The sequence below is a fragment of the Rhizobium sp. AC44/96 genome (genome assembly GCF_001692185.1).
In the GTDB taxonomy this organism is placed as follows: Bacteria; Pseudomonadota; Alphaproteobacteria; order Rhizobiales; family Rhizobiaceae; genus Rhizobium.
Map to the genome: position 1 here is coordinate 394839 of NZ_LXKO01000001.1, position 57671 is coordinate 452509.

Annotated in this window: 48 protein-coding genes and 1 tRNA gene (2 of these 49 cut by a window edge); 34 read left to right on the forward strand and 15 right to left on the reverse strand. The window is 60.0% G+C overall.

Annotation, left to right across the window (positions count from 1 at the left end; genetic code table 11):
* Both A6U87_RS01915 and A6U87_RS01920 read right to left on the reverse strand, forming a co-directional pair.
* Positions 1-268: the 5' portion of an FAD-binding oxidoreductase gene (locus A6U87_RS01915; protein ID WP_065689542.1), read on the reverse strand. 1031 nt of this gene lie to the left of the window's left edge; only the first 268 of its 1299 coding nucleotides appear in the window; its start codon is at positions 266-268; its stop codon lies beyond the left edge, outside the window.
* Positions 269-278: 10 nt separating this feature from the next.
* Positions 279-1715, reverse strand: coding sequence for a glutamine synthetase family protein (locus A6U87_RS01920; RefSeq protein ID WP_065689543.1), 1437 nt, complete (start codon positions 1713-1715; stop codon positions 279-281).
* A gap of 173 nt (positions 1716-1888) precedes the next feature.
* Between A6U87_RS01920 and A6U87_RS01925 the strand changes: the two genes are divergently transcribed.
* The 5 genes from A6U87_RS01925 (at position 1889) to A6U87_RS01940 (ending at position 9431) form a co-directional block, all read left to right on the forward strand.
* Positions 1889-3022 carry an NAD(P)/FAD-dependent oxidoreductase gene (locus A6U87_RS01925; RefSeq protein WP_065690214.1) on the forward strand — a complete coding sequence of 378 codons (1134 nt, stop codon included), beginning with the start codon at positions 1889-1891 and terminating at the stop codon, positions 3020-3022.
* A gap of 148 nt (positions 3023-3170) precedes the next feature.
* Entirely contained in the window at positions 3171-3314 is a 144-nt protein-coding gene (locus A6U87_RS30025; RefSeq protein WP_198928652.1) for a hypothetical protein, read from the forward strand.
* Positions 3315-3613: 299 nt separating this feature from the next.
* Entirely contained in the window at positions 3614-6142 is a 2529-nt protein-coding gene (locus A6U87_RS01930; protein WP_065689544.1) for a HAMP domain-containing methyl-accepting chemotaxis protein, read from the forward strand.
* 267 nt (positions 6143-6409) lie between these two features.
* Positions 6410-8257, forward strand: a complete 1848-nt coding sequence (locus A6U87_RS01935) for a methyl-accepting chemotaxis protein (RefSeq protein ID WP_065690215.1) — start codon at positions 6410-6412, stop codon at positions 8255-8257.
* A gap of 304 nt (positions 8258-8561) precedes the next feature.
* A complete protein-coding gene (locus A6U87_RS01940) occupies positions 8562-9431 on the forward strand; it encodes a LysR family transcriptional regulator (protein WP_065689545.1) in 870 nt (289 codons plus the stop codon).
* Positions 9432-9465: 34 nt separating this feature from the next.
* On the opposite strand, the gene A6U87_RS01945 is transcribed toward A6U87_RS01940, so the two are convergent.
* Positions 9466-9702: a hypothetical protein gene (locus A6U87_RS01945; protein WP_065689546.1), complete on the reverse strand. Its 237-nt coding sequence runs from the start codon at positions 9700-9702 to the stop codon at positions 9466-9468.
* 23 nt (positions 9703-9725) lie between these two features.
* Positions 9726-11015: an isocitrate lyase gene (gene aceA, locus A6U87_RS01950; RefSeq protein ID WP_065689547.1), complete on the reverse strand. Its 1290-nt coding sequence runs from the start codon at positions 11013-11015 to the stop codon at positions 9726-9728.
* A 194-nt stretch (positions 11016-11209) separates the two neighbouring features.
* Here aceA and A6U87_RS01955 point away from each other — a divergent pair, with 194 nt between their 5' ends.
* The 5 genes from A6U87_RS01955 to A6U87_RS01975 all read left to right on the forward strand — a co-directional run bounded on the left by A6U87_RS01955 (position 11210) and on the right by A6U87_RS01975 (position 16820).
* Entirely contained in the window at positions 11210-12622 is a 1413-nt protein-coding gene (locus A6U87_RS01955; protein WP_065689548.1) for a short-chain fatty acyl-CoA regulator family protein, read from the forward strand.
* 124 nt (positions 12623-12746) lie between these two features.
* Positions 12747-13847, forward strand: coding sequence for a polyamine ABC transporter substrate-binding protein (locus A6U87_RS01960; protein ID WP_065689549.1), 1101 nt, complete (start codon positions 12747-12749; stop codon positions 13845-13847).
* 94 nt (positions 13848-13941) lie between these two features.
* Positions 13942-15084: an ABC transporter ATP-binding protein gene (locus A6U87_RS01965; RefSeq protein WP_065689550.1), complete on the forward strand. Its 1143-nt coding sequence runs from the start codon at positions 13942-13944 to the stop codon at positions 15082-15084.
* 2 nt (positions 15085-15086) lie between these two features.
* Positions 15087-15998 (forward strand): ABC transporter permease subunit, encoded by a 912-nt coding sequence (locus A6U87_RS01970; protein WP_065689551.1) that lies wholly within the window; start codon positions 15087-15089, stop codon positions 15996-15998.
* Positions 15999-16001: 3 nt separating this feature from the next.
* A complete protein-coding gene (locus A6U87_RS01975) occupies positions 16002-16820 on the forward strand; it encodes an ABC transporter permease (protein WP_065689552.1) in 819 nt (272 codons plus the stop codon).
* Here A6U87_RS01975 and A6U87_RS01980 read toward each other — a convergent pair whose 3' ends face one another.
* A complete protein-coding gene (locus tag A6U87_RS01980) occupies positions 16821-18686 on the reverse strand; it encodes an AsmA-like C-terminal region-containing protein (RefSeq protein ID WP_065689553.1) in 1866 nt (621 codons plus the stop codon).
* A gap of 157 nt (positions 18687-18843) precedes the next feature.
* Between A6U87_RS01980 and A6U87_RS01985 the strand changes: the two genes are divergently transcribed.
* Positions 18844-20796 (forward strand): acetoacetate--CoA ligase, encoded by a 1953-nt coding sequence (locus A6U87_RS01985; protein WP_065689554.1) that lies wholly within the window; start codon positions 18844-18846, stop codon positions 20794-20796.
* 223 nt (positions 20797-21019) lie between these two features.
* Here the strand turns inward: A6U87_RS01985 and A6U87_RS01990 are convergent, their stop codons facing one another.
* Positions 21020-24763, reverse strand: coding sequence for a PAS domain S-box protein (locus tag A6U87_RS01990; RefSeq protein ID WP_065689555.1), 3744 nt, complete (start codon positions 24761-24763; stop codon positions 21020-21022).
* 189 nt (positions 24764-24952) lie between these two features.
* Here A6U87_RS01990 and A6U87_RS01995 point away from each other — a divergent pair, with 189 nt between their 5' ends.
* The 4 genes from A6U87_RS01995 (at position 24953) to A6U87_RS02010 (ending at position 26810) form a co-directional block, all read left to right on the forward strand.
* Positions 24953-25426 carry a phasin gene (locus A6U87_RS01995; protein WP_065689556.1) on the forward strand — a complete coding sequence of 158 codons (474 nt, stop codon included), beginning with the start codon at positions 24953-24955 and terminating at the stop codon, positions 25424-25426.
* Positions 25427-25552: 126 nt separating this feature from the next.
* Positions 25553-25629, forward strand: a tRNA-His gene (locus A6U87_RS02000).
* A 302-nt stretch (positions 25630-25931) separates the two neighbouring features.
* Positions 25932-26177, forward strand: coding sequence for a helix-turn-helix domain-containing protein (locus A6U87_RS02005; RefSeq protein WP_065689557.1), 246 nt, complete (start codon positions 25932-25934; stop codon positions 26175-26177).
* Between the two features lie 195 nt (positions 26178-26372).
* The gene (locus tag A6U87_RS02010) at positions 26373-26810 is read left to right on the forward strand and encodes a DUF4174 domain-containing protein (RefSeq protein ID WP_065689558.1); all 438 of its coding nucleotides are present in this window, start codon (positions 26373-26375) and stop codon (positions 26808-26810) included.
* A gap of 18 nt (positions 26811-26828) precedes the next feature.
* Here A6U87_RS02010 and A6U87_RS02015 read toward each other — a convergent pair whose 3' ends face one another.
* Both A6U87_RS02015 and A6U87_RS02020 read right to left on the reverse strand, forming a co-directional pair.
* Complete coding sequence (locus A6U87_RS02015) at positions 26829-27710, reverse strand: LysR family transcriptional regulator (RefSeq protein WP_065689559.1); 882 nt, start codon at positions 27708-27710, stop codon at positions 26829-26831.
* On the reverse strand, positions 27707-28021 hold the full coding sequence (locus A6U87_RS02020) for a putative quinol monooxygenase (RefSeq protein ID WP_065689560.1): 315 nt from the start codon (positions 28019-28021) through the stop codon (positions 27707-27709). Before A6U87_RS02020 ends, A6U87_RS02015 begins: the two co-directional genes overlap by 4 nt.
* Positions 28022-28190: 169 nt before the next feature.
* Between A6U87_RS02020 and A6U87_RS02025 the strand changes: the two genes are divergently transcribed.
* From A6U87_RS02025 to A6U87_RS02060, 8 genes are all read left to right on the forward strand, one after another.
* The gene (locus tag A6U87_RS02025) at positions 28191-29687 is read left to right on the forward strand and encodes a CoA-acylating methylmalonate-semialdehyde dehydrogenase (RefSeq protein ID WP_065689561.1); all 1497 of its coding nucleotides are present in this window, start codon (positions 28191-28193) and stop codon (positions 29685-29687) included.
* 169 nt (positions 29688-29856) lie between these two features.
* Positions 29857-30339, forward strand: a complete 483-nt coding sequence (gene rirA, locus A6U87_RS02030) for an iron-responsive transcriptional regulator RirA (RefSeq protein WP_065689562.1) — start codon at positions 29857-29859, stop codon at positions 30337-30339.
* Positions 30340-30678: 339 nt separating this feature from the next.
* On the forward strand, positions 30679-32274 hold the full coding sequence (locus A6U87_RS02035) for an ABC transporter substrate-binding protein (protein ID WP_065689563.1): 1596 nt from the start codon (positions 30679-30681) through the stop codon (positions 32272-32274).
* Between the two features lie 90 nt (positions 32275-32364).
* Complete coding sequence (locus A6U87_RS02040; protein ID WP_065689564.1) at positions 32365-33369, forward strand: ABC transporter permease subunit; 1005 nt, start codon at positions 32365-32367, stop codon at positions 33367-33369.
* Between the two features lie 9 nt (positions 33370-33378).
* Positions 33379-34266 carry an ABC transporter permease subunit gene (locus tag A6U87_RS02045; protein WP_065689565.1) on the forward strand — a complete coding sequence of 296 codons (888 nt, stop codon included), beginning with the start codon at positions 33379-33381 and terminating at the stop codon, positions 34264-34266.
* A 1-nt stretch (position 34267) separates the two neighbouring features.
* On the forward strand, positions 34268-35122 hold the full coding sequence (locus A6U87_RS02050) for an ABC transporter ATP-binding protein (RefSeq protein WP_083199248.1): 855 nt from the start codon (positions 34268-34270) through the stop codon (positions 35120-35122).
* Entirely contained in the window at positions 35119-35958 is an 840-nt protein-coding gene (locus A6U87_RS02055) for a dipeptide ABC transporter ATP-binding protein (protein ID WP_065689566.1), read from the forward strand. The genes A6U87_RS02050 and A6U87_RS02055 overlap by 4 nt, the downstream gene beginning before the upstream one ends.
* 187 nt (positions 35959-36145) lie before the next feature.
* Complete coding sequence (locus A6U87_RS02060) at positions 36146-36679, forward strand: gluconokinase (protein ID WP_065689567.1); 534 nt, start codon at positions 36146-36148, stop codon at positions 36677-36679.
* Positions 36680-36716: 37 nt separating this feature from the next.
* Here the strand turns inward: A6U87_RS02060 and A6U87_RS02065 are convergent, their stop codons facing one another.
* From A6U87_RS02065 to A6U87_RS02075, 3 genes are all read right to left on the reverse strand, one after another.
* Entirely contained in the window at positions 36717-37964 is a 1248-nt protein-coding gene (locus A6U87_RS02065) for an FAD-binding oxidoreductase (protein ID WP_065689568.1), read from the reverse strand.
* Positions 37965-38041: 77 nt separating this feature from the next.
* Positions 38042-38545 carry an isoprenylcysteine carboxyl methyltransferase family protein gene (locus A6U87_RS02070; protein ID WP_065689569.1) on the reverse strand — a complete coding sequence of 168 codons (504 nt, stop codon included), beginning with the start codon at positions 38543-38545 and terminating at the stop codon, positions 38042-38044.
* Positions 38542-39594, reverse strand: coding sequence for a type III polyketide synthase (locus A6U87_RS02075; RefSeq protein ID WP_065689570.1), 1053 nt, complete (start codon positions 39592-39594; stop codon positions 38542-38544). Before A6U87_RS02075 ends, A6U87_RS02070 begins: the two co-directional genes overlap by 4 nt.
* A gap of 169 nt (positions 39595-39763) precedes the next feature.
* On the opposite strand from A6U87_RS02075, the gene A6U87_RS02080 reads away from it, so the two are divergent.
* The 7 genes from A6U87_RS02080 (at position 39764) to pepT (ending at position 48055) form a co-directional block, all read left to right on the forward strand.
* Positions 39764-40303, forward strand: coding sequence for a tetratricopeptide repeat protein (locus A6U87_RS02080; RefSeq protein ID WP_065689571.1), 540 nt, complete (start codon positions 39764-39766; stop codon positions 40301-40303).
* Between the two features lie 42 nt (positions 40304-40345).
* The gene (locus A6U87_RS02085) at positions 40346-40951 is read left to right on the forward strand and encodes an RNA polymerase sigma factor (RefSeq protein ID WP_065689572.1); all 606 of its coding nucleotides are present in this window, start codon (positions 40346-40348) and stop codon (positions 40949-40951) included.
* Complete coding sequence (locus A6U87_RS02090; protein WP_065689573.1) at positions 40948-41739, forward strand: anti-sigma factor; 792 nt, start codon at positions 40948-40950, stop codon at positions 41737-41739. Before A6U87_RS02085 ends, A6U87_RS02090 begins: the two co-directional genes overlap by 4 nt.
* A 123-nt stretch (positions 41740-41862) precedes the next feature.
* The gene (locus A6U87_RS02095; RefSeq protein ID WP_065689574.1) at positions 41863-43812 is read left to right on the forward strand and encodes a PrkA family serine protein kinase; all 1950 of its coding nucleotides are present in this window, start codon (positions 41863-41865) and stop codon (positions 43810-43812) included.
* A gap of 21 nt (positions 43813-43833) precedes the next feature.
* Positions 43834-45153, forward strand: a complete 1320-nt coding sequence (locus A6U87_RS02100; RefSeq protein ID WP_065689575.1) for a YeaH/YhbH family protein — start codon at positions 43834-43836, stop codon at positions 45151-45153.
* A 14-nt stretch (positions 45154-45167) separates the two neighbouring features.
* Complete coding sequence (locus A6U87_RS02105) at positions 45168-46715, forward strand: SpoVR family protein (protein WP_065690216.1); 1548 nt, start codon at positions 45168-45170, stop codon at positions 46713-46715.
* A gap of 107 nt (positions 46716-46822) precedes the next feature.
* On the forward strand, positions 46823-48055 hold the full coding sequence (gene pepT, locus A6U87_RS02110; RefSeq protein ID WP_065689576.1) for a peptidase T: 1233 nt from the start codon (positions 46823-46825) through the stop codon (positions 48053-48055).
* A 31-nt stretch (positions 48056-48086) separates the two neighbouring features.
* Here pepT and A6U87_RS02115 read toward each other — a convergent pair whose 3' ends face one another.
* On the reverse strand, positions 48087-49709 hold the full coding sequence (locus tag A6U87_RS02115) for an ABC-F family ATP-binding cassette domain-containing protein (RefSeq protein ID WP_065689577.1): 1623 nt from the start codon (positions 49707-49709) through the stop codon (positions 48087-48089).
* Between the two features lie 503 nt (positions 49710-50212).
* Here A6U87_RS02115 and A6U87_RS02120 point away from each other — a divergent pair.
* Positions 50213-50977, forward strand: coding sequence for an adenylate/guanylate cyclase domain-containing protein (locus A6U87_RS02120; RefSeq protein ID WP_065689578.1), 765 nt, complete (start codon positions 50213-50215; stop codon positions 50975-50977).
* 134 nt (positions 50978-51111) lie between these two features.
* Positions 51112-51774, forward strand: a complete 663-nt coding sequence (locus A6U87_RS02125; protein ID WP_065689579.1) for a peroxiredoxin — start codon at positions 51112-51114, stop codon at positions 51772-51774.
* Positions 51775-51851: 77 nt separating this feature from the next.
* Here A6U87_RS02125 and A6U87_RS02130 read toward each other — a convergent pair whose 3' ends face one another.
* The 3 genes from A6U87_RS02130 to A6U87_RS02140 form a co-directional block, all read right to left on the reverse strand.
* The gene (locus tag A6U87_RS02130) at positions 51852-52928 is read right to left on the reverse strand and encodes an acyltransferase (RefSeq protein ID WP_083199249.1); all 1077 of its coding nucleotides are present in this window, start codon (positions 52926-52928) and stop codon (positions 51852-51854) included.
* Between the two features lie 251 nt (positions 52929-53179).
* A complete protein-coding gene (locus A6U87_RS02135; RefSeq protein WP_158007250.1) occupies positions 53180-54385 on the reverse strand; it encodes an isoprenylcysteine carboxylmethyltransferase family protein in 1206 nt (401 codons plus the stop codon).
* Positions 54386-54659: 274 nt separating this feature from the next.
* Complete coding sequence (locus A6U87_RS02140) at positions 54660-55316, reverse strand: hypothetical protein (protein WP_141683896.1); 657 nt, start codon at positions 55314-55316, stop codon at positions 54660-54662.
* A 358-nt stretch (positions 55317-55674) separates the two neighbouring features.
* On the opposite strand from A6U87_RS02140, the gene A6U87_RS02145 reads away from it, so the two are divergent.
* Entirely contained in the window at positions 55675-57042 is a 1368-nt protein-coding gene (locus A6U87_RS02145) for a DUF6538 domain-containing protein (protein WP_065690217.1), read from the forward strand.
* 186 nt (positions 57043-57228) lie between these two features.
* Positions 57229-57671 carry the 5' portion of a DUF4365 domain-containing protein gene (locus tag A6U87_RS02150; RefSeq protein ID WP_065689583.1) on the forward strand. The gene runs 103 nt beyond the window's last position, so only the first 443 of its 546 coding nucleotides appear in the window; the start codon lies at positions 57229-57231; its stop codon lies beyond the right edge, outside the window.

The window sequence follows — 57671 nt, forward strand, 5'->3', positions numbered from 1 at the left end:
GCCATGCACGCTGGCCGGTGCCGAGTTGTCCGCCGTTGCGACCGGACGCGCCGTCGCCAAAGTGGGATCCTTCGATGAGGACGACCGAAACACCCGCCTTGGCGAGGTTATAGGCAGCCTGCAGCCCGGTGTAACCGCCACCGACGATCGCGACGTCGCACGTCGTCGATCCATCGAGCGCAGGATAGGTGGGGCGTTCGCCAACAGTCGCCTGATACCAGGAGATGCCGGGCGCAATGGGGCTCTGCCATGTCTCTTGCGATGTCATGACAGCCTCCTCACACGTTCAGCAGAAGGAACTCGCGCTCCCATGGGCTGATCACCTGCATGAAGGTCTCGAATTCTCCACGCTTGACGCCGGCGTAGATGCCGATGAACTCCTTGCCGAACACCTCTTCGAAGGCCGGCTCGTCTTCCATGAGCGCCACGGCTTCAAGGAGGCCGCGTGGCAGTTCGATCGACCCTTCATTTGCCGTGTCTTCCGTCGGCGCTGTCGGCTCGATCTCCTTCATGATGCCAAGCAGGCCGCAGGCGAGCGAAGCCGCGAGTGCCAGATAGGGGTTGGCGTCGGAGCTCGGCAGGCGGTTTTCGACACGCCGCGCCTGTGGATCCGAAACCGGCACGCGGAAGGCCGTGGTCCGGTTGTCGTAGCCCCACGCATTGTTGACAGGGCAGGACATCTCGGGCGTCAGGCGACGATAGGAGTTCACATAGGGCGCCAGCATGCACAGCGCATTCGGGACGTACTTCTGCATTCCGCCGATGAAGTGGAAGAACTCGCGCGACGGCGATCCATCCGGCTTCGAGAAGATGTTCTTCCCGGTCGCCTCATCGACCACCGATTGGTGGATGTGCATGGCGGATCCAGGCTGTCCCTGCATCGGCTTTGCCATGAAGGTCGCGTAGATGTCGTGCTTCATCGCCGCTTCACGGATCGTCCGCTTGAACAGGAAGACCTGGTCGGCAAGTTCGATCGGGTTGCCGTGGCGCAGGTTGATTTCCAGCTGCGCCGGGCCTTCCTCGTGGATCAGGGTGTCGATCTCGAGGCCCTGTTTCTCGGAGAAGTGATAGATGTCGTCGATTAGTTCGTCGAACTCGTTGATGCCGGCGATGGAATAACCCTGACCGCCAAGGATCGAACGGCCGGAACGGCCCTTCGGCGGATGCAGCGGATAGTCGGGGTCATCGTTCTTGGCGACCAGATAGAATTCGATCTCGGGCGCCACGATCGGCTTCCAGCCGCGGTCGTGATAGAGCTTCATCACCCGCTTGAGGACGTTGCGCGGCGTATAACCGACCTCTTCTCCGTCGGCGCTGACGATATCGCAGATCACCTGCGCCGTCGGATCGGTTTCCCACGGAACAACCGAAAGCGTCGAAAGATCGGGAACGAGCTTGAGGTCGCTATCGCGCGGCTCGTAGCGGAAGCTTTCGGTCTCGTCCGGATATTCGCCGGAAATCGTGTGGCGGTAGATTGCGGAAGGCAGGGCAAGCGAGGTGTTCGAGGTGAACTTCGAACTTGGCATCATCTTGCCGCGCGGCACGCCGGCGAGGTCCGGCGTAATGCATTCGATATCTTCGATGCCGCGTGCCCGCAGAAACTGCGCTGCTTCCTTCCAGTTGGCCACGCCGCGCAGAGACCCGGGGTCCGGGGGTGTTTTCTTCGAGGCAGGCACGTTTCTGGCAGGCTTCAGCGTCGTCTTTTTTGGGGACATGGCACACCGGTTTGTGTTGATCTCGCGTGTATCATAACCAGAGTTTGGCAATTGGCGAGGGGGCCAAGGCGTTGACTTTCGCCCTTTGATGGAAAAAAGAGACGCTTTCGACAAGGGAACCAAGTTTGCAGCGGAAAAGCGATGTAGTTGTCATCGGCGCGGGCGCCGCCGGCATGATGTGTGCCATTCGCGCTGCACAGCGTGGCCGTTCGGTTATCGTGCTGGACCATGCGCGAGCACCCGGCGAGAAAATCCGCATCTCCGGCGGTGGCCGCTGCAACTTCACCAACATCCATGCCGGACCGAAGAGCTTTCTGTCCGGCAATCCGCATTTCTGCAAATCGGCGCTGGCGCGTTTCACGCCCTCCGACTTCATCGCCATGGTCGATCGGCACAAGATCACCTGGCACGAAAAGACGCTCGGCCAACTGTTTTGCGACGAGAGCGCCAAGGACATCATTCGCATGCTGCTCGACGAAATGCAGGCCGCGGGCGCGGTGCTGCATCTCGGGACGGAAATCGGCAATGTCGAGAAGACCGATACCGGCTTTCGTGTCGCGACATCGGAAGGCACATATGAATGCCAATCGCTGGTCATTGCCACCGGCGGTAAGTCGATCCCGAAGATGGGTGCGACCGGCTTCGCCTATCGCATCGCCGAGCAATTCGGTCTGGCTCTGGTCGAGACCCGTCCCGGTCTCGTGCCCTTGACGCTGGATCCGCTGTTGCTCGAAAGCCTGTCTGCGCTATCCGGCATTTCGGCGCCTGCGGAGATTCGCCACGGCAAGACCGCGTTTCGCGAGGCGCTGCTGTTTACTCACCGCGGCCTCAGTGGTCCGGCGATCCTGCAGATTTCATCCTATTGGCGCGAGGGCGACGAGATCACCGTCGATATCGAGCCTGACATTGATCTGCTGGCGCACCTGAAGGCGGCGAAACAGGCAAACGGCCGACAATCGGCGCAAACAGCGCTTGGCGATGTTCTGCCGAAGCGGCTCGCGCAATATCTGGCCGAACGGACGGGCGTAACCGGCAATATGGCCGATCTCTCGGACAAGGTGCTTATGCGGCTGGCCGAAGCCGCGCAGAACTGGAAGATCAAGCCGTCCGGCTCCGAAGGCTATCGCACGGCGGAGGTGACGCTCGGCGGCATCGACACGTCAACGCTCGATTCTCGCAGCATGCAGGCAAAGGCTGTGGCGGGCCTCCATTTCATTGGAGAATGTGTCGATGTGACGGGTTGGCTCGGAGGCTACAATTTCCAATGGGCCTGGGCTTCCGGCTTTGCCGCAGGTGAATCCTTGTAGGGACAAAACGACCGAAGAGGATTCAATAGTTCTTAAGAGGGGTGCGCCATCCTGCCTCAATGACGAGCTGAAAAGAGCTTCCTAAATAAAGCTTTACCAGCAAAGCATTTTGTTGGATTGTTGTGTCAGAGAGAAGTGAGGTTCTGCAATGAACAGGAACACACGACGCGCCCGCGCCATCGCAATCGCCCAGGCAAAGCCCGACACAAGGCTTGTCGCACTCCGCTACTTCGTCCTCGCTGCCAGCGCGTCTGCGGCGATGATCGCACTTCTGGTCGAGCGCTTTCTCTAGGCTGATCTACAGCCGGGTGTTGTAACGACGCCAGCCGCGCTGAGCGCCCATATCGGCATGTAAATCGATTTGAATGCCGGTTTCCGCTACATACGCTTATCCGAAAATTAACATATCCTCTGCAACAGTTGGTAGATGATTTATGGGCGCTTCCGCCTTGTGCGCGAAGTGAACAGGCAATGAATGCCGTCCGGGCGTAAGCCTGAGATTCCCATTGTTCCAAAAAAGCAGCTCGATGCACTCGGCCGGCGCCTTCGGGGGTCGGTGGGAGGAGTGGTGTATGGAAGGCCGGAACCGCCATGTTGATTGATAAGATTCTTTCCCGTTTCAGGATCAAGACCAAAGTCCTGATTTTTGTTCTACCCTTTGTTGTCAGCATTTCAGCGGTCGGCCTGACCGGCCTCTATGCCTCGGGTCTGCTGCAGGGCCGGATGGAAATCTCCAACAGCGTTCTTCAATCGCTGAGCGGCTTCAAGGATCTCTACAGCTCCATGGACGACTTCCTGCGCACGACGAGCCAGGATGCGCGCGACAAGCTGCAGAGCGACATCGCCACCCAGCAGAACACGCTGACTGCGACATTGAAGCAGATCGGCGAGAATGCCGGCCGCGACAATCTCGAGGCCGCCGCCAGCGGCACGACCGGTATCTCCGACACGGTGGGCAAGCTCTGGACCCTGCATGAGCAGGAACTGGCGTTGCGCAAGTCGATGGACGATGCGCAGAAGGTGATGATCACCAGCCGCTTCAACGTGAACTACGATGCACAGCAGCTTGAAGAGAACATCCGCAAGGACGAGGGCAATGCCACGGCAACGCTTCGCGCCGCCGACCGGCTGCTGAAGGGTGGCGATACGCTTGCCACCGTCATGGGCGACTTCAGCAAGGCGCAGGCACCGGCTGACAAGCTGAAGGTCGTGACCGATGCGATCCCGGCCATTGCCAAGGCCCAGCGCCTGATCGAGATCTCGGTTCCGCAGAACCAGAAGAGCATGACCCAGTCGCTGTCGCAGACGATCAGCGACGTGAAGGCACAGGCGACGGCTGCCGATGCCGGCACCGATGAGGCGATCGCCAATCTCGGCCGCCTTGTTTCCCGCTTCCGCCAGATGTCCACCTACACCCAGCTCACCGCAACGCAGATGATGCGCGAAGCCACCACGACCTTCGTGGAACTCGATAGCCGCATCGCGCAGACGAACTCGGTTCTTGAGGATACGCGCCGCCTTGAAAGCGCGATCTACTCCCTGCAGCTCGTGCTAGGCGAATTTGCGGCCAAGCCCAGCAAGGACAATCGCGTTCGCCTGCATCAGGAAATCGCGACGCTCGGCACCAACCTGAATACGCTGCTCGCCAGCGCCAAGGGGATGAACTTCGCTGAAGACATCGTTGCCGCGATGTCGCCGGCGCTGGCCTCCATGGACAAGGATGCACAGAGCCTCGTCGATACCATCGACCAGCGCGTCGCCGACTACGCTTCGGCGCGTCAGCAGCTTGACACCGTCTGGGGTCAGCTGACGGCATTTGCCGAACTGCAGAAGCAGACCGCGGGCGCCGAACGCACGCAGGCAAACGGCATCTCCGTCCTGACCACCGCGCTCGGCATCCTGCTTTCCGTCGTCGGCGGTATTGCTCTCGTCCTGACGCTGCAGCGCCCGATCGGCCAGATCACCGCCGCCATGCGCCGCATCGCCGATGGCGCGCTCGACACCAATATCTCCGGCGAGCAGCGCTACGACGAAATCGGCGACATGGCGCGCGCACTTGGCATCTTCAAGGAAAACGCGATCTCGAAGATCCGCATCGAGGAGCAGAGCGAAGAAGAGCGTGCCGCTGCCGAACACGAGCGCCAGCGCAACGATGCCGACAAGCGCGAAATGGATCGCCAGATCGAGTTCGCCGTCAATGCCTTGGCGTCGGGCCTCGAGCGCATGTCGCAAGGCGATATCTCGACGACCATCGACACGCCGTTCATCGGCCGTCTCGAACAGCTTCGCCAGGATTTCAACGGCTCGATGCTGCGCCTGCAGGCTTCGATGAGCCAGATCCGCGACAACGTCGAGATGATCCAGGGCAACGGCAATCAGATGGCGCAGTCCGCCGAAGATCTCGCCAAGCGGACCGAACAGCAGGCCGCTTCGCTGGAGGAAACGGCAGCTGCCGTCGATCAGATCACGGTCACGGTCCGCTCGTCGGCCGAGCGCGCCAAGGATGCCGACCAGATCGTTCGCCAGGCCAAGCGCAGCGCGGATGACTCTGCAACCGTCGTCAGCAACGCCATCGACGCGATGGGCCGCATCGAAGACGCCTCGCGCCAGATCGAGCAGATCATCGGCGTCATCGATGAGATCGCTTTCCAGACCAACCTTCTGGCACTCAATGCCGGCATCGAAGCGGCGCGCGCCGGCGAGGCAGGCAAGGGGTTTGCGGTCGTTGCAATGGAAGTGCGCGAACTCGCGCAGCGCTCCGCTGCCGCCGCGCAGGAAATCAAGGGCCTCATCAACAAGTCGACGACCGAAGTCAGCTCCGGTTCGCAGTTCGTCCAGGAAACTGGAACGGTCCTTGCGAAGATCAGCACTCAGATCGTGACCATCAGCCAGCACGTCGAGATGATCGCACGCGCCAGCCACGATCAGTCGAGCGCGCTGCAGGAAGTCAACGCGACCGTCAACCAGATGGACCAGATGACCCAGCAGAACGCGGCAATGGTGGAAGAGACCACCGCTGCCAGCCGTGCGCTCGCGAACGAGGCAGATTCCCTTCTCAGTCTGGTTCGCCAGTTCAAGATCGATGGCGACACGCACGGCACGATTTATCGCGCGGCTTGATCGGACCAACTCACAAACGACAAGATGGCCCCGGAATCCGGGGCCATTTTCATTTGGCGCCTAGTTCACAGGCGGTTCAATCAATAATTGTGCAATGATGAGTAAGCGCGAAATTTTAATCCGTCCAATGGTTGCGGATTATCGGCGGGGCGTTGGTTTATGCGGAAAGTCCTGAGATCTCAAATAATTGACGATCGTCAACTTGGTGAAAATTTTCATTAAATCTTTTGCTCTAGCGTCGGGCGGTTGTATTCTCAGGGGATTGGCATGCTTCGGCTCTTTACGGCTTCCATTGTTCGACAGATTGTCGTGATTACACTTGCGCTGCTGGGCATCAGCACCGCCGCGATCGTGTGTGTGACCTATTACAATCTGAGCGACTACGTGATGACGAGCGCGGTTTCCGACGCCCGCGACGCGAGCCGCACAATGGCCGTCCTCTATGGCGCCGGCGACCCGACGGCACAGGTCGCCATTCGCGACAACGCACTCGAGGGCATCACCGAAGACAAGCTCCCGCAGTTTGCCGATCACGCCTTGGTCGACCGCACCGCGCAGTCGATCGCTGGCGTTGCGACGATCTTCGAGCGTCAGGGCGCCGACTATGTGCGCGTTTCGACCAATGTGAAGAAGGAGAACGGCGACCGCGCCGTCGGGACAAAGCTTGCGGCAGATCATCCGGCGCAGGTCGCGCTGGCAAAGGGCAGCGCCTACTACGGCCCCGCCGACCTCTTTGGGCACAAGTTCATGACCGGCTATTTCCCGATCAAGAGCGCGGCGGGCTCGACGGTTGGCATTCTCTTTATCGGCATCCCGATGGAGCTCTACTACAACAGCCTGCAGCAACTGCTGGCGCTTGTGGTCGGTGTCGGAATAGCCGTGCTGCTGATTGTCGGCGTTGTCGCCTATTTCGCAATCCGCGCGACCGTACGGCCCCTTGAGGCGCTGACCGCTTCCATCCACACGATTTCGTCCGGAAATCTCGATGCACCGATTCCCTGCGTCGAAAAGCAGAACGAGTTCGGCGCCATCGGCCGCGCCTTGGCACTGTTCCGCGACGGCGCGCGTGCCCGCCTGCAGCTCGAAACGCAGGCCGCGGAGCAGCGTGCCCTGACCGACGCGGAGCGCGCCCGCAATGATGTCGAAAAGCGCACGCTGGACGGACAGATCGACTTCGCCGTCAACCAGCTCGCCGCCGGTCTCGGTCGCCTTGCTCAAGGCGATGTCTCCGAAACGATCGAGACGCCATTTGTCGGGCGCCTGGAGCAGCTTCGCGTCGATTTCAACACCTCGCTTGTACGCCTGCAGGATACGCTGTCGCGCATCCGCGATAACGCAACGACGATCCACCGCAACTCCGGCGCCATGCTGTCATCGGCAGACGAACTCTCGAAGCGCACGGAAGCGCAGGCCGCCAATCTGGAGGAGACGGCAGCCGCGGTCGAGGAAATCACCGTCACGGTTCGCTCGTCGGCGGAGCGCGCTCGCGAGGCCAACAACGCGGTCGTTGCCACCAAGAAGACGGCGGACGGCTCCGGCGTTGTCGTCGGCGATACTGTCGCGGCCATGGCACGGATCGAGGACGCGTCGAAGCAGATCGAGCAGATCATCGAGGTGATCGACGATATCGCGTTCCAGACCAATCTGCTTGCCTTGAACGCAGGCATCGAAGCGGCACGCGCCGGCGAGGCGGGCAAGGGATTTGCCGTCGTCGCGCAGGAGGTTCGGGAACTGGCGCAGCGTTCGGCTGATGCCGCCCGCGAAATCAAGGGCCTTATCGAGAAGTCGACCCGCGAGGTCTCTGCCGGCTCCGGGCTCGTTCAGAAGACCGGGGCGGTGCTCGCCTCGATCAGCCAGGAGATCATCGCGATCAGCCAGCATGTGGCGACGATCGCCACGGCCAGCCAGGACCAATCCGCCGCACTGCAGGAGGTCAACGGGTCCGTCAACGCGATGGACCAGATGACTCAGAAAAACGCCGCCATGGTCGAGGAAACCACCGAGGCAAGCCGTCAGCTCGCCGACGAGGCGGACGTGCTCATGTCGCTGATCCGGCAATTCCGCATCGATGCTGCTCCATCCGCCGCGCTCCGGCCCTTGCGGACTGCTGCCTGACGGCATGACCAGTATCTGATGGCGGGGAGGGCGCACGCAAGCCGCGGCCTCTCCATTCAGCAAGGCGCATCGATAACAATGCGTTGGCGATGCGTTCGATGCGCGAGGTTCCGACAGTTCGGTAGAACTCATTTTCCGCAAGCGCGGAGCGACGATTGTCCTGGACTTGCTGCTGTCTCAGAAGCTGCGCAATGGCCATATGCTCGATCATCGTGATGTCCTTTCATGGCAATGACGACATCGGTTTAGATATGCGCCAAAATATGCTTCATAAACGGGAAAAATCCCGCTATGTTTTGCACCCATGAAAAACGTGCAATGGGACTCCTTTCAGCTCTTCTTGCAGGTCGCCCGCCTCGGAGGGCTGACCGGAGCGAGCGCATCGAGCGGTCTTAGCCCCGCCACGATCGGCCGCCGGATGCTGGATCTCGAGCATGAGATCGGCCGCATGCTGTTTCAGCGCAGCCAGACCGGCTATCGATTGACCCAGGACGGCCAGGCGCTACTCGATCATCTGCAGGACATGGAAGCGGCGGCACACAAGGTCGATGCGTGGCGGGATGAGCGGACGATCGGAACGACGGTGAGGATCGCCGCCGGCACTTGGGTTGCCTGGCTATTGACCGAAAATTTCGCGGCGATCCGCAAGCCGAGTGATGGTTTCGCCGTCTCGCTCACGATCGGCGAGGCAAGGGCAAATCTGAACTACCGGGAAAGCGATATCGGCATTCGCGCCTTCGAGCCCGAAGAAAGTAATCTCGCGGCGCGGTTGATCGGTGAGGTTGGCTACGCGGTTTATGTCAGACGCAATGCCGAAGAAGGTGACGAACGCTGGATCGCCGTTCACGAGGACGATGCGATCTCCAACTATCTCCGCTGGCCGCATCATCATGCACAGTCGTCGATCGTCGCCACCGTCAATCGTCCGCGCTCCCTGCCGGAACTGGTGCGGGCGGGCGCGGGTAAGGCTGTGCTGCCTTGCTTCGTCGGGGATCTCGATCCGGATCTGCAGCGGCTTGGCGACGAATTGCCTGAGCTGCGCCATCGCCAGTGGATCGTCATGAACAGCGAGGATCGCCACCGGCCGGAAATAAGAACCGTTGCCGACCGGATGACGAAACTTCTGAAAAGCTACGGCGACCTTTTCGCCGGCAAACGCTCAAGCCGCAGCTGAGCGGGTGGCGACTGGACGCCGCCACCGGTATTCTTCAGTTGCGACCCGCAACGATAACAGGGATCAGCAAATCGCCCCAGTTCCCATCGCCGCCGTGGTGGCGTGCGGAGCGGACGAGTTCGACCGAAACCCCGGCATCGACTGCCTTCATGACCGACAGGTTCAGGCGGTGCAGGTCATTGGCGAGCATGCGGATCATGCTCTGCTGATCCTGGGTCATGCTGGTCGATTGTTCTTCGGCGCGTTCCTTGACGCGAGCAAGCGTAGGCATGGCATTTTCCTCCGTGGGTTCGGTCATTCTGCTGCGGGTTTGAACTGGGCATGCTCGGTCGATTCTTTCATCGCCGTGGTCGACGAACGACCACCGGTGATTGCCATCGAAACCGCGTCGAAGTAGCCGGTACCGACCTCGCGCTGATGCTTGGTAGCGGTGTAGCCGTTGATCTCCGCGGCGAATTCGGCCTGCTGAAGTTCCGAGTAGGCGGCCATCTGGCGATCCCTGTAGCCGCGTGCAAGCTCGTACATGCCGAAGTTCAGCTGATGGAAACCGGCCAGCGTGATGAACTGGAACTTGTAGCCCATCGCCCCGAGTTCGCGCTGGAACTTGGCGATCGTTGTGTCGTCGAGGTTTTTCTTCCAGTTGAACGACGGCGAGCAATTGTAGGCGAGCAGCTTGCCGGGATGCACCTTGTGGACGCCTTCGGCAAAACGCCGCGCCTGCTCCAGGTCGGGCTTTGAAGTCTCGCACCAGATCAGGTCGCAATGCGGCGCATAGGCGACCGCACGCGCGATGCAGGGCTCCAGCCCGCTGCGGACCTGGTAAAATCCTTCGACCGTCCGTCCGGCCTCGTAATCGACGAAGGGCTGGTCGCGCTCGTCGATGTCCGAGGTCAGCAGCTTTGCCGCTTCCGCGTCCGTCCGGGCGATGACGAGCGTCGGAACGCCCATGACGTCGGCGGCGAGGCGGGCAGCATCGAGGTTGCGGATATGTGCAGCGGTCGGGATCAGGACCTTGCCGCCGAGGTGCCCGCACTTCTTTTCCGACGCCAGCTGATCCTCGAAGTGAACGCCGGCAGCGCCTGCCTCGATGTAGGCCTTCATGATTTCGAAGGCGTTGAGCGGGCCGCCGAAGCCGGCCTCGGCATCCGCGACGATCGGCGCGAACCACGTCTCGACCGAAAGACCGCTATCCTCGGACGTCTCGATCTGGTCGGCGCGCTGAAGCGTGCGGTTGATACGCTTGGCAAGCTCGGGGCCGGCATTGGCCGGATAGAGCGACTGATCGGGATACATCGCGGACGCCGTATTGGAATCGGCCGCGACCTGCCAGCCGGACAGATAGATCGCCTTCAGTCCCGCGCGGACCATCTGCATGGCCTGGTTCCCCGAGAGGGCTCCGAGCGCATTCACGAAACCGTCCTGATGCAGCAGCTGCCATAGGCGATTGGCGCCCATTTCGGCCAGCGAGTAGCGAAGCTCCACGGATCCGCGCAGCCGTTTGACATCTTCTGCCGAATAGGGGCGCTCGATACCGTCGAAACGACCTGCGGGGATGTTTCGGTGAAGCTTGTCAAAGTCTGTCATTTCTTCCTCCTTGCCGATAATCTTGCCGAACTGGCTGATTGACAGGATTTACAAAATTCGCGGAGAAGGCCAGAATTATATGGCAACATGGGTCTGGAAACGGGTCGAGATGCAAAGAAATTGACAAGGGCTGGCGTTAAAATTGTCAAAATCTGTAAAAATCTGTTCGGCCGAAACCTGTAAAGAATTGTCACATGGTTGAGCGCAAGATATTTGCCGGTCCCCGGGTCCGGCGTATTCGAAACGGCCTCGGCGTCACGCAGACGGCGATGGCGGAGGCGCTGGAGATTTCGCCCTCCTACCTCAACCTGATCGAGCGCAACCAGCGTCCGCTGACGGTGCAGCTGCTGCTCAAGCTATCCGCGGTCTACAAGGTCGATCTCGAAGAGCTGCGACATGAAAGTGGCGGCAGCCTTACACAGCTGAAGGAGATATTCGCCGATCCCCTGCTGGTCGGCGAGCTACCGGGGGATCAGGAGTTGGTGGAGGTGGCGGAGGCCGCACCCAATGCCGCAAGCGGTATGGTGAAGCTCTATCGCGCCTATAGGGAACAGGCCGCTCGCCTCTCCGACCTGACGTCCCTGACAATCGGCGAGGGGAATGCGCCCCTGGCTGGTGCCCGTCTGCCGGCCGACGAGGTCCGCGATGTCTTCGAGCGGCGCTCTGCCTACTTTCCGCGGATAGAAGCGGAGGCGGAGGCCTTCGCGTCGCGGTTCGCCGATATGCGCGATCTGCCTTTCGCCTTCCGTGAATGGCTGCGGGCAGAGCGCGGCATTGGCGTGCGCGTCCTGCCGGTTCATGTGATGCCCGATCTGCGCCGTCGCTTTGACCGGCATTCGATGCGTCTCTTTGTTTCAGAACGGTTGTCGGCGCCTGATCAGGCACATGAAATTGCAATCGAGGTTGCCTCCCTGGCTCTGCGAGACGCGATCCTGGCCGAGCTTGAAGCACTGCCGCTGACCACGCCTGAAGCAGAGAGGATCGCCCGCTTCGAGCTCAGCCGCTATGCCGCACTGGCGATTGCCATGCCTTATGCAGCGTTTCTGGCGGCGGCTCAAAACGCCCGCTACGACATTGATATTCTGCGTGCGCGGTTCGGCGCTTCCTTTGCGCAGGCGGCGACGCGGCTGACGATGCTGCAGCGGCCGGATGCCGCGGCAATCCCGTTCTTCCTCATGGAGATTGATGCCGCCGGCAATCGTCTGCGCCGAGCCGGCGCGTTCGGCTTTCCGCACAGCGGCTTCGGCGGGGGCTGTCCCAAGCTCAATATCCACGTCGCCCTTCTGCAGCCCGGGCAGATTCTGGCCGAAATGATCGAGATGCCGGGTGGCGCGAGCTATCTGACGATTTCACGCACGCTGGAAGGCCCCAACGCGCCCTTCGGCGAGCGGGTGAGACGCACCGCGCTGCTGATCGGTTGCGAGGGAGGTCTCGGGCAGGCAACGGCCTATGGCCGGATCGCAGCGGCCCAGCCCGCGGTTGCGGTCGGATCGGCATGCCGCTTGTGCGAACGTCGCGGCTGCCTGTCGCGAGCCGAGCCGCCGGTGACGCGTCCTTTGGGTTTGGACGAGATGGTCGCCGGTATCAGCAGCTTCGATTTTCAATGACTGTGAAATCATCGAGAGTGCTGGATTTAGCGCTTGTGGGCTCCGAAAATCCTTTCTAGTCTGCATCGAAAACCAGAGGGAAGGCATCGCTGAACAGATGCCAGAACAAAAAGCAGGAGATAGCATGAGGTCAACAATCGCAGGACTGGCAGCCGCCGTGGCCATGGCTGCAATTTCCGCGTCGCCATCCTTTGCGGAGGACCGCGTCGTCAACGTCTACAACTGGTCCGATTATATCGACAGCTCGATCCTTGAAGACTTCACCAAGGAAACGGGCATCAAGGTCGTCTACGACACCTTCGATTCCAACGAGACGCTGGAGACGAAATTGCTTGCCGGCGGCACCGGCTACGATGTCGTCGTTCCGAGCGCCGACTTCCTGCAGCGCCAGATCCAGGCTGGCGTCTTCCAGAAGCTCGACAAGTCCAAGCTGCCGAACCTCTCCAACATGTGGGACATGGTCCAGCAGCGCACTGCCATGTACGACCCCGGCAACGAATATGCCGTGGACTATATGTGGGGCACCAACGGCATCGGCTACAACAAGAAGAAGATCGCCGAGATCCTCGGGCCTGATGCCAAGGAGCCGGGCCTGGAAGCGATCTTCGATCCGGCGGTCGCGGCAAAGTTCAAGGACTGCGGCATCTATGTCCTCGATGCACCGAAGGACGTTCTGCCTTCGGCCCTGACCTATATCGGACTTGACCCGAATTCGAGCAAGCCGGCCGATCTGCAGAAGGCCGGCGAAATGCTGGAGAAAATTCGGCCTTTCGTCCGCAAATTCCACTCCTCGGAATATATCAATGCCCTGGCCAACGGCGATATCTGCATCGCATTCGGCTATTCCGGCGATATCTTCCAGGCCGCGAACCGTGCGACCGAAGCAAAGAACGGCGTGGAAATCGGCTATTCCATTCCGTCGCAGGGTGCACAGATGTGGTTTGATATGATGGCGATCCCAGCGGACGCCAAGCACGTCGCCGAGGCGCATGAGTTCCTGAACTACATGATGAAGCCGGAAGTCATCGCGAAGGCCAGCAACTACGTCTTCTATGCAAACGGCAACAAGGCGTCGCAGCAGTTCATCGACAAGGAAGTCCTCGAAGACCCGTCGGTCTATCCGAGCGAGGACGTGATGAAGAAGCTTTATAGCGTCACCCCATGGGATCCGAAAACGCAACGCACTGCGACCCGGGTCTGGACGAAAGTCGTCACTGGCCAGTAATGAAAATCAGGCCCGGTCGGCAACGTCCGGGCCTTTTCTTGCGCCGATCGCAGGGGACCGTCGGCTTCCAAAAAATAATACTTCGGGGACCATTATGAAGTCACTTGGCAATATTCGCCGTTCCTTTGCGCCGTGGACGGATCCCGCCTCAAAGCCTTTCATTGCATTCAAGAACGTCACGAAACGGTTCGGTGATTTCACCGCAGTCGACGATTTGTCGCTGAATATCTATCACAGGGAATTCTTTGCGCTGCTCGGTGCCTCCGGCTGCGGCAAGTCCACCCTGCTGCGCATGCTGGCTGGTTTCGAGCAGCCCACATCCGGCGAGATCATTCTCGACGGAACCGACCTTGCCGGCACGCCGCCCTACAAGCGTCCCGTCAACATGATGTTCCAGTCCTACGCCCTCTTCCCGCACATGACGGTCGAGAAGAATGTCGCCTTCGGCCTGCGCCAGGATGGCATGCCGAAGGACGAGATCGCCGAGCGCGTGTCTCAGATGCTGAAGATGGTTAAGCTGGAAAAGTTTGCGGCCCGCAAGCCGAACCAGCTTTCGGGTGGCCAGCGCCAGCGCGTGGCCCTTGCCCGCTCGCTTGCCAAGCGGCCTAAGGTGCTTCTGCTGGACGAACCGCTCGGCGCGCTCGACAAGAAGCTGCGCGAGGAAACCCAGTTCGAACTGATGGATCTCCAGCAGAACCTGGGCCTGACCTTCGTGGTCGTCACCCACGATCAGGAAGAGGCAATGACCATGGCCGACCGCATCGCGGTCATGAGCCACGGCAAGGTCATCCAGGTCGCGACGCCGGCGGAAATCTATGAAGCGCCCAATTCGCGCTTCGTCGCCGACTTCATTGGTGACGTGAACATCTTCGATGGGAAGGTTGCTTCTCTCAATGACAGCACGGTTGAGATCGGTGTCGACAACGACTTCTCGATCAAGGTCGTGACGCCTGAGAAGCCAGTGATGGGCTCCGCCGTTGGCTTCGCCATCCGTCCGGAAAAGCTGAAGGTCAGCCGCACGCCGCCCGCCAATCCAAAGGTCAACGCCGCTTCAGGCGAGCTCTGGGATATCGGCTATCTCGGTGACATGACCGTCTTTCATATCAAGCTCAAGAACGGCAAGGTGGTGAAGGCCTCGTCGCTGAACGCCCAGCGCTCTGTCGACGACCCCTTCACCTACGATCAGGATGTCTGGGTTTCCTTCGCCGATGATGCCGGCGTCCTGCTGAAGGATTGATCATGGGCAAAATCGGATCCGCGATCTACAACCGCCTCGTCATCATCATCCCTTACGCTTGGCTGCTGCTGTTCTTCCTCGCGCCGTTCTTCATCGTTTTCCGCATTTCGCTGTCGACCACCGCGATCGCCATGCCGCCCTACGAGCCGGTATTCGCGCTGTCGGATGACTGGGCCGGATTCTGGGAGAAGGTCTCGAGCTTCTCCTTCGACAATTTCAGCTATCTGATCGACGATCCGCTCTATGTGAACTCGTATATATCGAGCTTGATCATTGCGGCCGTCTCGACCTTCCTGACGCTGCTGATCGCCTATCCGGTCGCCTACGGCATGGCGCAGGCGCCGCGGTCGATCCGGCCGACGCTGCTGATGCTCGTCATCCTGCCTTTCTGGACAAGCTTCCTGATCCGCGTCTACGCCTGGATTGCGATCCTGAAGCCCGAAGGACTGCTCAACCAGCTGCTCCAGTCACTGCACGTGATCGATAGTCCACTGATCATCCTGAACACCAACATCGCGGTCTATATCGGCATCATCTATTCCTACCTGCCCTTCATGGTGCTGCCGCTTTATTCGTCGCTGGAGAAGATGGACGGCACCCTCATCGAGGCCGCGCAGGACCTGGGCTGCACGCCGATCACCGCCTTCTGGCGCGTGACCTTCCCGCTATCGATCCCTGGTGTCGTGGCAGGCTGCATGCTCGTCTTCATCCCTGCTGTCGGCGAGTTCGTTATCCCCGACCTGCTGGGTGGTTCCGAGACGCTGATGATCGGCAAGACGCTCTGGAGCGAGTTCAATTCCAACCGCGACTGGCCGGTTTCGTCCGCTGTGGCGACGATCCTGCTGCTGATCTTGGTGATACCGATCGTCTTCTTCCAGAATGTCCAAGCCAAAGCCGATGAGCAGGGGAAGTAGACCATGCTGAAATGGACCCGCTTCAATATCGTCTCGATTACGCTCGGCTTTGCATTTCTGTACCTGCCGATCGTCCTGCTCGTGATCTTTTCCTTCAACGAGTCGAAGCTCGTCACCGTATGGGGCGGGTTTTCGACACGGTGGTACGCCTCGCTGCTTCAGAACCAGGCGCTGCTGGATGCCGCATGGGTAACGATCCGCGTCGGCCTGCTTTCCGCCACGGCGGCGACGATCCTCGGCACGATGGCGGCGCTGACCCTGGTGCGCTACTCCCGCTTTCGCGGCCGTATGCTGTTTTCGGGGATGGTCTACGCACCGCTCGTCATGCCCGATGTCATCACCGGCCTGTCGCTGCTGTTGCTCTTCGTGGCAATCGGGCTTGACCGCGGCTTCTGGACGATCACCCTGGCACACACCACGCTGACCATGTGCTTCGTGGCCGTTGTCGTGCAATCGCGCCTGTTGAGTTTCGATCGCTCGATCGAAGAGGCGGCGCAGGATCTCGGGTCTCCTCCTGTCCGGACCTTCTTCGAGATCACCTTGCCGATCATCGCGCCGGCGGTCTTCTCCGGCTGGATCCTGGCGTTCACTCTGTCGCTGGACGATCTGGTGATTGCGAGCTTCACTTCGGGGCCGGGCGCCACGACGCTGCCGATGAAGATCTACAGCCAGGTACGCCTTGGCGTCACGCCCGAGATCAACGCGGTTTGCACCATCCTGATCGGCATTGTCACGGTCGGCGTTATCTGCGCCTCCACGATCACCAAGCGCCGCGAATTGCAGCGCGAGCGCGACGAGCGTGCTGCGGCAAACGCCGCCTAGCTATTGCTGCGCCGGAGCCGGGGATAGAACCGGGTCCGGCCACGAGCCTCCGACGAAAAATCGCAAGGGCGGAGCGCTGCTTTGCTGTGCCGGATCGATGGGACTCATTGTGCCAGAGAGGGCAAGCCCCCCGGATTGATAGGGGATGACACCGGACAGCGTCAGCGCTTCCCGCGCTCCCTCGATGCGTGCCCCGCGAACATTCGCCGCGCCGTTATCGATGTCGGCCGCGATGTCCAGACGGTCGAACGCGAACGCGCGATGCGACACGGCGCTCAACGAGAAGAAATCCGCGCTCGCGGCCTCCTTACGGATAGCCTCGGCATCGAAGCCGGGGATGGAGCCGGATTGCGCATGGAAGGAGACGGTACCGCTGACATTGTCGCGGTTCGCTTTCCACAGCGGCTGCAAGGTCTGCAGCGACATGTCGAGCGAGCCGGTTGTGAGCGGCAACGGCCCCTTGAGTTGCAGTCGCTCGATCAGGCCGGCAAAGTCGGCCCCACGGATCGAAAGCTGCAATTTGCCGCCGCCGTCGAAGTCACCGCGCGTGGCTTCGAGATGGGCCGTGAGCGAGCCACCTTCGAACTGGCTGTCGCCGATCTCGAATTTGGCTTCGTAGCTGGAAACAATGATGCTCGCGCCGACGCTCGACAGTTCGAACGGTTCGATCTGCGCCTGCTTTGCAGAAAACCGCAAATCGACATCGAGATGCTGCAGCGGTCCGCCCTCAGGCGGGCCGCGCTCTTCCCCGGCCTCCAGTCGCAGGGCGAAGGCGTCGAACAACGATTTGAAATTCATCTGATCGAAGGCCAGCGTCCCGCCGAGTTTCGGGCGTTTGCCAGGCGTAAAGGTAATGTCCATGACGCCTATGGCATTGGTGCCGTTGATGCCGAGGCTCGTATTGTTGAAGCGGAAGCCGTTTCCGATCGAGGCGACATCGCTGGCGATTGAAAGCGACTTCAGCGTCGGAACGCCGGGCAGCGAGCGGCCCATCCATGCAAGCAGGTTTGGCAGATCGGGAACATTGAGCGCGACGTTGCCGGTGAGATCGAAGAGATGCGAGATGTTCGCGACCCCGTCAAACCGCGCCGTCAGCAGGTTGGAGGCCAGGGAGGCACTGAACGGTGCACTCCTGCCCCCGAATAGCAGCAGAGGGCTGCGGGAGGAGAAGTCGAGCTTGAGATCCTGTCCGCTGGTACGAGCGATCAGCACCGCGCTGATCGGCCTCGACAATTTTCGCCAGTTGACGTCCGCCGTCACACCCTCGAAATGGTAAGTCTTCCCGCTTGCGACATCGGCAACGTTCAGCGTGCCGTCTTCGACCGTGATGGTGCCGATTTCCGCGTCCAGTCCCCTGTCGAGAACCTGTTTGCCACCCTCTTCACGGACCCTTGATATGGCCCGTGCCATGAGCCCTTCGTTGGTCCAGTCGATCACACCGCTGGTTTCGCGGGTTAGCTGAAGCGTCGGACGCAGCAGATGGAATTCATGGAACCTCGCCTTCCCACGGATGGCGTCGATCAAATTGAACTCGGCAGAGAGGCTCTCGATCGTTCCGAGCAGCTTCTTCTCGCCCTGCTTTTGTCGAACCGAGATCTGGTTCAGCGTTATGCGCGGCGTCGGCCAGAATTCAACGATGGGGCGACCGCCGATCTCGGCACTGTAGCCCGTCCACTTCGACAGCGCTTCCTCGATGCCCGAACGAACCAGACTGGTGGAAATGAGGTAGGGGCCGGCGATCCGCAGCGCCACGAAAAGTGCCAGCGTTGCGAGCAGCGCAATCGTTGCGAGTTTTGCTGCGCTGGGCAGCCAGCGGGAAACCGGTCTGATTTTTTTCCGCCATTGCGGCTGTCGAGACGTAGTCATCAGTTTCGCCCGTGTTTCGGCCGGTGCCTGTTAATGCACTGAAATGCCGGATATATCAAATGCAGGGTCGTTGCAAACTCATACCTCCGAACGACTTCTCACCACCTCCATAAGGCGCTATGCCTTCATATATAGACCTTTAGCAGGAGGTGTTCGGATGCGTGACAACAAGCCGCTGTGGGTGCCGTCGCAAGGCTCGATCGAGGCGAGCCCCATGTACGCGTTCATGCAGGCATGCAATCGCGACCATCGGCTTGCAATGACAAGTTACCCCGACCTGCATGCGTGGTCCGTCTCCGAGCGCGAGGCGTTCTGGACGTCCGTCTGGGATTTTTGCGAGGTCAAAGGCGAGCGTGGTCCTCGTACGCTGGTCAACGGCGATGTCATGCTCGCGGCGCGCTTCTTTCCCGACGCCACATTGAACTTCGCCGAAAACCTGCTGTCACGGCAGGGCGGCGACGATGCCATCATCTTCCGGGGCGAGGATAAGGTGAGCGACCGGTGGAGCTGGGATCGGCTACGCGATCTCGTCTCCAGGCTCCAGCAGGCGCTGCGCGAGCGCGGCATTGGCCCGGGAGACCGCATCGCGGCCATGACGCCGAACATACCGGAGACAGTGGCCTTCATGCTGGCAACCGCCTCGATCGGAGCGATCTGGTCATCCTGCTCGCCCGATTTTGGTGAACAGGGTGTTCTCGACCGCTTCGGCCAGATCGGGCCCAAGCTTTTCGTTGCCTGCGATGCTTATTGGTATGGCGGCAAGCTGCAGGACGTCGGCCCGAAGGTCGCGTCGGTGATGAAGCGCCTCGGATGTCCGGCCGTCGTGGTGCACTATGCCGGCAATGCTTCGGCGGTCGCAGGCGATGTGCCCGGTGCCGCGACACTCGATGATTTCATCGCGCCCTTTTCAGCGCGTCCGCTCGAGTTCACTCGGCTTCCTTTCTCGCATCCTCTCTACATCCTCTTCTCGTCGGGAACGACCGGCGTGCCCAAGTGCATCGTCCACTCGGCCGGTGGCACCTTGCTGCAGCATCTGAAGGAACACCGCCTGCATTGCGGCCTGCAAGCCGGCGACCGCCTGTTCTATTTCACGACTTGCGGCTGGATGATGTGGAACTGGCTGGTGAGCGGGCTCGCCGCGGGCGTCACTATATGCCTCTATGATGGCTCGCCCTTCGCGCCGGATGGAAACGTCCTCTTCGACTACGCGCAGGATGAAAAGTTTACGGCCTTCGGCACGTCCGCGAAGTATATCGACGCAGTCCGCAAGAGTGGCCTGACGCCGCGGACGTCCCACGACCTTTCGAGCTTGCGATTGATGACCTCGACCGGCTCCCCGCTGTCTCCCGAGGGCTTCACCTTCGTTTATGAGGGCATCAAACAAGACGTTCAGCTCGCTTCCATCTCCGGCGGCACCGATATCGTCTCCTGCTTCGTGCTTGGTAATCCGATGCAACCGGTGTGGCGTGGTGAGATCCAGGGGCCGGGCCTCGGGCTTGCCATGGACGTGTGGGACGACGAGGGCAAGTCTGTCCGGCAGGAGAAGGGCGAGCTTGTCTGCACCAAGGCTTTTCCGGCGATGCCGATCATGTTCTGGAACGATCCCGAAGGCGCCAAGTATCGCGCCGCCTATTTCGAGCGGTTCGATAACGTGTGGTGTCACGGCGACTTTGCAGAGTGGACCGAACACGGCGGTATTGTCATCCACGGTCGGTCGGATGCAACGCTGAACCCCGGTGGCGTGCGCATCGGAACCGCCGAGATCTATAACCAGGTCGAGCAGATGGAGGAGGTCGCCGAAGCCCTCTGTATTGGCCAGGACTGGGAAGACGATGTGCGCGTCGTTCTCTTCTTGCGGCTCGCAGCCGGGGTGACGCTGACAGACGATCTGATGAAGGCGGTCAAGACGCGCATCCGCACCGGCGCGTCTCCGCGCCATGTGCCTGCCAAGATCATCGCCGTCGCCGACATTCCGCGAACTAAATCCGGCAAGATCGTCGAGCTCGCTGTGCGTGAAGTCGTGCACGGGCGGCCGGTGAAGAACAAGGAAGCGCTCGCCAACCCCGAGGCGCTCGATCTCTATAAGGGGCTCGCCGAGCTGCGCGTCTAAGCACTTAAACTCTTAGCGAAACTACAACCTTTTACCTTCGAGAGCTTATGGGGCGCGGTAACCTTCCGTTAGGAAACCTGCTTCAAAGGTAGATCCAACTTGGGGCTGCATATGAACGAGGCAGCTTGGAGCTCTTGCTCCCGCAACATGATGTTAGATCGACTAAGCCCTTGTTGAACAGCACCCAACTCTTAGGCAGCCTCCCTGGCTGCCTTTTTTCGTTTTAGCCGGCCAGCACACGCTGGGATGGGAAGGCGATCTCGACGAGAGTGCCTTCGTTGGGCGCGGAGCTGATCGCGAAAATCGCGCGATTGGCATCGACCATTGCCTTTGTGAGCGGCAGGCCCAGCCCGGTTCCTTCCCCGCGATGGCGTGATTGCGTCGACACCTGACGGAACGGCTTCATCGCCTGGTCGAGTTCCGAGCGCGTCATCCCGACCCCCGTATCGCGGATCCGCAGGACAACGCTGCCATTGGCCTCGTAGGATGTCGAGACGACGATCTGGCCACCGGCGGGTGTGAAGCGGATCGAGTTCGACAACACGTTAAGGGCGATCTGCTTGATCGAACGCAGGTCTGCAACGACGTCGGGAACGGCCTGCGACAGAGCGGTGCGGATGATCACCCGCTGTCCGTTCGCCTGCGGCTGGAGAAGTGCGACGGCTTCTGAAACTGCTTCGTTGAGGCCAACGGCCGCGAAGTCGAGATCCATCTCGCCAGCTTCTATCTTCGAGATGTCCAGCAGGTCGTTGACGATATCCAGGACATGGCGGCCGGATCGACCGATGTCGTTGGCGTATTCGACGTATCGCGGATTTCCGATCGGTCCGAAACGCTCGCCAGCCATCATGTCGGAGAAGCCGATAATGGCATTCAGCGGCGTGCGGATTTCATGGCTGACGCGGGCAAGGAAATCGGTCTTGTGATCGTTTGCGGTCTCCGCCGCGCTCTTGGCGCTGCGTAACTCGTCCTCTGTGCGCTTCCACTGGGTGATATCGCGGATGACGGCACAGTAGCCGCTGGACGAGGTAAGGCGGCCCATGGTCATGAACAGCGGCACAAAGCCTCCGGCAGCCTCGCGGCCGATCACTTCGCGACCGTCGTTGAGGACGCTAGCAACGCCGTGGCCGGAGAGCCCGCTCAGGTAGTCGAGCACGGCTCGCTGGCTTTCATGCGCAAACAGCATCACGAAGGGTTTGCCGCGCGTTTCCTCTTCATCATAGTTGAAGAGTGCGCTTGCCGAGCGGTTCATCGAGCGGATGTCGCCCTCCGCACCGATCACGACGACACCGTCGGTCGCGGTTTCCAGGATGGAGCGCAGCTCTTCCACTTCCACTTGCAGCTTGGCGACCTTTTCGATCATCCGATCAGCCGAGCGGCCCTCGGGCGGTGCGACATGGCGGGCGCGTACCGAGGCGTCATTGGTCACGGGCATTAGCGCCAGCATCAGGGCGCTGGACTCTTCCCATCGGATGGATTGAAGCCGCGCCGTGACCGGAACGAGATCGTCGTCGGCGGTGACGAGCATCATCTTTCCGGAACGGTTGCCCTGTTCCTCGAGTTCATGACGCTGAAGCAGCGCGTCGATGCCGCCGGTATCTTCCAGGTCTTCCAGCGAGGAATACCCGGTCAGCCTGAGGAATTCGGGGTTGGCATGCAGAAGATTGTCGCCTGCATGGATGAGCACGGCAACCGGAAGCTGGTCGACCGTCGCTGGAGACAGGCCATCGAGCATCTTTACCCGCGGAGGGATGAAGCTCGTGAGCATATCCATCTGGCTGACGGTTTCTTCGAGACCTTCCGTGACGTCGCTATCGTCGTCGGAATCGACCGCGACCTCCGCTGGAGTTTCCTCTTCCAGATCGTGTTCAGCCGGCATTGCGTCGATCTGGTCCTCGCCGATCTCCTCGGTCTGAGTCTCATCGGGCAATCCGGCATCATGCTTCTCATCTGGCCGAGCCGCATCGGTCTCCGCCTCGTCGCCATCTGTCTCCGGCGCGCGGACGCCGAATGCTTCGAGGCGCTTGGCGATCTCCCGGAAGTTTGCCTGTTCGGCGGACGTCAGCGTGGAGCCGACGCCATGCAGCTGAACGATCTTGTCCGTCAGCCGGCGGTTTGGGGTTTCGGCGATCCGCAACGCTGGCGGTTCCACGCGGGCAGGGGGCTCGCTCGGAGGGGGTACGACCGGCTCGTCTGCCGCTTCACCAAGTACGACGACCGGGTCGTCGCCGTCGAGAGACGATTCCTCTGGCGCCTCGATGTCGGCCTCGGGCGCCACGATGGCCTCTTCCGGCTCCGCTGGCGCAATCTCTGGGGAGGCAGGGCTCTCCTCGATCGTCTCTTCCGGTTGGTCGGCCCCGACGGCGTCTTCGACAATGTCATGCGGGCCGAAGGTGAGGCCAAGGGCAAGCGGATCCTCTGCCGCGTCCGACAGGCGGACGACGCCGAAGCCGCGAAAACCGTCGAACTCACGGCTTCTCGTGTATGTCGGCAATGCCGCCAGATCCACGGGCACTGCAAGGCTCGTGCCTTCGATCGGCCAATGGATGGTCTTCCCCGACCATGTATCGCGGCGTGCCAGAGCCTCCGAGATCTTGCCATCGGGGTCGAGGTTGAACAGCGCGGCAATATCGCTGAACGCCACGCCTATAATGCTGGCGGCCTGCGGCCCGACGGCCTCCGCGAACTCGCCGGACACCTCGCTGAAGCGCCCCTGGGCATCGATCTTCCAGACGAACCGGGTCGCGCGGCTATTGGGATTGAAGACGAATGAATTGGTGTTCGCTGCGACCTGTTCCGGGGCGGCGGAGGGCGCAGCCTGCGGCTGGACCTCATGCGTCTCTGTCTCGGTTTCGAGGACAGGCGCCAGCTCTTCCTCTACCTGATCGTCAAGATCTGTCACAGCGGGATCCGAGCTCTCCTCGACGCTTGCCTCGTCAACCACCGGCTCGAGTGCGGAGGCCGCTACGGTGTCTGCTTCGATGACCGTTTCGATCTCGTCCTCGTCGATGGTTTCCTCGCCGGCATCCTCCGCCGCCTCGACGGTCTCGCCGATGTCTTCACGCAAAGGCTCGGCCTCGTCGGCCTCTACCGCGACGGTGGCGTCCTCGCCGGAAAGTTCTTCGCCGGCAGTCGAGCTTGTGTCTTCCGCCTCATCGGGAGCTTCCTCCAACTCCTCGATTGCGGCGACCGCATTGATGACTTCGCTGAAGTTGGAGGCTGGAACGACATCGTTATGGTTAACGGCGGCTGTGGACAAGTCGGGCTCAGCGGCGGGCGGATCGACCGGATCAAGGTGGCCGATCACCGTCTCGACGGCAAAAAGGAGATTGAGGGCAGGGTTGTCACTGAGCCGCCCGACGGCAGCGGGAAGGTGTCCCTTGCCGGTGGCGACAGGCCGCTTCACCAGTCGATGAGCATGCTCGCCGGCCAGTGCGGTCAAAGATCTGGCCGTCTGGCGCGAAACATCCAGCGATGCAAAGCCGGGGGACGCCGCGATGATCTCGCCATCGCCGCCGATCACCGCCATATGCGTATCGGGATCATCGAGCCCGCGTAGCATGTGCTCGGCCGATTCCTTGGTGGACAGCGGCTTGGCGGAAACCGGAAGGGAAAGCAGGATCGCCCGCTCGCCGGAGGACAGAACGATCAGCTCAGCCGCAGCCTGCACCGGCACACGTTGAAAGCCCTGCGTGATGCGCACCATGAAATTGCGATTGTCGCCGACGACGGCAACCTGCCGCGCCGTCGTTTCAAGCTGGCGAAAGGTGATGCTGGTGCGGTCGATACCTTGATCAAGCAGGTCATAGACGGCGGATTGTCCGAAAAGTTCAGCGCCCGCCCCGTTCGCCCACAGGGGACGAGCGAGGTCCGCGGAAAACAGTACCATTGCTTCGCCACGCGCAAAGCGCTCACGCACGCGGGGGTGCACGGCGATATCGATGAAGGGGTACTGGACGGCTGGCATGGTCGAACCTTTAGTCGTCGGTCATTCTCGGAATTAACAGTCTATTAATAACGACAGGCTGGAAAGGGGTCCAGAAGACGCAGCGGGTTTCATCTGAGAAGGTTAACGTCTTGTGCGTCGCACAATGATGTTGCACTGCACAATGAAATGTCCTATATGATGATCATCTAACAATTGGGGCCCGTAAGCATGCCCAGGCAAAAGGAGCGCAAGTTCGTGGCTAACAAGATCGATGACGTATTCTCCATTTCTTCCTTCGACCCGGCGAAGTTCAGCGAGACCTTCCGCGACTTCACCGAGAAGAGCGCCCAGCAGTCCCGCGACGCCTACGCCAAGATGAAGGCCGCTGGCGAGGAAGCTGGCAAGACCCTCGAAGCCACCGTGCAGACCGCACAGGCCGGCGCTGCCGAAATTGGCCATAAGGCTATCGAAGTTCTGCGTACCAACACCGAAAACTCGCTGTCGCATCTCGATGCGCTGCTGTCGGTCAAGTCCGTTGCCGAACTGGTCGAACTCCAGACGGCATTCCTGCGCAAGCAGGCAGAATTGACGATCGAGCAGGCCAAGTCGATCCAGGAAACCTCCAAGCAGGTTGCCGAAAAGCTTGCAAAGCCGTCGAAGGAAGCAGCCGAAAAGGTCATGGCTTCGTTCAAGGTGGCCTGATTTTCCAAGCGATAGGCAAAAAGGCTGGACCATTTGTCCGGCCTTTTTGTATATTGAAGGGAGATAGGGCTTGAATTAATTTTGAAGTCCTCGTATGTGGGGCCCGTCGCGTCGGACGCGACTTGTGCGGTTGTAGCTCAGTTGGTTAGAGCGCAGGTTTGTGGCACCTGAGGTCGGAGGTTCGAGACCCCCCAACCGTACCATTCCCTCTTATTCGAGTTCGTATGCATCAGCCCGGTAGTCGCTACCGGGGGCACGCATCTTTCGCCGAACGAATCGGATGGACATCGAAATGCGTGTGCAAGCCTAGCCTTGCCGGCGCGAACTTATGGATAAGTCGACCTTCCGGCCTGGAAAGACGGCATTTCACAGCCGCGAGTTGCATCAATCGTGCGACGGCGTGAGGTTATGTGACTTGATCGACATATTGCGTTGCAAAACGTGATCGAGAGTGCCATTTTCCGCCCGGGGGTTAATTCAGAGTGATATTTAGAAGGAGACTTAAATGTCCATTTCGCTTAATAGTCTGGATAAATCCAAAGCAACGGTCGTGCCTGTTATCGATGTTGCCGCAGCTGTGAAGACAGCTCGGGAGTCGGTAGGATATAGCGTTGACGACCTTGCAGTCACCTGCGGTCTTGTTGTTGGCGAGATCCAGGATATTGAAAGCGGCGATGACGCCGATCCAGCCAAATTGAAGCGCATTGCTGCTGCGTTGCAGATGCCGTTGGCGTCACTGGTCGCAATGTAATTCAAATCTCGGGACCGGGCGGGCTATTTGCCCGGCTGGTCCTGTGCCCCAGGGCTCCGAGCCTGGGCACGATACCCCAAACGGGCCACGCCGGGCGATCGGCTAAAATCGCCACCTTCCTCCTTCTGTTTCCTGATCCGCCTACGATGGAACCGCCGTCGTCTCGGTACGTTTCCTTTCGACAGGAGACCGAGCATGTCCAAGACACTTTTATACGGCGCAACAAAGGTCGATGAATCGAACAGCGCTTACGCCGCGGCGGCCAGCCTCGAACAGTTCCAATGGAAGAACCGCGTCTTCGTGATCTTCAGCGATGAAGACAATTCGCGTGCGGCGCGCCAGGAAAACCAGCTGCTCGCCGATCGCGATGGTCTGACAGAACGTGACATCGTGCTTCTCAAGGTGGCCGGCCATTCGGTACGGCTCTTGTTCGGCGCGGGCGAGGGGCTCGACGCCGACACAATCCTTCAGGATCTCGGCGGTCCGCAGGCAGGAGAGTTTGCGGCGGTGCTCGTCGGAAAGGACGGGACCGCAAAGCTGAATGCCAGCGAGCCCATCACCAACGCGGAACTATTCGCGATCATCGACAGCATGCCGATCCGCGCAACGGAAACGCTGACGCAGGATCGATAAAGGTCCCGTGCTCGGGTGCTAAAGAAACGTGTGCCGTTCCGCCTGGACGAGCTCTTGCAGAAAGTCGACGACGGTTCGCACCCGAACCAGATCACGCGCGCTCTCGTGATAGGTTGTCCAGTAGGCCCGCTGGATGGAGACCTCGGGTAGGATGCGCGCAAGTTCCGGATATTGTCGCGCGATGTAGTCGTGCAGGATGCCTATGCCGGCGCCGGAGCGAACGGCCTCGGTCTGGCCGATGGCTGTCGAAATCTCGAACGAGGCATCCCAGCTGCGCATCACCGCCGAGGAGAAATTGAGCGAGGCCGTGAAGATCAAATCTTCCACGTAGCCGATACGCGGGTGGCCTTTCAAAGCTTCGACGTCGTTCGGCGCTCCGTGTCTGGCGAGGTAGTCCCGCGAGGCATAGAGGCCAAGCGTATAGTCCGTCAGCTTTGAGGAAACGAGGCGACCTTGTTCCGGCCGCTCGAGGGTGATCGCGATATCGGCCTCGCGCTGCGAAAGCGAAAAGGAGCGCGGTACCGGCACGAGCTGGATCTTCAGTTCAGGATGGCGCTCGATCAGCCTGCCCATGCGCGGTGCGAGGAAGGAAACGCCGAAGCCGTCGGGCGCTCCGACCCGCACGGTACCGGCGATTGCGGTATCGGTGCGCCCGAGATTGGCCTGGGCGGCAAGCATCTCCGTTTCCATCCGCTCGGCCGAAGCGAGGAAGATCTCGCCTTCGGTCGTCAGTTCACAGCCGTTTGTCCGTCGGACAAAAAGCCGCGTCTTCAGTGCCTCCTCCAGCGATGTCAGCCGCCGCGACAGCGTCGCGTGATTGAGCGCCAGCCGTTTCGAGGCCGCAAGGATTTGCCCGGTGCGGGCGACGGCGAGGAAGATGCGGACATCGTCCCAGTTCATGGCTTGCCGGCCATTGCGATCGGATCGACATCAATGAGTGTCAGTGCCGTCACCATTCCAGCGGTTCCGTTCTTGTATTTGAGGAAATGTGGCGTCAGCAGATGCGCCTCATAAGCCTGACGATCCGCATAGACCTCGAGGATCCGGATCTTGTGCGGGCTATCTTTGATCGACACGGCGTTGAGAGAAAGAACGCCTTCTTCCCGGGCAACGGACGCTTCGATTTCTTCAGCCAGCAGCGCGCGGTAGGCTTCGAGTTGTTCCGGATCGATTTCGATCTCGGCCATTCTGACAACGGGTTTTCCGTTCACTTGAGGTCACCCCTCTTAATTCTGGCTCGCGCGCCATATAGCCAATATGGAACTGCGGCACAGCCAGTAGCTTCGATTTTTGCACAATGGTTCCTTATATCAGTTCATTGATTTGTGTAAATTGAAGTGCGATTGTACGGCATCCAAGAAACGAAGAGGAGGCACATCCATGCGTGAGATCGGTCATTTTATCGGCGGCAAGCATGTCGCTGGCACCAGCGGTCGCTCGAGCAACGTTTTCAACCCGGCAACCGGCGAAGTGCAGGCGACGGTCGCCTTGGCCAGCAATGCGGAACTCCGCGCCGCGGTCGAGAACGCCAAAGCCGCTCAGCCGAAGTGGGCTGCCACCAACCCGCAGCGTCGCGCGCGCGTCTTCTTCAAGTTCGTCGAATTGCTGAACCAGCACATGGATGAACTCGCAACCCTCCTTTCGAGCGAGCACGGCAAGACGGTCGAAGATTCCAAGGGCGACATCATCCGTGGTCTTGAAGTCTGCGAATTCGTCTGCGGCATTCCGCACCTGCAGAAGGGCGAATTCACCGAAGGCGCCGGCCCGGCAATCGACATGTACTCGATGCGCCAGGCTGTCGGCATCGGCGCCGGCATCACGCCGTTCAACTTCCCGGCCATGATCCCGATGTGGATGTTCGCCCCGGCGATTGCCTGCGGCAACGCCTTCATCCTGAAGCCGTCCGAGCGCGACCCGTCTGTTCCGATGCGCCTTGCCGAACTGATGATCGAAGCTGGCCTGCCGGCAGGCATCCTCAACGTCGTCAACGGCGACAAGGCTGCCGTCGACGCGATCCTCACTGATCCCGATATCGGCGCTGTCTCCTTCGTCGGCTCGACCCCGATCGCCCGCTATGTCTATGGCACCGCTGCGATGAACGGCAAGCGCGCCCAGTGCTTCGGCGGCGCCAAGAACCACATGATCATCATGCCGGATGCCGACATGGATCAGGCCGTCAACGCTCTGATGGGCGCGGGCTATGGCTCTGCCGGCGAGCGCTGCATGGCGATCTCGGTCGCCGTTCCGGTCGGCGAAGAAACCGCCAACCGTCTCGTCGAGAAGCTGACGCCGAAGATCGAGGCACTCCGCATCGGCCCTTACACCGACGACAAGGCCGATCTCGGCCCGCTGGTCACCAAGGAAGCCCAGGCCCGCGTGAGCGGTCTGATCGACAAGGGTGTTGAAGAAGGCGCCAAGCTCGTCGTCGATGGCCGCGGCTTCAAGCTGCAGGGCTACGAAGGCGGCTACTTCGTCGGCGGCACGCTGTTCGACAACGTTACGCCTGACATGGAGATCTACAAGACTGAGATCTTCGGACCGGTTCTCTCGGTCGTCCGTGCGAAGAACTACGAAGAAGCGCTCGACCTGCCGATGAAGCACGAATATGGCAACGGCGTTGCGATCTACACCCGCGACGGTGATGCGGCCCGTGACTTCGCTTCCCGCATCAACATCGGCATGATCGGCATCAACGTTCCGATCCCGGTTCCGCTGGCCTACCACTCCTTCGGCGGCTGGAAGGCTTCGAGCTTCGGCGACCTCAACCAGCACGGCTCGGACTCGATCAAGTTCTGGACCAAGACCAAGACGATCACGGCTCGCTGGCCGTCGGGCATCAAGGACGGCGCCGAATTCGTCATGCCGACGATGAAGTAAGGCTTTCAGTTCAGGCATTTGGCGAAGGGCTCCCTCACGGGGGCCCTTTGTCGTTCACGCGTGCGGCGAGTCGCCGCATAAACGTGATTGTAAATTTCATATTTGGAATTGTTCAAAACTAGCAAAGCCACTATATAGACGTCCTACAAGAACGATTCTGGAGATCGGCATGCGTTTGACGAAGCAGACCAACTATGCAGTTCGCATGTTGATGTACTGTGCTGCCAATGACGGGCATCTGAGCCGCATCCCGGAGATCGCCAGGGCCTATGGTGTTTCCGAACTGTTTCTCTTCAAGATCCTGCAGCCGTTGAACAAGGCCGGCTTGGTCGAGACTGTTCGCGGCCGCAACGGTGGCGTTCGCCTCGGCAAGCCCGCCAAGGACATCAGTCTCTTTGATGTGGTCCGTGTGACGGAAGACAGCTTCGCGATGGCCGAGTGCTTCGAGGACGATGGCATGGTCGAGTGCCCGCTGATCGACAGCTGTGGCCTGAACTCGGCACTTCGCAAGGCGTTGAATGCCTTCTTCGACGTACTGACGCAGTACTCCATCGACGATCTCGTCAAGGCGCGTCCGCAGATCAATTTCCTGCTTGGCCTGACCGGCGAGCAGGCACCGCGCAAGTCGCCGGTGGCAGTCCCCGCCGCCTGACGCTTGAAACCCTGAACTGAAAACAACCGCAGCCGCCTTGGGTGTCTGCGGTTGTTTTGTTTCTGCCATATCGGGGGCTGAACTCGCGGTAAGCTTGTGTCCGAAAACGCGTCCGCGGCGCGAAATTATACCAAAAGCGACAAAAACCGGGTTTATCCAGTGCGAATCTTTCCAAATGCGGCCTATTTTCGGCGGAAAATTACTAAAGTTGACCCGATGGAAAAATTTTCCACTGGGGTCGTTGATTTCAGCAAATAAATATCGTTCCATCTGCCGTCGATCCGGGTGCCTATCCGGGATCTCAAAACTTATAAAAGAACAAACCTGGGAAACGAAATCATGAAAAAGATGTCTGTCCTCTTGGCAGCGACCGTCTTGGCTTCTGCCATGGCGTCGACGGCTTGGTCGAAAACGCTTGTCTATTGCTCCGAGGGATCGCCGGAAGGCTTCGATCCGGGCATCTACACGGCAGGTACGACGTTCGATGCTTCGTCGCGCACGGTTTACAGCCGCCTCGTCGAGTTCAAGCATGGCAAGACCGAAGTCGAGCCGGGCCTCGCTGAGAGCTGGACCGTTTCTGACGATGGCACGCAGTACACCTTCAAGCTGCGCCCGGGCGTCAAGTTCCAGACCACCGACTTCTTCACGCCGACCCGCGACCTGAACGCTGACGACGTCGTCTTCTCGTTCGAGCGCCAGCTGAAGGCTGACAGCCCGTGGGCCAAGTACGTCGCCGGCGTTTCCTACGAATACGCTGCCGGCATGGGCTTCCCCGAGCTGATCAAGTCGGTCGAGAAGGTCGATGACCTGACCGTCAAGTTCACGCTGAACCATCCGGAAGCACCGTTCGTTGCCGACCTCGCAATGGACTTCGCCTCTGTCGTTTCCAAGGAATATGCCGACAAGCTTCAGGCTGACGGCAAGATGGAACAGATGAACCAGATGCCGCTCGGCACCGGTCCGTTCACCTTCGTTGCCTACCAGCCGGATGCCGTCATCCGCTACAAGGCAAACGAAACCTACTTCAAGGGCAAGGAAAAGATCGACGATCTCGTTTTCGCGATCACGCCTGATGCATCTGTCCGCGCGCAGAAGCTCAAGGCCGGCGAATGCCACATCATGCCTTACCCGAACGCAGCAGACGTCAAGGATCTGAAGGCCGACTCGACCCTCAAGGTTCTGGAACAGCCGGGCCTGAACGTCTCCTACCTCGCCTACAACACGCAGCAGGCGCCGTTCGACAAGCCTGAAGTGCGCAAGGCGCTCAACATGGCGATCAACAAGCAGGCGATCGTCGATGCCGTCTTCCAGGGCGCTGGCCAGGTTGCCAAGAACCCGATCCCGCCGACGATGTGGTCCTACAACGACGCCGTCAAGGACGATGCCTACAATCCAGACGAAGCCAAGAAGATGCTCGAAGCCGCTGGCGTCAAGGATCTCTCGATGAAGATCTGGGCAATGCCGGTATCGCGTCCTTATATGCTCAACGCACGTCGCGCCGCCGAGCTGATGCAGGCAGACCTTGCAAAGGTCGGCGTCAAGGTCGACATCGTCACGCACGAATGGGCGGAATACCTGAAGCTTTCCAAGGACGTTAAGCGCGACGGTGCCGCGATCCTCGGCTGGACGGGTGACAACGGTGATCCGGACAACTTCCTCGACACGCTGCTCGGCTGCGAAGCTGTCGGCGGCAACAACCGCGCTCAGTGGTGCAACAAGGAATTCGACGACCTCGTGAAGAAGGCGAAGAAGACGGCTGACGTTGCAGAGCGCACGAAGCTCTACGAAGAAGCACAGGTCGTCTTCAAGAAGGAAGCACCCTGGGCAACCATCGACCACTCGACGGAATTCGTGCCGATGAGCGCCAAGGTTTCCGGCTACGTGCAGGATCCGGTCGGCGTTCACCGCTTCGACGGCGTTGATATCGCCGAATAACCAAAACTATGCAAAGATGCCCGGCAACTCCGGGCTTGGCCGGCGGTCAGGTTTGATACCTGACCGCCGGAACATTATGGACATATGCCAATGTTGCGATTTCTCATCGGACGCCTTGCGGTCCTGATCCCAACCTTCGTCGGCGTCTCTCTCATCGCCTTCGCGTTTATCCGTCTGCTGCCCGGTGATCCGGTCATGCTGATGTCGGGCGAGCGCGTCATGGCTCCGGAGCGCCACGCACAGATCATGCACGACCTCGGTCTCGACCGTCCTGTGTACGTGCAGTATCTCGATTACCTCGGCAACGTGGTGCAGGGTGACCTCGGTTCCTCGATCGTCACCAAGCGTCCCGTGCTGCAGGAATTCGGATCGCTGTTCCCGGCGACGCTTGAGCTGTCGCTCTGCGCCATCATTTTCGCCATCGTGCTCGGCATCCCTGCGGGTGTCTTTGCGGCGGTCAAGCGCGGAACCTGGTTCGACCAGAGTGTCATGGGCGCGGCGCTGGTCGGCTATTCGATGCCGATCTTCTGGTGGGGCCTGCTGCTCATCGTTCTCTTCTCCAATACGCTGCATTGGACACCCGTTTCCGGCCGTATTTCGCTGATGTATTTCTTCAAGCCGGTCACCGGCTTCATGCTGATCGACAGCTTGCTGTCCGGTCAGGCCGGAGCGTTCAAGTCGGCCTTCGTGTCGCTGATCCTGCCGACGATCGTGCTGGGCACGATCCCGCTGGCCGTCATCGCGCGCCAGACGCGCTCGGCCATGCTCGAAGTGCTCGGCGAAGACTATGTTCGTACCGCCCGCTCCAAGGGTCTCACACCGTTCCGCGTCGTCGGCGTCCATGCGCTGCGCAACGCGATGATCCCCGTCGTCACCTCGATCGGCCTGCAGGTCGGCGTCCTCCTCGGTGGCGCCATCCTGACGGAAACGATCTTCTCCTGGCCGGGTATCGGCAAGTGGATGGTCGATGCTGTGTTCAAGCGTGACTATACCGTCGTTCAGGGTGGGTTGCTGCTGATTGCCGGCATCATCATGCTCGTCAATCTGATCGTCGACCTCATGTACGGTCTCATCAACCCACGCATCAGGCACTAGGAGCGGCTCATGAGCACGGCAACCACAAAGTCTGCCACACCCTCCGCTCTGTCGGAGTTCTGGTACTATTTTTCCCGCAACAAAGGCGCGGTCATCGGCCTTTTCGTCTTCATCATCGTCCTGTTGATGGCGATCTTCGCGCCATTGATCGCGCCGCACGATCCGAACGTGCCCTCCGGCATGCAGCGCCTGCCGCCAGCGTGGTCGGAAGGCGGCAACAGTTCGTTCCTGCTCGGTACGGATGCCGTCGGTCGTGACATGCTGTCCCGCCTGATCTTCGGTACGCGCTTCTCGCTGTTCATCGGTCTCGTCGTCGCTTCGCTGTCGGCCGTCGCCGGCGTCCTGCTCGGCCTGATCGCCGGTTATTTCCGCGGCCGCACCGATACGATCATCATGCGCGTCATGGATATCATCCTGGCCTTCCCGTCGCTGCTTCTGGCCCTCGTGCTGGTCGCGGTGCTTGGTCCGGGTCTGCTGAACGCGATGATAGCGATTTCGATCGTCAACCAGCCGCACTTCGTCCGCCTGACCCGCGCCGCCGTCATCAGCGAGCGTGAGAAGGAATATGTCGTCGCTTCCCGCGTCGCCGGTGCAGGCACCCTGCGCCTGATGTTCAAGACGATCCTGCCGAACTGCCTGGCACCGCTGATCGTCCAGGCAACGCTCGCCTTTTCGGCGGCGATCCTCGATGCGGCCGCTCTCGGCTTCCTCGGCATGGGCGCCCAGCCGCCGACATCCGAGTGGGGTACGATGCTTGCCGATGCACGCGAATTCTTCCAGAGCTCGCCGTCGCTCGTCACTTTCCCGGGTCTCTGCATCCTCATCACCGTTCTCGCCATCAACCTGATGGGCGACGGTCTGCGTGATGCGCTCGATCCCAAACTGAAGAGGTCCTGATATGGCACTTCTCGAAATCGAAAATCTGGTCGTCGAGTTCCAGACCTCGACCGGTGCGTTCCGCGCCGTCGATGGTGTGTCGCTCAAGGTTCACGCCGGCGAAGTCCTTGCCATCGTCGGCGAGTCCGGCTCCGGAAAGTCGGTCTCCATGCTCGCCGCGATGGGGCTCCTGCCGTGGACGGCAAAGGTCACCGCCGACAAGATGGTCTTCGACGGTCGCAACCTGCTTGGCATGTCCGCGCGCGAGCGGCGCAACATCATCGGCAAGGATATGTCGATGATCTTCCAGGAGCCGATTGCCAGCCTCAATCCCTGCTTCACCGTCGGGTTCCAGATCGAAGAGGTCCTGAGAATCCACATGGGCATGGACAAGGCCGCGCGGCGCAAGCGCGCCGTCGAGCTTTTCGAGGCTGTCGGGATTCCCAACCCCACCGAACGCCTCGGCCACTTCCCGCATCAGATGTCGGGCGGCCAGTGCCAGCGCGTAATGATCGCCATCGCGATTGCCTGCAATCCGAAGCTTCTCATCGCCGACGAGCCGACGACCGCGCTCGACGTTACCATCCAGAAACAGATCCTCGATCTCCTGATGCGCCTGCAGACGGAGCACGGCATGGGCCTCATCATGATCACGCACAACATGGGCGTGGTTGCCGAGACCGCCGATCGGGTGATCGTCCAGTACAAGGGTCGCAAGATGGAGGAGGCCGACGTGCTCTCGCTCTTTGAAGCGCCGAAAAGTGACTACACCCGCGCGCTGCTCGCGGCCTTGCCCGACAACGCGACAGGCGACCGTCTGCCGACGATCGGCGAGCTTTTCAATCCAGACAAGACTGTGCAGGGAGCTGCCCAATGACGCCAGTTCTCGAAGGAAAGAATATCGTCCGCAACTACTACCTGCCGGGCGGCCTCTTCAAGAAAGAGAAGACCGTGCACGCCGTCAAGGGCGTGAACTTCAAGGTCGAACAGGGCAAGACGCTGGCGATTGTCGGAGAAAGTGGCTGCGGTAAGTCCACGCTGGCGCGCATCATCACCATGATCGATCCGGCGAGCGGCGGCGAGCTGTTCATCGACGGCAAGAAGGTTGATATCGCTGCCGGTGACCTGACGCCCGAGATGCGCCGCAAGGTGCAGATCGTCTTCCAGAACCCGTACGGTTCGCTGAACCCGCGCAAGAAGATCGGCGATATCCTGATGGAGCCGCTGATCATCAACACCGAGACGCCCCCCGCCGAACGGCGTGAATTGGCGATGGCCATGTTGAAGAAGGTCGGGCTGCAGGACGTCCACTTCAATCGATACCCGCACATGTTCTCCGGTGGTCAGCGCCAGCGTATCGCCATCGCGCGCGCACTGATGCTGAAGCCGCGGCTTCTCGTGCTCGACGAGCCCGTTTCGGCTCTCGACCTGTCGGTGCAGGCTCAGGTGTTGAACCTGCTCGCCGATCTGCAGGACGAGCTGAACCTGACCTACGTCTTCATCAGCCACGACCTCTCGGTCGTCCGCTACATGGCAGACGACGTCATGGTCATGTACTACGGCGAGGCGGTGGAATACGGCACGCGTGATCAGGTGTTCGCCGATCCGCAGCACAGCTACACGAAGACCCTGTTCGCCGCCACGCCGCGCGCCGATGTCGAAACCATCCGCGCACGGCTTGCACGCAAGAACCCGGCGGCGGCTGCGTCCTGACAAGACGCGCCGGCGGTGGAACAAACGTTGCTGCGCCGGTGGTAGTTATGTCGAGCTTTGATGAAGACGGCAGGGATGACCTGCCGTCTTTTCCATGTCGACTTGGTCCGCTTGCGCTCCTGCTCTGGCCTCGCGGTTGAGGGTGCGCTAAATCGGTCGCGTCGAAAATCGCGGGAAGAATCAGTCCATGAGCCAGGATCGTGCATCGCCGTTTGCGCTTATCGTTATGGGCGTCAGCGGCAGTGGCAAGACGTCCGTTGCCGAATCCCTTGCTGCCAAGCTTGGTCTGGACTTTGTCGAAGGCGATGTGCTGCACCCGGCCGCCAACGTCGAGAAGATGTCGAAGGGCATACCGCTGACTGACGAGGATCGGATGCCCTGGCTCGACATCATCGGCGAAACCATGAAGGCGAAGCTCGATCGCGGCGAGGGTATCCTGGTTTCCTGTTCGGCGCTGAAGCGAAGCTATCGCGACCGGCTGCGCACTGCCGCCGGAGGCAAACTCATCTTTGTCTACCTGCACGGTTCGAAGGAACTTCTCGCCGCGCGTATGGGCGCGCGCAAGGGCCACTTCATGCCGCTCTCGCTTCTGGAAAGCCAGCTGGCGACGCTGGAGGTGCCGACAGGTGAGCCGGGGGTCGTTACCGTCGATATCGGCGACACGATTGAAGGCATCGTCAGCGCGGCGCTCCACGATCTCTCGGCGCTGGGCGTCGCCTAGCGACCGGCCAGATACCCCGCCTGCGAGCGCGCAGCGATTACGGATCGAACCGTTCCGGCGAATAGGCAGAGATATCGATAAGTGGCGCTTCTCCCGTCATCAGTTCCGCCAGCACGCGGCCGGTTACCGGCCCGAGCGTCAGGCCGTGATGCGCGTGGCCAAAGGCGAACCACAGCCCTTCATGCCGTGGCGCCTTGCCGATGATCGGCATCATGTCGGGCGTGCAGGGTCGGGCGCCCATCCAGGGTTCCGGATCAAGCCGCTCGCCGAGCGGGAAGACCGTGCGCGCCACCGCTTCGGCGCGGTCGAGCTGGACAGGTGTCTTTGGCGCATCCATCGCGGCGAATTCTGCGCCCGTGGTCAGGCGAATGCCGCGGCTCATCGGCGCCAGGAAGTAGCCCTTTTCCGCGTCGAGCGTCCAGTTGTGAAGGGTGGCGTTGTCTTGGGTCGCGTAGTGCATGTGGTAGCCACGCTTGACGCCCAGCGGGAAGGAATAGCCCAGCCGGCGGGTCGCGGTCGCGGCCCATGGTCCCAGCGCCAGAACCGCTTCGTCGGCCTCCAGCGATCCATCGGTCGTTGCTACCTTCCAGCCGGTGCCATAGCGGCCGAGTGAATTGGCATCGCCGGTCGCAAACTGGCCACCCAGGCTTTCGAAATAGCTCCGATAGGCTGCCGTCAGCGCGTGTGGATCGAGAACGGACCAGGGATCCCGCCAGCGAAGACCGCCTGCGAAATCTCCCCGGATATCGGGCTCGAGCCGCGCGACGTCGGCGGCACTGAGAGGTTCGTGGCTGACGCCGAACTCCCGCTGCAGGCGTTCTGCCTCGGCAAACTCGGCATCCCGCCTGCCGGCTGTCCTGAAAATCTCCATCCAGCCGTTCTTGCGGATCAGGTGCTGGGCATGCGAAGCCTCGATCAGGTCGTTGTGTTCCGAAATCGAGTGTTCGATCAGCGGCGCGTAGGCCTTCGAGATCATCTCGTGGCGCTTGGTATTGGAATTCCACCAATAGCGGGCGAGGAAGGCCAGCTGGCCGGGAAGCGCCTTGAGGTGGTAGTGCGCGTCGATGCGGTTGTTGAACGCATAGCGCACGAGCAGGCCGAGCTGCTGCGGGAAGCCGTAGGGCACCACCCCCTCGCGCTGGATCAGGCCGGCATTGCCGAAGGAGGTCTCGTTGCCGGGCGCCTTCCGGTCGACGAGCGTCACCTGACGCCCGCGCCGCTGCAGGTGGATCGCCGTCGAAACGCCAACGATCCCCGCGCCCACCACCATTACATTCTTCGTCATTCTCGCGCCCAGCCAAGCTTGTTTCTGGCAGCGAAAATGCCCCTAGGATCGGCGTTGCGCAAACGAAAAATTGCGTTTTATTTCAAAATCATTGCGTCCTTGAGCGCGGCGTTTTCCGCCTTGATGCGAACATGCAGGATGATGGCGTTGAGGACGGAAAAAAGCGCTGCGTAGCCGACCAGCCCAAACGCCAGCGGCAGTGCCGCGATCTCGCCGACGACGACGGCATAGTTGGGATGCGCCATGAACCGATAGGGGCCGACGCTGACCAGTGGTCGACCCGGCATCACCACGATACGGGTCGTCCAACGATCTCCCATCGTTGCGACGACCCAGAGGCGTGCCATTTGCAGAAGCAGGAATATGCCGAGCCAGACAATCTGAACCGGCCGCCCAACCGCCAGAAGCCAGAGGCCCGAGATCCAGCACCCGTGCAGGAGAACGAGGTAGGGGTAATGCTCCGCCCCCACTTCGTGCCCGCCTTCGGCGAGCAGCGTCTTGGTATTGCGGCGTGCAAGCGCGAGCTCCGCAAGGCGCTGCAGCGTCACGAAGCTCAGAAGGGCGATCGAGACCCACATCAGGCGACCTTCCGCAGGGTAACACAGCTTGTCGCAAAGCCGGGTCCCATCGCCAGCATGGCGCTGCGGTTTGGCAATCCTGCCCTGATGACACGCTCGAGAACAAACAGAACCGTCGGCGAAGACATGTTTCCATATTCGGCGAGCACAGCACGTTCGTGGTCGAGCGTGCCGGGCGTGAGTGTCAGCGCGCGCTCCAGCGCCGTCAGCACCCGCATTCCCCCTGGGTGGCAGATGAAACGATCGATATCGTCGTGGGAAAGGCCGTTGCGTTTGAGAATTCCATCCAGCGCGGGGCGGAGCTCGGCTTCCGCGAACTGTGGCAGCGATTGTGCGAGCACGACGCCAAAGCCGGTGTCGTCGATCTTCCAGCCCATGATCCCGAGGGTGTTGGGAAAAAGGTGCTCGCCCGTCGATTCCACCTCGGCCAGGCCGGATGGCGCGACGCGCAACACACAGGCGCCGGCGCCGTCGCCGAAAAGCGCCGTCGCGATGATGTTGGCGCGGGTCAGTTCATCCAGCCGAAACGCCAGCGTGCAGAGTTCCAGGGAGACGAAGAGCACCGTTGCCCCCGGCCTGCTTCTGGCAATCCGGGAGGCGATGGCAAAGCCGGAAACGCCTGCCGCACAGCCAAGTCCAAACACGGGGATGCGTTCGACGTCAGGCCGGAACCCCATGCTTTCAGCCAGTTGGGCATCAAGGCTCGGCGTGGTGATACCGGTGGACGATACGGTCACGATGCAGTCCACCTCGCTTCCCCGCATGCCTGCCTGCTTCAATGCGTTTGTGGCGGTCTCGGCAAAGAGGCGGCGCGCGACTTCGGCGTAGGCGTCCATCCGATCCTGCCAGCCATGCGGCTCGACAAACCATTGAAGCGGACGGGCCGCATGGCGTTGCTTGATGCCGGCATTCTCGAAGACGCTTGCAAGGTGCGAGAAATCGGCAAGCCTGTCGGAGAAGAGCCGTGCGGATGTGTCAGCGGCCTCTGTCTGCGTAATGATATGCTCGGGTGCGGCAACCGCAAGGCTGAGTAGTTTTACTGTATCGGTCAATGGAATGCTCCTTCTCGCCCCGGCGAGTAGGCGGCAAACACCTCAAGCCTGCGTTTATTCGCCGGTGGTGGTCACAACCTAGTGATCTCAAAAGATGGGGCGATCGCTGAATAAAACGACCTTGTGCCGTGTTCATCGCCCGCAACGTCATTTTTCAGGGAGATTTTCCATGACGACCATGCCTGTTCGAATTGCGTCGGTTCTGCTCGGTGGATGCATTGCCGCGTTCGCATTTTCCGCACCGGTCTATGCTGCTGGCAGCAGTGATGGCGAAACGATGCCTGTGTGCAAGAAGGGAGAGGTCTACGACAAGAACACGCAGAAATGCGTCAAACAGCATAGCGCCAACGTCACCGACGAAAACCGCACCGACTATGCCTACGCGCTTGCCAAGGCTGGCCGTTACGATGAGGCATTGGCCATGCTCGATACGCTCAAGGATCAGAACACCGCCGAGGCACTCAACTATCGCGGTTACGCGACCCGCAAGCTCGGGCGCACCGACGAAGGCATCACTTACTATCTGAAGTCGGTGCAGCTCGATCCGCAATACGCCAAGGTGCGCGAATATCTCGGCGAAGCCTATGTCGTCAAAGGTCGCCTCGACCTCGCCAAGGAGCAGTTGAACACCATCAAGACGATCTGCGGCACGGGCTGCGAGGAATATCAGGACCTCGACGAAGCGATCGCCGATCCGTCGAAGATCTAGGCCGGCGTAGCGTGCCTGCGTGCGCTGAATAGGGATATTCCAATGCCAGTCGCCTATACCACATTTCCTGCCTATAGTCGGGCAACACAGAACGCGCCGGTCGGGCCGGCGCGTTCTGTGGCAGCAACCGTGGCGGAGGCGGTCATCGCAAGCGAAGCGGATATCAGGAGCGGGCTGACGGACAACCTGTCCCGGCTCTGGCGCTACGGGCTGGTTTTGTCGCATCGTCGCGATGTCGCCGACGATCTGGTGCAGCAGACCTGCCTGCGCGCCCTCGAGCGGTCGTCGCAGTTCGAAGCGGGCACGCGGCTGGATCGCTGGCTGTTGTCGATCCTTCATTCAATCTGGCTGAATGAAATTCGCTCCCGGCGGGTGCGTCAGGGGCAGGGTTTCGTCGATGCCGACGAGGCGCTGGTTCTCGATGGCGTTCGCGAGACGGAAGCGCATGTCATGGCGAATCAGGTGTTGCGGCTCGTCAATGCGCTTCCGGATGCTCAGCGCGCAGCCGTGTTTCTGGCCTATGTGGAGGGGCTGTCCTACAAGGAGGTTGCTGGCATACTGGATATTCCGATTGGTACCGTGATGAGCCGCCTTGCTGCCGCCCGCGCAAAGCTCGCCGGCAATCTCCTGGGGGAGGGCGCAAGATGAACGACGACAACAAGCTTCCCTCCGACGAACAGCTGACAGCCTATATCGACGGCGAATTGTCACCCGACGAAACCGCACGGCTCGAGCTTCTTCTCGAAACGGACGCGCGCGTGGCCGCCCGGCTCGAGTTCTTGTCGCGCAGCAGTCTTCCCTTCGAACAGGCGTTCGAGCCGCTGCTTGCCGCCGCGCCCAAGGCAAAGCTTGAAGCAATGCTTGCCTCGGTAGCCCCGGCTGAAACACCGGTACCGGTTCGCCCAACCCGTCGCGGCCTTCTCGCTGCTCTTGCCGCCTGTGTGGTTGCCGGCGTCGTGGCCGACCGGGCATTCATCGGGCTCGGCCGGCGTCTTGCGGTCAAGGATGAGAGCAATGAGTGGCGTGCTGCCGTTGCCGAATACATCGCGCTTTACACGCCCGATACGCTGGCCGGACCGGTGCCCACCGCGCAAAGCCAGGCCGCGCAACTCTCTATTCTCGAAGAGAAACTTGACCTTCGCTTGCCGGCAGAGGCGATCTCGATCGAAGGCGCCGATTTCAAGCGTGCGCTCGTTCTGCAGTATGATGATGCGCCATTGGCGCAGATCGCGTATCTTGATCCACAGACCGGACCCATGGCGCTGTGCATAGTTCGGTCGGCCGACGGCGCTAGACCTGCCGAGGTCGAGGCACGCAAGGGCATGAACGTCGTCTATTGGGCAAGCCCGTCACACGCGTTCATGCTGATCGGACATGCGTCTGCCGACCGGATGCGGACGGTCGCGGATGGCATCATGGCAAGGTTGGAGGCCTAGCGCACAGCAGCCAATAATCTTGCGTCTTGGGGTGGAACCAAAACGCCGTATAATGCGTTGACCGGTTAGCGAGCCGATCACGCATTTGTCCCGTTTCATCCCAACCGGCTGCGGGAGTACATTATGCAGAAGAGCGAATGCGACGTGTTCGATCTCTTTTCGGAGATTTATACGAGCGCCGCGCAAGAAGAAATAAGCCTTCAGGAATACCTGCTAGCATGCCGTGATGACAAGAGAATGTATGCAACGGCACAAGAACGGATGGTCGAAGCGATCGGCGATCCAACCTTCATAGACACAAGTGCAGACGAACGTTTAGGGCGAATTTTCTCAAATCGAACCGTTAAGATCTATCCTTCCTTCGCCGATTTCTACGGCATGGAGGACACGATCGAACGTATCGTCGGGTATTTCCGGTATGCCGCGCAGGGACTGGAAGAACGCAAGCAGATACTCTATCTGCTCGGCCCGGTCGGCGGCGGCAAGTCGTCGCTTGCGGAGCGGCTGAAGAGGTTGATGGAGCGCATGCCCATCTACACGCTTGCCGTCGATGGCAAGATCAGCCCCGTGTTTGAATCCCCCCTCGGCCTCTTTCATCCCGAGCGGATGGCGGATCTTCTTGAGGACAAATACGGGATTGCCAGACGGCGGCTGACGGGCCTGATATCGCCTTGGGCCACCAAGCGACTGGACGAGATCGGCGGCGATATTTCGAAATTCAGTGTCGTCAAGCTGACGCCGTCGCGATTGCGGCAGATCGCCATTGCCAAGACCGAGCCCGGCGACGAGAACAATCAGGACGTTTCTGCCCTGGTTGGCAAGGTCGACATTCGTCAGCTGGAAAACTTCAGCCAGGCGGACCCGGATGCCTACTCCTACAGCGGTGGTCTGAACCGGACGACACAGGGCCTCCTGGAATTCGTGGAAATGTTCAAGGCGCCGATCAAGGTGCTGCATCCACTACTGACCGCCACCCAGGAAGGCAGCTACAACGGCACGGAGAACTTCGGCGCGTTTCCTTATCAAGGCACCGTCGTCGCCCACTCCAACGAGTCCGAGTGGCAGCAGTTCAAAAACAACAAGAACAACGAAGCCTTTCTCGACCGTATCCTGGTGGTCAAAGTGCCCTATTGCCTGCGTGTGACCGAGGAGCGGCTGATCTATGAAAAGCTGCTTCGCGAAAGCGAGCTGGCCAAGAGCCCCTGCGCGCCTGAAGTGCTGGAAAACTTGAGCCGCTTTACCGTCTCCACGCGGCTTTCCCCGCACGAAAACTCGCCCCTTTACACAAAGATGCGGGTCTATGACGGGGAAAACCTGAAGGACACCGATCCGAAGGCGAAGTCGGTCCAGGAATATCGCGATGCCGCCGGCGTCGATGAGGGCATGACGGGTATTAGCACGCGCTTTGCGTTCAAGGTGCTGTCCGAGACCTTCAACTACGATACCAAGGAAGTCGCCGCGGACTCCGTCCACCTCATGTACATCATGGAACAGGCGATCCGGCGGGAGCAGTTCCCGAAGGAGACCGAAGCGCGCTATCTCGATTTCATCAAGTCGGAACTCGCGGCGCGTTATGCCGAGTTCATCGGTCACGAAATCCAGAAGGCCTATCTCGAATCCTATAGCGAGTACGGACAGAACCTGTTCGACCGGTACATCGCCTATGCGGACGCCTGGCTCGAGGATCAGGACTTCAAGGACTACGATACTGGCCAGATCCTCAACCGCGAGATTCTCGACAGCGAGCTGTCGCAGATCGAGAAGCCGGCCGGCATCGCCAATCCCAAGGATTTCCGCAACGAGGTCGTCAAGTTCACCTTGCGAGCCCGCGCACGAAACAATGGGCGCAATCCTTCCTGGACCAGCTATGAAAAGCTCAGGGAGGTTATCGAGAAGCGCATGTTCGGTCAGGTCGAAGACCTGCTTCCGGTCATCAGCTTCGGCTCGAAGAAGGACAGCGCGACTGAGAAGCAGCACGCCGAATTTGTCCAGCGAATGACCGAGCGCGGATACACGGTACGGCAGGTGCGGCGGCTCGTCGACTGGTACATGCGGGTCAACAAGGCCGGCTGATGCCAGAGCGGGGGGTTGGCAATGCCGAATTTCATCGACCGTCGGCTCAATCCGAAGGACAAGAGCCTCGGTAACCGTCAGCGCTTTCTGAAACGCGCCCGCGAAGAACTCAAGCGGGCGATCGCCGATCAGGTCAAGTCCGACCGCATCGCGGATGTTGGATCGGCCCATGGCGTGCCAATGCCCAAGCGCGGCGCTGATGAGCCCACGTTCAGGCAAGCGTCCGGCACCGGCGACCGTGAGTACGTCCTGCCAGGAAACCGTGAATATATGGCGGGCGACCGCCTTCCGCGACCGGAAGGGGGCGGAGGAGGTGGCGGCAGCGCCGGTAGTGGCGGCGGCGGTAGCGATGACGATTTCCAATTCGTGCTGTCGCGTGACGAGGTCCTCGACCTGTTCTTCGAGGATCTTGAGCTGCCCGATATGATTAAGCTCAATCTGAAGGAAACGGTCATCTACAAGGCCCGCCGCGTCGGGTTCACCACCGCCGGCACGCCGACGAATATCAATGTCGGCCGCACGATGCGAAACAGCTTTGGCCGGCGCATGGCTCTGGGCCGACCGAGCGATAGCGAAATGCAGGCGCTGGCAGACGAGATTGCCAGTCTGGAAGCAGAGCCAAACGGCAATCGTCAAAGCGCGCATCAACTCAAGTTGCTACGGGAGGAGCTGGATCTTCTGGAACGGCGGCGCCGGCGCATCGCTTATGTCGATCCAGTCGACGTGCGGTTCAATCGCTTCGAGCGGCAACCCTTGCCGAATGCCAGCGCCGTCATGTTCTGCCTGATGGACGTTTCGGCTTCCATGGGCGAGCGGGAGAAGGACCTCGCCAAGCGCTTCTTCGTGCTGCTGCATCTGTTTCTCAAACGCCGCTACGAGCGGATCGACATCGTCTTCATCCGCCACACTGACGAAGCGCGGGAGGTGGATGAGGAGACGTTCTTCTACAGCAAGCAGAGCGGCGGCACGGTGGTTTCCACCGCGCTGGAAGAGATGCTGCGAATTATAGACGAGCGCTACCCGGCGGAGATGTGGAACATCTACGCCGCGCAGGCATCGGACGGCGACAACACCAGCGGCGATTCCGAACGCTGCGCGGCGCTCCTGCGCGAGCGCGTGATGCGCCTTTGCCAGTATTATGCCTATGTCGAAATCATCGATGAACGGGAGACGGAGATATTCGGGACGACCGACAACGGGACGTCGCTCTGGCGGGCATTCCGCGCCGTTGATGGCGAGATCCCGAATTTCCAGATGGCGCGTATCGCAAGGCCCGCAAACATCTATCCTGTGTTCCGCCGGCTCTTTACACGGCAGCCGGCCGTGCGTGCGCGCGGCTGAAGGAGATGGTCGACATGGCGAAACGCCCGACCTCCAATCTGCTGTTCGATGGATCGGACTGGAACTTTGCGACGCTGTCGCGCGCCTACGAGGCGATCGAGAAAATCGCCATCGAGGAAATGGGGCTCGATGTTTATCCCAACCAGCTCGAAATCATTTCGTCGGAGCAGATGCTCGATGCCTATTCGTCCGTCGGCATGCCGCTCATGTACCAGCACTGGTCCTTCGGCAAGCGTTTCGTCCACGAGGATCACTACTACCGAAAGGGCGCCCGCGGCCTCGCTTATGAAATCGTGATCAACTCGAACCCTTGCATCACCTATCTGATGGAAGAAAACACGATGGCCATGCAAACGCTGGTCACGGCGCATGCCTCCTTCGGCCACAATCATTTCTTCAAGAACAACTACCTGTTTCGGCAGTGGACGGATGCTGGCGCGATATTGAGTTACCTCGACTTCGCCAAGAAATACATCGCCAAATGCGAAGAGCGGCACGGACTTGATGCCGTGGAGGCTATCCTGGATTCGGCCCATGCGCTGATGGACCACGGCGTGTTCCGCTATCGTCGTCCGCCGCGCCTTTCCTCCGAGAAGGTCAGGGAGCGGGCGCGAGAACGGCTGGAATACGAGGAGCAGACCTACAGCGATCTCTGGCGCACGCTGCCGCTCGCCGTGGAAAATCGTGATCGGGAGGAGGCCGAGCGCGATGCCTCCGAACGCAAGAAGGTTCTCAACCTGCCGGAAGAAAACCTGCTCTACTTCCTGGAGAAACACAGCCTGATCCTCGATCCCTGGCAAAGGGAACTGTTGCGGATCGTTCGTGTCATCGCGCAGTATTTCTACCCTCAGCGCCAGACGAAGGTCATGAACGAGGGCTGTGCCACCTACGTCCATTACACGATCATCAACCGGCTCTTCGACCAAGGCAGGATCAGTGAAGGCGCGATGCTGGAACTGCTGCGCAGCCATTCCAACGTGGTGTTTCAGCCGGCATTCGACGATCCCCGTTTTCCTGGGATCAATCCTTACGCGCTTGGTTTTGCGATGATGCAGGATATCGAGCGCATCTGCACGGAGCCGACGGAGGAGGATCGCGAATGGTTCCCGTCAATGGCCGGCAATGGCGACCCGATGGGGACTCTGCGGGACGCCTGGGCGAACCACCGCGACGAATCCTTCATCCTCCAGTATCTAAGCCCGGAATTGATGCGCAAGTTCCGCCTGTTTCTGCTGTCGGATCGCTCGGCGGACAAGTATTGCGAGGTTTCCTCGATCCACAACGAGCGTGGCTATTCCTCGGTCAGGGCCGCACTGGCGCGCAGCTATGATGTTGCTGCCCGGCAGCCGGATATCCAGGTGGTCGACGTCGATCTGCTCGGGGATCGGCAACTGCGGCTGCAGCACAGCGTGAAAAACGGCATCCTGCTCGAAGAGGGCTCTCGCGATGCCACCCTCGCGCATATCCGCCATCTCTGGGGCTACGATGTCAGCCTCGTCGGCATCGACGCGACGACCGGCGGCGTTCTCTACGAATGCTCGACGGCGAAGTTCACGGTTTAGACGCCTTCAACCACCGGGGATGTTCTTTCTTTCCAAAGCGTCTTCACCACAGCGTACCGGAAGGCTACAGCAGTGTATCGCTCATGAGCTGGATAGGACCTGTGAAAATGGCAGATACCGTTGTTGATCGCTTCCTTCGTTATGTCGTCATCGACACGCAATCGGATGCTGCTTCGTCGGCGCAGCCATCGACCGAAAAACAGAAGAATCTCGGCCGTTTGCTCGTCCAGGAATTGTTGGACATCGGCCTCTCCGACGCCCATCTCGACGAGCACGGCTATGTCTATGCGACCATCCCGTCAAACACCGACAAGCCGGTCCCAGTGATCTGCTTCTGCTCGCACATGGATACCGCACCGGATTTCACCGGCACGAACGTCAAGCCGCAGATCGTCCGGGAATATGCCGGCGGCGACATCCGGCTCTCGGGCGATACCGAGCAGGTTATCCGCGTCAGCGAGCACACGGCCCTCAAGGACCAGATCGGCAACGACATCATCACCACCGATGGAACGACGCTGCTCGGCGCCGACGACAAGGCCGGACTTGCCGAGATCATGACGGCCGCGCAGTTTCTGGTCGATAATCCCGACATCCGCCACGGGACGATCAAGATTCTCTTCACCCCGGACGAGGAAATCGGCCGCGGTGTCGACAAGGTCGACCTGGCAAAACTCGGTGCTGAGTTCGGCTATACGATGGATGGCGCGACGGCCGGCCATATCGAGGACGAGACATTCTCGGCCGACGGCGTGGAGATCACCATCCAGGGCGTCGCCATGCACCCAGGCTTTGCCAAGGACAAGATGGAAAACGCCATCAAGGCCGCCGGCGCCATCATCGACCGGCTGCCCAGGGACGCAGCCCCGGAGACCACGGATGGTCGCCAGGGCTTTCTTCATCCGACAGGTGTGACGGGCTCGATGGAAAAAGCGGTTCTCAGCCTCATTATACGCGATTTCGATGATGCCGGGCTTGAGCAGAAGGAAGCGTTGCTCGAGGAGATCGTGCGCAATGTCATGGAGGCCTATCCGGGCTCATCCTACCGGTTTGAAGTCAAGCAGCAGTATCGCAACATGAAGGCGGTTCTGAAGAACCATCCTGAGGTCGCCGACAATGCCGTCGAGGCGATCAGGCGTGCCGGGCTGACGCCCGTGCGCGGCAGCATTCGCGGCGGCACCGATGGATCCCGCCTGTCCTTCATGGGCCTGCCATGCCCCAATATCTTTGCCGGAGGCCATGCTTTCCACTCACCGCTCGAATGGGTGAGCCGCCAGGACATGGAAAAGGCCGTGCAGACGATCGTCGAACTCGCGAAGGTATGGGAAGAGCGCGCCTGACAGCGCGCTCAATTGTCGAAAGGTCGGCTGATTAGCCGCGCAGGCCTGGGGCTTCCTGGCCCGTGCGCTCGACATATTCCGTGTAGCCGCCGCCGTACTGATGGATGCCGTCAGGCGTCAGTTCCAATACGCGGTTGGACAGAGCTGCAAGGAAGTGTCGATCGTGCGAAACGAACAGCATGGTGCCCTCGTATTCGGAGAGCGCCTTGATCAGCATTTCCTTCGTGTCGAGATCCAGGTGGTTGGTCGGCTCGTCCAGAACCAGCAGGTTTGGCGGGTCGAACAGCATCTTTGCCATGACGAGGCGTGCCTTCTCGCCGCCCGAGAGGACACGGCACTTCTTCTCGACGTCATCGCCGGAAAAGCCGAAGCAGCCTGCGAGAGCGCGTAGCGGCGCCTGGCCGGCCTGCGGGAAGGAATCTTCCAGCCACTCCAGAACCGTGCGGTCGCCGTCGAGCAGATCCATGGCGTGCTGGGCGAAGTAGCCCATCTTGACGCTGGCGCCGAGCGCGACGCTACCCTGATCGGGCTCCGTCGATCCGGCGACCAACTTCAGCAGCGTCGACTTGCCGGCACCGTTGATGCCCATGATGCACCAGCGCTCCTTGCGGCGAACCATGAAGTCCAGGCCTTCGTAGATGGTCCGGCTGCCGTACTTCTTGTGAACGTTCTTGAGATTGATCACGTCTTCGCCGGAGCGGGGGGCGGGCAGGAACTCAAACGCGACGGTCTGGCGGCGCTTCGGCGGCTCGACGCGATCGATCTTCTCCAGCTTCTTCACGCGGCTCTGCACCTGCGACGCGTGGGAGGCACGCGCCTTGAAGCGTTCGATGAACTTGATTTCCTTGGCGAGCATCGCCTGCTGGCGCTCGAACTGAGCCTGCTGCTGCTTCTCGTTCTGTGCACGCTGCTGCTCGTAGAAGCCGTAGTCGCCGGAATAGCTGTTCAGCGAGCCGGCATCGATCTCGATGATCTTGCTGACGATGCGGTTCATGAATTCGCGGTCGTGCGAGGTCATCAGCAGCGCGCCGTCGTAGGTCTTCAGGAATTCCTCGAGCCAGATCAGGCTTTCCAGGTCCAGGTGGTTGCTCGGTTCGTCGAGGAGCATGACATCGGGGCGCATCAGGAGAATGCGGGCCAGAGCCACACGCATCTTCCAGCCGCCGGAAAGCCCGCCGACGTCGCCGTCCATCATTTCCTGCGTGAAGCTGAGACCGGCCAGCACTTCGCGGGCGCGGCCTTCAAGGGCGTAGCCGTCGAGCTCCTCATAGCGGGCCTGAACTTCGCCGTAGCGCTCGATGATCCGGTCCATCTCGTCGAGCTTGTCGGGGTCGACCATCTCGGCCTCGAGCTCGCGCAGCTCGGCGGCAACGACGCTCACCGGGCCGGCGCCCTCCATGACCTCCGCCACGGCGCTCCGGCCTTCCATTTCGCCGACATCCTGATTGAAGTAGCCGATCGTCACGCCCTTTTCGGCGGAGACCTGGCCTTCATCCGGCTGCTCCTGTCCCGTGATCATGCGGAAGAGCGTGGTTTTGCCGGCGCCGTTCGGTCCGACGAGACCAATCTTTTCGCCCTTGTTGAGCGCCGCCGACGCTTCGATGAACAGGATGCGGTGGCTGTTCTGCTTGCTGATGTTTTCGATGCGGATCATATGCGGATGCGGTCCAAAAAGTTGTTGCCGGCCTGTGGCTGGCGTTTAGCTGGTGACACGCAAGGCGTGTCGGCGGCAGCGCCGAAGCGACGCTTGCCGGGGATGACGATCATGCTTCGGAACAGACAGTGCCCGCCATGACGCGACCGCGCGAAACGGAGATCGCTCATAAGGCATTGAAATTCCGGTGTTTGAGAGACCGCTTGGGAAGGGCCATCTCTCGCTGTCTTGTGAGCGCGCGCGAATAATTCCTGCCGGTACGGTGGTTCCTGAGGTGCACGCCGTCGTTCGCAGGCGTTCCTGCCAAGGATTGCGGTCACAGTCAACGGGGTGAACGCCGACATCCGCGCTACGCGAAGGCGCGGCCGTTCGCCAATACTGACAACCTTCGCGGTCTTTGGCTTGAGGTTGTATCGCCGGAGTTGCCAAATGCCCGCGAATGTCGGAAGCTTGCCTGCCCGCAAGGATCGGGCATACCCGCCAGCCGAAACGAGTTGCAGCGCATGACGACAGTGTCGCCTTCCATGGAGCCTGCCAACATCTGTTTGGGATGCTGGGATCAGATGCGTGTCCCCATCCCAATTCGCGGCCTGTTGGCGCTTCCGTTCCGCGCGTTCGGCGTCACCCGCAGCAAGATGAACCCGAATATCTGCACGATATGCGAGCGCTCTTTCCGGTACGTCAAGAAGAAGCGCCACGTTTCCGCCAACGCGACCATTCTCTTTGCTGACATAAGGGGGTTCACGGTTCTGTCCGAGCGCATCGATCCGGTGGAACTGAGTGCGATTGTCAGTCTGTTCCACGATCGCTGCGCACAGGCGATATGGGCTCACCACGGCATCGTCAACAAGCAGATGGGTGACGGCCTGATGGCGATCTTCAATTTTCCGATCACCATCAAGGATCACGCAAGCGCAGCGGTCCGGGCCGCGCTCGATATCCAGCACCAGTGCGCTGTCGCACTTGATCGCCTGGGGTCGGACATCGGGAGCTTGCCGGAACATACGCTTGGCGTGGGTATCGGCATCCATAGCGGAGATGTGGAAATCGGCGAGTTCTCGAGCTTTCGCAGCGATTTCACGGCGATCGGCGGTGCCGTCAACCTGGCCGCCCGGCTGGAATCCCAGGCCGCCGCCGGCGAAATTCTGGTATCCGCCACCACGGCCGCGCAAGCGCCCGGTCTCGTCAACGGGATGGAAACGCGTCTACTCTCTTTGAAGGGTATAGAACTGCCCGTCGAAACGCGCGTTCTGCGCGATCGTCCATGATGTTCTTGGCTTGAGAGTAGAGCGTCGATCGAGACGCGCGATTTCGTGGTCTACCCCAGAAAAGCAACTTGATAAATTTCGGGTTTTGGCGAACAAATCGCCATCTTCAATTATTTAAACCTAAGGACAAAGCCATGACGCTTGCGATTAATGATATTGCGCCGGATTTTGAAGCCGAAACCACGGATGGCAAGATCCGCTTTCATGACTGGGTCGGTGATTCCTGGGCGGTGATGTTCTCCCATCCGAAGGATTTCACGCCCGTCTGCACGACCGAACTCGGCTACATGGCACGGATCAAGCCGGAATTTGATAAGCGTGGCGTCAAGATCATCGGCCTGTCCGTCGATCCGCTCGACCGCCATGCCGGCTGGGCCAGCGACATCGAGGAAACGCAGGGCCACGCGCCGAACTTCCCGATGATCGCCGATATCGATTATAACGTCTCTAAGCTCTACGGCATGCTTCCGGCTCCCGTTTCCGGCGACCCGACGAAGCGCACGCCTGCCGATAACCAGACCGTTCGCAACGTCTTCGTCGTCGGTCCGGACAAGAAGATCAAGCTCATCCTGATCTATCCGATGACGACCGGCCGCAACTTCGATGAAGTGCTGCGCGTCATCGATTCCCTCCAGCTCACCGCCAAGCACCGCGTTGCGACCCCGGTGAACTGGAAGAACGGCGAAGATGTCATCATCGCTGGCTCGGTCGGTGACGAAGAAGCAAAGACGATCTATCCGGACGGATGGAAGGCGCCGAAGCCCTATATCCGTATCGTGCCGCAGCCGAAGGGCTGATTTTCCAGACGACGAGAATGCTATTGAGGCGACCTTCCCCGGGGAGGTCGCCTTTTTTGTCGCGTCGCGGCGTTCGATCAACTGGCGTATGATTTCTTCGACAGCCAGGTCTTCAGCACGCTCCGAAGAGGGCGATCGAAATGCCGCTCGACAAGAAGCGCGATCCAGACCGCCGCTGCGAGCACGACCGGACCGGCCCAGGGGGCATAGAAACCGATCTCCACTCCCGTGATGCGGTGGGTAAGACCTTCGATCCCCATGAAGGCAGGTGCATGAACCGCATAGAGCGGAAAGGACAGACGCCCAAGCCATATGGACGTGTCCTTCAGCCGTCCCGTCGGAGAGGCGTTTACGCTGGCGATCATGATCGCCGGGAACACGATGAAGATCATGAGCATCGCGTAAGGCATCGAGAGCGGACTGGTCTGCGAGACCGGCGCGGTAAGGGCAAGCACGACGGCCCCGAAGATGGCGATCGTGGCCTTGTCGCCGAGAGGCCCGATGAGCGCGCGCAAATCGTTCAAGTGTCGATACACCAGCACGCCGACGCTGAATGACAATCCGATGCGCGCCATGCCGGCCCACAGGAGGTCCTGCTGGAAGCCGATATCCGCACGGCCATGAACGACGGTCGCCCAGGTAAAGGCCACACCGCTGACGGCTGCAGTGGCCCAGACAAAGGCGTTGCGGGCGCGGCAAAGGAAGACGCCATAGATGAAACTCATCACCAGTTCGGACAGCAGGGACCAGGCCGGTGGGTTGAGGGGATAAAGGTTTGTCGTCGGATCGGGATTGGGCAGGAAGAGCACTGCCAGTGTCAGCGCCTGCGATAATGACGGCGGTGAGATCTCTTCCCGGAAAACAAACACGAAAAATCCGAAGAGCGTCCCCACCATGTAGAGAGGGTAGATCCTTGACAGCCGCAGCGCGAAGAACGACCGCGCCGTGAGGTAGCCGGATTGCAGCCGCTGCTCGTAGCTCGCTGCCAGCACGAAGCCGCTCAACAGGAAGAAGATATCGACGGCGAGATAACTCGACGGACTGGTGACCGGTCGGAAGGCGGGGATCATATGGCGGGCCGCGACAAGGAGCGCAGCTATCCCTCTGATGCCCTCTAGCGCATAGAAGTAGTCTCGATGGCTGCTTCTCGTCATTCAAACCGCCTCATACTGCCTGCCGGAGCAATACTGCGCGAAGTGTGCAGGATAACCTGACTTGGGTGCAGTGCGATAGTGCTGAAACGGGATTGGCGCAGAACAGATTCGTTTTGCGCTGATGCATGCCTTTCATATTGCTGATATAAAACAATATTTCTTACAGCGGCAGTGCGAAAAGACTTGAAGAAAATTGCGCTGATGCGCCCGGCTTGCTGGGGAAACTGCGATAGGCGCTGCTGCCCACTCAATCATTTCGACCCAAATCGCAGGTGCCGGAAGACGCCGTTGCTGCGTATGTGCTCCACATAGTCCCTGTAGATCGGATCCCGCAGCAGGTGCCGTTCTTCGGTCTTTGCACGCATGAAATAGATGAAATTGATGATCAGCAGGCCGGCACAAAGCCTGATCGCCGTCCAGGGATTGGAATCCGGCGGAAGGAAGGGAATGCTGACCAGCCACCAGGAGATGTTCTTGGAAATGTAGGCCGGATGCTTCGTCCAGCGATAGGGCCCATTGGTGATAATCCCGCGGTTCGTCAGGTTGGAAAACCGGATGCCGAAGCACACGGCTGCCCAGGCGTAAAAGCTCAGGCAGACAATGATCATCAGGGCCCAAAGAGAGTACAGGATCGGCTGGTCGGACAGCCATACGCCCCATGGCCGGTCGTGCCCGTAGCTGAGGTAGCTTGAGTAGAGGATACTGTAGAAGGGTTGGTAGCAGACGACCGCCACGAGCCAGCCGACGAGGGTCGGCTCCACGCTTCTGATCTGCGTTCCCAGCAGGCGAAACGTCATGATGTATCCGGTCGCCGAGACCGTCAGGTCGATGAAGAAAAAGGCGAGATAGAGCAGATCGTAACTTCCGCCCACGAATGCCCGATAGGACGAGGAGAAGAAGGGGGAGAGGTCGAACTCGCGAAGATCGGAGATCTGCCCGCAGAGATAGACGAACATCAGCGGAAAGAAGAAGCCCTTCACCAGCCAGCCCAGGAGATAGTTTATCTCGACGAACGAGAGGGCATGGGGCCGGGAAAAGAGGCGGTTTCCCAACTTCCACAGAGTGTCCTTGGGCTCTTCCTGCACCATGTCAGCAAAAGCCAGATAAGGAACCGAAAGAATCACGAGCGGCAGAAAGCTGTTTTGCCAAAGCCAGTTGAACGGGCCATAGAAATCGCCGCGATAGATCGGAAACGCGTGGTAGCAAAATGCCAGCGCCGCCAGGATGACCCAAAGGGCAAGCACCTTTCGCAGTACGCGTTGTGGGCTGAAATCACGCTTGGAAAAGCTCATTCCCGAGCGCTGGGGGCTGCGGTTGACGAAGAGCTCGATCACCGCGCAAGGGATCGCAAGGGAAAGGATGATCTCAATGCAGGCCACGGCAGGACTGTCACTGCGGCGTTGAACGAAGACGAGAAAACACCCGATCGCCAGCCCCGCCAGAACAGCAAACGTCATGAGCGGACTGCTGATGGATGGAAGTGCGGGCCTTCTCTTTTCCATGTCGGACATCACCCAGCCGAGGTTTTCGAAAGCCTCTCAGACGCTCTGATTCGGCCTCACGCATTTCCCATTCGCGATCCACACCGCCGTTGCCATCGGCAGCATATTCAACCGCGGGCCACGATTTAAGCTATATCTTTGATCTATATAAGGAAGCGCTGAAAAGCGGCTGACGTACCCACAAAGGATAAAGTCTGGGAGGGGTATGGCGGTTTTTCGCGCGTGTGCTCTATAGGCCTTTGCTTACACCCTGTTTCCGTAGGTCAACGAAAGCGAGAAAATCACGCCCTCGGTCGGTGAGGGTTAGCCGGTTGCTTTCCACCGAAAAAATCAGCTGATAGTTGAATAAGAACTCGGACCACTGCTCATATGACAACTGTGAGAACGCTTCCTGAAATTGGGGGCGAATCTCGCTCTCGTAGAAATTCTTAGCTTCTTCCAGCGAAACAGACCCTGCCTCCTTCAGCCGCCGGAGTGCCGTAATCTGGCTGCCAAAAATTAGGCCGAATACGTTCTCAAAGTCTCGCTCGATCTGAGCTTCGGCGAGCGCTGCTACCAGTTTCGAAATTCGCTCATCTTCGGGGATGTCTGCTAGCTGACCGTCAATCTTTGCGATGAGGGCTTGAACCGTCGCAAGCGGATGCGCTGCAGTTGTTAGTCCGGTTGGGGGCTTCGCCTGGGACGACTGGCTCGGTGCCTGCAAAACGGCGCCGCCTGGACCCAACGAGACAATGTCCTTGATACGGTCTCTCAGTTCTTTTCGGAAAATCCATGTGATCAGAAGAAGAGCAAACGGCCACGCAACGCCCTTGATCAGGTCAAAGGTCACCTTAGCCCACTCGAGCCAATTCACGTTCAAGAAGAGTTCTCGGATATCGCAGTTCACCGACTCGGCCCCTTGTGTAGTCGGAAGCGAGTTGACCTCGGGTTTTGCTCCCGGTCAATCCATGAGATGCACTAATTAGTTGCGAGAGCGGGCGTGGCTGTCAATATACGTGTTAACTTGAGTATGTCTGTGGCTTTTCGAGTCGATACCAACGTCAAGCCGACGTCGGTATAGTCCGACACAAAATTAAGATAGTTGGGAGAAATTTGGCTGGGGAACCTGGACCCTCATGGGGTACGAACCTAACGATTTGATGTTGCAAAAGAATAAGCAATTTCATACGAGTAGGGTACATATCACAGGGCATTTTGAGGTACATTCCTTGTCTCGCACCCGCGCTCCAGCATACCTTGAAAAGATGAATAACGGCGGTTGGAGGGTGTCTGTCCCTGTGCCGCGAGACATGGTCAAGATCGTGGGCAAGACACGCCTGAAGCGCTCTCTTGAGACCCATAGCCAAGCAGAAGCTGAGCGGCGGAAACATGCAGTTGTGGCCGAGTTTCTCGCCATGATCGAAGCGGCCCGAGCTGGGAGGCTTCCCAAGGCGGTGGTCACCGGCATTGCTGCAGCGCCCTCCATGTCAAGCAAAGAGCTGACTAGCCTTGCGCTCGACCTGCGAGCCAGCCTCCAGTCACGAGAGGGGGACAGTGAGGCGGTCGAGCTGGAGACCGAAGGCATTTATCAGGTTGCCGACAAGATACGGGGCCAAGAGGTTGGAGTGGATGGGGGGACTGACAGCCCGATCTTCGACCGACAGAGCGAGGAGAAGGCTGGGCAGTTCCTGCGGGTAGCTCTCGGCAAGGAAACCCCAGTCCGCGAGCCGCTCGACCTCTTCCATGCTCAGGTGAAGTGGTCGCCTCGTACCAAAAGCGACAGCAGCAGAGCGATCACGGCACTGGAGGGCTGGTGTAAGGAAAGCCGTGTGCCCTTCGTTATCGAGGCCATCACACGTAGAAGAGCGGGCCAATTCATCGGTGACCTTGCAGCCAGCACGGAAAGACCGCTTACAAATCGAACCATCAACAAATACCTGTCTTGCCTGTCCCAGTTCTGGTTCTGGCTGGAGAAGCGCGGCTATGTCGAGCTTGATAGCTCTCCGTGGTCCCGTCAGTCCTTGCCGAAGGTCCAGCCTATGGAGGATGAGAAGGAGCGCCCGTTCACCGATGAAGAGATGATCAAGCTTTTCGCGGGCGAGCCTAACCAGTCCTACCTCAAAGACGTGATGCTCATTGGCGCTCTTACGGGTGCCCGAATTGATGCCATCGTCAGCCTCAAGCGTAAGGACATCACTGACAGCGGGAACTTTCGCTTTAAACCTCAGAAGCGTGAGAAGGCATCGCGCCAAGTGCCGATCCACAGCGGCCTGAAATCGATCATAGAACGCCTCGTGGAGGGCAAGCGGCCCGAGGATGATCTGTTTCCTGAATGCCCTCCCGTTGCCGCCGACAAGCCACAAGAGCGGTCGATGCCAGCGGTCAAGGCGTTTACCTACTACCGGAGAACCGTAGGGGTCACGGATGCCGTTGAGGGAAAGAGAAGGGACCGTGTCAATTTCCACTCCTTCCGCCGCTGGTTTGTCACCAAGGCCATTCAGGCTGGTCAGGCCGAGCTTACGGTCCAGATCGTGGTCGGTCACAAGCCACAAAGCGTGGCCGCGAGCGTCTACCTTGGAGGGCTGACAATGGAGCAGATGGCGCAATGTGTTGAGGCTGTGAAGCTACCCTGACGACCAAGCCGCGCCTTTCCACCTGTCTGGCGACATCTCATTCGGTGAATAGTCGCGCCACTGGGCAGGAAACCGATAGATCTATCTCTCGTGTTTTCGTCAGCGATGTGAAGGCTTTCCTAACCTCTTCCATTGATTGTAGGAGACTACTGGTTTCTACTCTGTTGGCCATCCACGATGTGTTGAATGATTACGGTTTCGCATCTGCAAGAAAGCTTGAGTATCGGATATGTTACGGCGACAGCTGCCGCTGCGCGTATCAACCTATCAATCAAACGCGAACATGATTATGGGGTGGACGGTACTTTTCTAGCCATGGCACAGCGCCTTCAAGGTATCGATGCGGATGGCAACGAGGAATATCGGTACGTCGAGAGCGGCACGAAGATCGACTTCCAGCTGAAATGTACAACAAACTGGGAATTTAGGGGAGCCAACGTCGCTTGGAAAGCGAAAGCTCAGACCTATAATGATCTGGTATCCCGACCGGCCTACGCACCCCTTCTCTTGGTGTTGATGTGTTTGCCGAAAGACGCGAATGACTGGCTGTCCGCAACGGAACAGCAACTGATCTTGAAGCACTGTTGCTACTATGCCGAATTAACTGGGCCGACTTTGGCAAACGAAAA

Coding starts and splice junctions, on each gene's coding strand:
- A6U87_RS01925 (WP_065690214.1), top strand. CDS start 1,889: ATGATGTGTGCCATTCGCGCTGCACAGCGTGGCCGTTCGGTTATCGTG.
- A6U87_RS02135 (WP_158007250.1), bottom strand. CDS start 54,385: ATGACGTTTGCTGTTCTGGCGGGGCTGGCGATCGGGTGTTTTCTCGTC.
- A6U87_RS01960 (WP_065689549.1), top strand. CDS start 12,747: ATGAGGTCAACAATCGCAGGACTGGCAGCCGCCGTGGCCATGGCTGCA.
- A6U87_RS02085 (WP_065689572.1), top strand. CDS start 40,346: ATGCCAGTCGCCTATACCACATTTCCTGCCTATAGTCGGGCAACACAG.
- A6U87_RS01920 (WP_065689543.1), bottom strand. CDS start 1,715: ATGTCCCCAAAAAAGACGACGCTGAAGCCTGCCAGAAACGTGCCTGCC.
- A6U87_RS02035 (WP_065689563.1), top strand. CDS start 30,679: ATGAAAAAGATGTCTGTCCTCTTGGCAGCGACCGTCTTGGCTTCTGCC.
- A6U87_RS02130 (WP_083199249.1), bottom strand. CDS start 52,928: ATGACGAGAAGCAGCCATCGAGACTACTTCTATGCGCTAGAGGGCATC.
- rirA (WP_065689562.1), top strand. CDS start 29,857: ATGCGTTTGACGAAGCAGACCAACTATGCAGTTCGCATGTTGATGTAC.
- A6U87_RS02050 (WP_083199248.1), top strand. CDS start 34,268: ATGGCACTTCTCGAAATCGAAAATCTGGTCGTCGAGTTCCAGACCTCG.
- A6U87_RS01965 (WP_065689550.1), top strand. CDS start 13,942: ATGAAGTCACTTGGCAATATTCGCCGTTCCTTTGCGCCGTGGACGGAT.
- A6U87_RS02040 (WP_065689564.1), top strand. CDS start 32,365: ATGTTGCGATTTCTCATCGGACGCCTTGCGGTCCTGATCCCAACCTTC.
- A6U87_RS02055 (WP_065689566.1), top strand. CDS start 35,119: ATGACGCCAGTTCTCGAAGGAAAGAATATCGTCCGCAACTACTACCTG.
- A6U87_RS02060 (WP_065689567.1), top strand. CDS start 36,146: ATGAGCCAGGATCGTGCATCGCCGTTTGCGCTTATCGTTATGGGCGTC.
- A6U87_RS02025 (WP_065689561.1), top strand. CDS start 28,191: ATGCGTGAGATCGGTCATTTTATCGGCGGCAAGCATGTCGCTGGCACC.
- A6U87_RS01930 (WP_065689544.1), top strand. CDS start 3,614: ATGTTGATTGATAAGATTCTTTCCCGTTTCAGGATCAAGACCAAAGTC.
- A6U87_RS01935 (WP_065690215.1), top strand. CDS start 6,410: ATGCTTCGGCTCTTTACGGCTTCCATTGTTCGACAGATTGTCGTGATT.
- A6U87_RS01995 (WP_065689556.1), top strand. CDS start 24,953: ATGCCCAGGCAAAAGGAGCGCAAGTTCGTGGCTAACAAGATCGATGAC.
- A6U87_RS02045 (WP_065689565.1), top strand. CDS start 33,379: ATGAGCACGGCAACCACAAAGTCTGCCACACCCTCCGCTCTGTCGGAG.
- A6U87_RS02095 (WP_065689574.1), top strand. CDS start 41,863: ATGCAGAAGAGCGAATGCGACGTGTTCGATCTCTTTTCGGAGATTTAT.
- A6U87_RS01990 (WP_065689555.1), bottom strand. CDS start 24,763: ATGCCAGCCGTCCAGTACCCCTTCATCGATATCGCCGTGCACCCCCGC.
- A6U87_RS01955 (WP_065689548.1), top strand. CDS start 11,210: ATGGTTGAGCGCAAGATATTTGCCGGTCCCCGGGTCCGGCGTATTCGA.
- A6U87_RS01940 (WP_065689545.1), top strand. CDS start 8,562: ATGAAAAACGTGCAATGGGACTCCTTTCAGCTCTTCTTGCAGGTCGCC.
- A6U87_RS02125 (WP_065689579.1), top strand. CDS start 51,112: ATGACGCTTGCGATTAATGATATTGCGCCGGATTTTGAAGCCGAAACC.
- A6U87_RS02115 (WP_065689577.1), bottom strand. CDS start 49,709: ATGATCCGCATCGAAAACATCAGCAAGCAGAACAGCCACCGCATCCTG.
- A6U87_RS02120 (WP_065689578.1), top strand. CDS start 50,213: ATGACGACAGTGTCGCCTTCCATGGAGCCTGCCAACATCTGTTTGGGA.
- A6U87_RS30025 (WP_198928652.1), top strand. CDS start 3,171: ATGAACAGGAACACACGACGCGCCCGCGCCATCGCAATCGCCCAGGCA.
- A6U87_RS01980 (WP_065689553.1), bottom strand. CDS start 18,686: ATGACTACGTCTCGACAGCCGCAATGGCGGAAAAAAATCAGACCGGTT.
- A6U87_RS01985 (WP_065689554.1), top strand. CDS start 18,844: ATGCGTGACAACAAGCCGCTGTGGGTGCCGTCGCAAGGCTCGATCGAG.
- A6U87_RS02145 (WP_065690217.1), top strand. CDS start 55,675: ATGAATAACGGCGGTTGGAGGGTGTCTGTCCCTGTGCCGCGAGACATG.
- A6U87_RS02105 (WP_065690216.1), top strand. CDS start 45,168: ATGGCGAAACGCCCGACCTCCAATCTGCTGTTCGATGGATCGGACTGG.
- pepT (WP_065689576.1), top strand. CDS start 46,823: ATGGCAGATACCGTTGTTGATCGCTTCCTTCGTTATGTCGTCATCGAC.
- A6U87_RS02010 (WP_065689558.1), top strand. CDS start 26,373: ATGTCCAAGACACTTTTATACGGCGCAACAAAGGTCGATGAATCGAAC.
- A6U87_RS02080 (WP_065689571.1), top strand. CDS start 39,764: ATGACGACCATGCCTGTTCGAATTGCGTCGGTTCTGCTCGGTGGATGC.
- A6U87_RS02015 (WP_065689559.1), bottom strand. CDS start 27,710: ATGAACTGGGACGATGTCCGCATCTTCCTCGCCGTCGCCCGCACCGGG.
- A6U87_RS02090 (WP_065689573.1), top strand. CDS start 40,948: ATGAACGACGACAACAAGCTTCCCTCCGACGAACAGCTGACAGCCTAT.
- A6U87_RS02065 (WP_065689568.1), bottom strand. CDS start 37,964: ATGACGAAGAATGTAATGGTGGTGGGCGCGGGGATCGTTGGCGTTTCG.
- A6U87_RS01970 (WP_065689551.1), top strand. CDS start 15,087: ATGGGCAAAATCGGATCCGCGATCTACAACCGCCTCGTCATCATCATC.
- A6U87_RS01975 (WP_065689552.1), top strand. CDS start 16,002: ATGCTGAAATGGACCCGCTTCAATATCGTCTCGATTACGCTCGGCTTT.
- A6U87_RS02005 (WP_065689557.1), top strand. CDS start 25,932: ATGTCCATTTCGCTTAATAGTCTGGATAAATCCAAAGCAACGGTCGTG.
- A6U87_RS01945 (WP_065689546.1), bottom strand. CDS start 9,702: ATGCCTACGCTTGCTCGCGTCAAGGAACGCGCCGAAGAACAATCGACC.
- A6U87_RS02100 (WP_065689575.1), top strand. CDS start 43,834: ATGCCGAATTTCATCGACCGTCGGCTCAATCCGAAGGACAAGAGCCTC.
- aceA (WP_065689547.1), bottom strand. CDS start 11,015: ATGACAGACTTTGACAAGCTTCACCGAAACATCCCCGCAGGTCGTTTC.